This window comes from Microbacterium resistens NBRC 103078, assembly GCF_001552355.1.
Taxonomy (GTDB): domain Bacteria; phylum Actinomycetota; class Actinomycetes; order Actinomycetales; family Microbacteriaceae; genus Microbacterium; species Microbacterium resistens.
Genome location: NZ_BCRA01000051.1, coordinates 1 through 42684, shown reverse-complemented (window position 1 = coordinate 42684; position 42684 = coordinate 1). Strand labels below are relative to the sequence as shown.

General features: G+C 70.9%; 43 protein-coding genes. 16 read left to right on the top strand and 27 right to left on the bottom strand.

Annotated features, from left to right (window positions below; all coding sequences use genetic code 11):
- Positions 1 to 13: 13 nt before the first annotated feature.
- The 3 genes from MR1_RS09930 to MR1_RS09920 form a co-directional block, all read right to left on the bottom strand.
- A complete protein-coding gene (locus MR1_RS09930; RefSeq protein WP_067245695.1) occupies positions 14 to 637 on the bottom strand; it encodes a hypothetical protein in 624 nt (207 codons plus the stop codon).
- A gap of 48 nt (positions 638 to 685) precedes the next feature.
- Entirely contained in the window at positions 686 to 1138 is a 453-nt protein-coding gene (locus tag MR1_RS09925; RefSeq protein WP_067245692.1) for a VOC family protein, read from the bottom strand.
- 77 nt (positions 1139 to 1215) lie between these two features.
- A complete protein-coding gene (locus MR1_RS09920; RefSeq protein WP_067245689.1) occupies positions 1216 to 1803 on the bottom strand; it encodes a DUF1349 domain-containing protein in 588 nt (195 codons plus the stop codon).
- Between the two features lie 219 nt (positions 1804 to 2022).
- On the opposite strand from MR1_RS09920, the gene MR1_RS19345 reads away from it, so the two are divergent.
- The 5 genes from MR1_RS19345 (at position 2023) to MR1_RS09895 (ending at position 6434) form a co-directional block, all read left to right on the top strand.
- The gene (locus MR1_RS19345) at positions 2023 to 2694 is read left to right on the top strand and encodes a hypothetical protein (protein WP_084344513.1); all 672 of its coding nucleotides are present in this window, start codon (positions 2023 to 2025) and stop codon (positions 2692 to 2694) included.
- Positions 2695 to 2744: 50 nt separating this feature from the next.
- Complete coding sequence (locus MR1_RS09910) at positions 2745 to 3539, top strand: alpha/beta fold hydrolase (protein ID WP_067245686.1); 795 nt, start codon at positions 2745 to 2747, stop codon at positions 3537 to 3539.
- 80 nt (positions 3540 to 3619) lie between these two features.
- The gene (locus MR1_RS09905; RefSeq protein WP_067245683.1) at positions 3620 to 4537 is read left to right on the top strand and encodes a DUF808 family protein; all 918 of its coding nucleotides are present in this window, start codon (positions 3620 to 3622) and stop codon (positions 4535 to 4537) included.
- Between the two features lie 4 nt (positions 4538 to 4541).
- The gene (locus MR1_RS09900) at positions 4542 to 5459 is read left to right on the top strand and encodes a J domain-containing protein (protein ID WP_067245680.1); all 918 of its coding nucleotides are present in this window, start codon (positions 4542 to 4544) and stop codon (positions 5457 to 5459) included.
- Positions 5460 to 5639: 180 nt separating this feature from the next.
- Positions 5640 to 6434: an MBL fold metallo-hydrolase gene (locus MR1_RS09895; protein WP_067245677.1), complete on the top strand. Its 795-nt coding sequence runs from the start codon at positions 5640 to 5642 to the stop codon at positions 6432 to 6434.
- A 103-nt stretch (positions 6435 to 6537) separates the two neighbouring features.
- Here the strand turns inward: MR1_RS09895 and MR1_RS09890 are convergent, their stop codons facing one another.
- The 11 genes from MR1_RS09890 to MR1_RS09840 all read right to left on the bottom strand — a co-directional run bounded on the left by MR1_RS09890 (position 6538) and on the right by MR1_RS09840 (position 18035).
- Positions 6538 to 7092, bottom strand: a complete 555-nt coding sequence (locus tag MR1_RS09890; RefSeq protein WP_067245674.1) for a dihydrofolate reductase family protein — start codon at positions 7090 to 7092, stop codon at positions 6538 to 6540.
- A 239-nt stretch (positions 7093 to 7331) separates the two neighbouring features.
- The gene (locus MR1_RS09885) at positions 7332 to 8750 is read right to left on the bottom strand and encodes an amidase (protein WP_067245671.1); all 1419 of its coding nucleotides are present in this window, start codon (positions 8748 to 8750) and stop codon (positions 7332 to 7334) included.
- A gap of 18 nt (positions 8751 to 8768) precedes the next feature.
- Positions 8769 to 9224: a hypothetical protein gene (locus MR1_RS09880; protein ID WP_067245667.1), complete on the bottom strand. Its 456-nt coding sequence runs from the start codon at positions 9222 to 9224 to the stop codon at positions 8769 to 8771.
- Between the two features lie 42 nt (positions 9225 to 9266).
- A complete protein-coding gene (locus MR1_RS09875) occupies positions 9267 to 9728 on the bottom strand; it encodes a hypothetical protein (RefSeq protein ID WP_067245663.1) in 462 nt (153 codons plus the stop codon).
- Between the two features lie 67 nt (positions 9729 to 9795).
- Positions 9796 to 11571, bottom strand: coding sequence for a dipeptide ABC transporter ATP-binding protein (locus tag MR1_RS09870; protein ID WP_067245660.1), 1776 nt, complete (start codon positions 11569 to 11571; stop codon positions 9796 to 9798).
- Entirely contained in the window at positions 11571 to 12485 is a 915-nt protein-coding gene (locus MR1_RS09865) for an ABC transporter permease (protein ID WP_084344512.1), read from the bottom strand. The genes MR1_RS09870 and MR1_RS09865 overlap by 1 nt, the downstream gene beginning before the upstream one ends.
- The gene (locus MR1_RS09860; RefSeq protein ID WP_084344511.1) at positions 12482 to 13477 is read right to left on the bottom strand and encodes an ABC transporter permease; all 996 of its coding nucleotides are present in this window, start codon (positions 13475 to 13477) and stop codon (positions 12482 to 12484) included. Before MR1_RS09860 ends, MR1_RS09865 begins: the two co-directional genes overlap by 4 nt.
- A gap of 13 nt (positions 13478 to 13490) precedes the next feature.
- Entirely contained in the window at positions 13491 to 15014 is a 1524-nt protein-coding gene (locus tag MR1_RS09855; protein ID WP_067245657.1) for an ABC transporter substrate-binding protein, read from the bottom strand.
- A 245-nt stretch (positions 15015 to 15259) separates the two neighbouring features.
- Complete coding sequence (locus MR1_RS09850) at positions 15260 to 16231, bottom strand: AraC-like ligand-binding domain-containing protein (RefSeq protein WP_067245654.1); 972 nt, start codon at positions 16229 to 16231, stop codon at positions 15260 to 15262.
- 290 nt (positions 16232 to 16521) lie between these two features.
- Positions 16522 to 16716 carry a hypothetical protein gene (locus tag MR1_RS09845; protein WP_067245651.1) on the bottom strand — a complete coding sequence of 65 codons (195 nt, stop codon included), beginning with the start codon at positions 16714 to 16716 and terminating at the stop codon, positions 16522 to 16524.
- A 185-nt stretch (positions 16717 to 16901) separates the two neighbouring features.
- Positions 16902 to 18035 carry an AI-2E family transporter gene (locus MR1_RS09840; protein ID WP_084344510.1) on the bottom strand — a complete coding sequence of 378 codons (1134 nt, stop codon included), beginning with the start codon at positions 18033 to 18035 and terminating at the stop codon, positions 16902 to 16904.
- Between the two features lie 126 nt (positions 18036 to 18161).
- On the opposite strand from MR1_RS09840, the gene MR1_RS09835 reads away from it, so the two are divergent.
- The 5 genes from MR1_RS09835 to MR1_RS09815 are packed head-to-tail and all read left to right on the top strand — an operon-like array spanning position 18162 to position 23325.
- A complete protein-coding gene (locus tag MR1_RS09835; protein WP_067245648.1) occupies positions 18162 to 19046 on the top strand; it encodes a nucleoside hydrolase in 885 nt (294 codons plus the stop codon).
- A 49-nt stretch (positions 19047 to 19095) separates the two neighbouring features.
- A complete protein-coding gene (locus MR1_RS09830) occupies positions 19096 to 20397 on the top strand; it encodes an ABC transporter substrate-binding protein (RefSeq protein ID WP_067245645.1) in 1302 nt (433 codons plus the stop codon).
- A gap of 1 nt (position 20398) precedes the next feature.
- Entirely contained in the window at positions 20399 to 21349 is a 951-nt protein-coding gene (locus MR1_RS09825; RefSeq protein ID WP_084344509.1) for a carbohydrate ABC transporter permease, read from the top strand.
- A complete protein-coding gene (locus MR1_RS09820) occupies positions 21346 to 22182 on the top strand; it encodes a carbohydrate ABC transporter permease (protein WP_067245642.1) in 837 nt (278 codons plus the stop codon). Before MR1_RS09825 ends, MR1_RS09820 begins: the two co-directional genes overlap by 4 nt.
- A 54-nt stretch (positions 22183 to 22236) precedes the next feature.
- Entirely contained in the window at positions 22237 to 23325 is a 1089-nt protein-coding gene (locus MR1_RS09815; protein ID WP_067245638.1) for a glycoside hydrolase family protein, read from the top strand.
- Position 23326: 1 nt separating this feature from the next.
- Here MR1_RS09815 and MR1_RS09810 read toward each other — a convergent pair whose 3' ends face one another.
- Positions 23327 to 24349: a LacI family DNA-binding transcriptional regulator gene (locus tag MR1_RS09810; RefSeq protein WP_067245635.1), complete on the bottom strand. Its 1023-nt coding sequence runs from the start codon at positions 24347 to 24349 to the stop codon at positions 23327 to 23329.
- Between the two features lie 75 nt (positions 24350 to 24424).
- Here MR1_RS09810 and MR1_RS09805 point away from each other — a divergent pair, with 75 nt between their 5' ends.
- Positions 24425 to 25555: a nucleoside hydrolase gene (locus MR1_RS09805; RefSeq protein WP_067245632.1), complete on the top strand. Its 1131-nt coding sequence runs from the start codon at positions 24425 to 24427 to the stop codon at positions 25553 to 25555.
- Between the two features lie 37 nt (positions 25556 to 25592).
- Here the strand turns inward: MR1_RS09805 and MR1_RS09800 are convergent, their stop codons facing one another.
- The gene (locus tag MR1_RS09800; protein WP_067245629.1) at positions 25593 to 26081 is read right to left on the bottom strand and encodes a MarR family winged helix-turn-helix transcriptional regulator; all 489 of its coding nucleotides are present in this window, start codon (positions 26079 to 26081) and stop codon (positions 25593 to 25595) included.
- Between the two features lie 78 nt (positions 26082 to 26159).
- Here MR1_RS09800 and MR1_RS09795 point away from each other — a divergent pair, with 78 nt between their 5' ends.
- Positions 26160 to 27341: an FAD-dependent oxidoreductase gene (locus tag MR1_RS09795; RefSeq protein WP_067245627.1), complete on the top strand. Its 1182-nt coding sequence runs from the start codon at positions 26160 to 26162 to the stop codon at positions 27339 to 27341.
- Between the two features lie 120 nt (positions 27342 to 27461).
- Entirely contained in the window at positions 27462 to 28346 is an 885-nt protein-coding gene (locus tag MR1_RS09790) for a hypothetical protein (protein WP_067245624.1), read from the top strand.
- A gap of 16 nt (positions 28347 to 28362) precedes the next feature.
- On the opposite strand, the gene dnaB is transcribed toward MR1_RS09790, so the two are convergent.
- From dnaB to MR1_RS09735, 11 genes are all read right to left on the bottom strand, one after another.
- Entirely contained in the window at positions 28363 to 29754 is a 1392-nt protein-coding gene (dnaB, locus tag MR1_RS09785) for a replicative DNA helicase (RefSeq protein ID WP_067245621.1), read from the bottom strand.
- 534 nt (positions 29755 to 30288) lie between these two features.
- Positions 30289 to 31035: a SecDF P1 head subdomain-containing protein gene (locus MR1_RS09780; protein WP_067245618.1), complete on the bottom strand. Its 747-nt coding sequence runs from the start codon at positions 31033 to 31035 to the stop codon at positions 30289 to 30291.
- A gap of 116 nt (positions 31036 to 31151) precedes the next feature.
- A complete protein-coding gene (rplI, locus tag MR1_RS09775; RefSeq protein ID WP_067245615.1) occupies positions 31152 to 31604 on the bottom strand; it encodes a 50S ribosomal protein L9 in 453 nt (150 codons plus the stop codon).
- Between the two features lie 12 nt (positions 31605 to 31616).
- On the bottom strand, positions 31617 to 31871 hold the full coding sequence (gene rpsR, locus MR1_RS09770; RefSeq protein ID WP_040168021.1) for a 30S ribosomal protein S18: 255 nt from the start codon (positions 31869 to 31871) through the stop codon (positions 31617 to 31619).
- A gap of 68 nt (positions 31872 to 31939) precedes the next feature.
- A complete protein-coding gene (locus MR1_RS09765; RefSeq protein ID WP_067245612.1) occupies positions 31940 to 32440 on the bottom strand; it encodes a single-stranded DNA-binding protein in 501 nt (166 codons plus the stop codon).
- A gap of 5 nt (positions 32441 to 32445) precedes the next feature.
- The gene (gene rpsF / locus MR1_RS09760) at positions 32446 to 32811 is read right to left on the bottom strand and encodes a 30S ribosomal protein S6 (RefSeq protein WP_067245610.1); all 366 of its coding nucleotides are present in this window, start codon (positions 32809 to 32811) and stop codon (positions 32446 to 32448) included.
- A 289-nt stretch (positions 32812 to 33100) separates the two neighbouring features.
- Positions 33101 to 34504, bottom strand: a complete 1404-nt coding sequence (locus MR1_RS09755; RefSeq protein WP_067245607.1) for a DUF6716 putative glycosyltransferase — start codon at positions 34502 to 34504, stop codon at positions 33101 to 33103.
- A complete protein-coding gene (locus MR1_RS09750; protein WP_067245603.1) occupies positions 34501 to 35373 on the bottom strand; it encodes an N-acetylneuraminate synthase family protein in 873 nt (290 codons plus the stop codon). The genes MR1_RS09755 and MR1_RS09750 overlap by 4 nt, the downstream gene beginning before the upstream one ends.
- Positions 35374 to 35566: 193 nt before the next feature.
- Positions 35567 to 36787, bottom strand: coding sequence for an acylneuraminate cytidylyltransferase (locus tag MR1_RS09745; RefSeq protein WP_067245700.1), 1221 nt, complete (start codon positions 36785 to 36787; stop codon positions 35567 to 35569).
- Between the two features lie 74 nt (positions 36788 to 36861).
- The gene (locus MR1_RS09740; protein WP_067245600.1) at positions 36862 to 38268 is read right to left on the bottom strand and encodes a polysialyltransferase family glycosyltransferase; all 1407 of its coding nucleotides are present in this window, start codon (positions 38266 to 38268) and stop codon (positions 36862 to 36864) included.
- Positions 38265 to 39281, bottom strand: a complete 1017-nt coding sequence (locus MR1_RS09735) for a glycosyltransferase family 2 protein (protein WP_067245597.1) — start codon at positions 39279 to 39281, stop codon at positions 38265 to 38267. The genes MR1_RS09740 and MR1_RS09735 overlap by 4 nt, the downstream gene beginning before the upstream one ends.
- 86 nt (positions 39282 to 39367) lie before the next feature.
- Here MR1_RS09735 and MR1_RS09730 point away from each other — a divergent pair, with 86 nt between their 5' ends.
- The 3 genes from MR1_RS09730 to MR1_RS09720 form a co-directional block, all read left to right on the top strand.
- On the top strand, positions 39368 to 40411 hold the full coding sequence (locus MR1_RS09730; RefSeq protein ID WP_084344508.1) for a hypothetical protein: 1044 nt from the start codon (positions 39368 to 39370) through the stop codon (positions 40409 to 40411).
- Between the two features lie 57 nt (positions 40412 to 40468).
- Positions 40469 to 41638, top strand: a complete 1170-nt coding sequence (locus tag MR1_RS09725; RefSeq protein WP_067245594.1) for a hypothetical protein — start codon at positions 40469 to 40471, stop codon at positions 41636 to 41638.
- A 39-nt stretch (positions 41639 to 41677) separates the two neighbouring features.
- Positions 41678 to 42684, top strand: a 1007-nt coding sequence (locus MR1_RS09720; protein ID WP_067245591.1) for a hypothetical protein, incomplete at its 3' end; no start/stop codon positions are given.

The following is a 42684-nucleotide window of genomic DNA, read 5'->3' as shown; positions in this document are numbered from 1 at the left end:
AGCTAGGCGTCCGTCACGACCGGTCGTAGTCGGGACGCACCTCGGCGACCGTCTCGAGTTCCTTCTGAAGTCGTGCGTGCAGGTGTCGTCCGTGCTCGATCCAGCCGTCCGGCACCGGCGCGGTCTCGTCTCGGGCTTGCCAGGCGGCGTTCCACTCCTTCAGCGCGGCGGCGAGCTCGCGGCTCAACGGCAGGTCTTCGGCGTCGAGCGCGTACTGCTCGCTGAACGACTCCCAGAGCGGCCACTCTCGACCCCAGCCCGGGAACAGACGGATCACCCGCCGTCCGTCCGGAAGGGTCAGCGGAAGATCTCTGCGTTTCCGGTGCGAGAGCAGCCGGTCCTGCATCTCCGCCCGCATCCGCCACTCGCGGGGCGACGCGGGTCGCGAGTGATAGTCGCCGCCCACCAACCAGATCAGGCCGCGACCGCGGGCGGAGTCATCGACCACCAGGGCGATCGACCACAGTGCGTCGTCACCGGCGAGGGTCATCGCAGACTGCTCGGCCTCCTGGAACGACGCGTCGACCACATCGACAGTGGCCACCGACGACTGAGGACCGCCGAAGACGTAGATCCGATAGCGCGGCTCATACGACTCCCATGATGAGTCCCGCTCGTCGACGGCGATCGCGCGCATCCGACAACGATATTCGAGAAGCCGCGCCCCGCCGAGAGACCTCGACGCCTAGCGGGACGACCCGCGGCTCTTGGTGAGATCCTGAGCGAGCATGACGAGGATGCCGCTCGGGCCTCGCAGATACGTGAGGAGATACACGTCCTGGTAGTTCGCGACGCCGCGCAGTGGATGACACCCGTGGCGCGCGGCGATCGCCAGGGACGCATCGAGGTCGTCGACGCGGAACGCCACCCGATGCATCCCGATCTCGTTCGGCAGGGTGGGCTCGGTCTCGATCGCCTCCGGATGGAGGTACTCGAAAAGCTCGAGCCGACCGTTCCCGTCGGGCGTCTGCAGCATGACGACCTTGGCGTGGTTGCCATCGAGCCCGACGGCCGTGGACGCCCATTCGCCGCTCACCTCGCTGCGGTCCAGAACGGTGAGCCCCAGATCGGTGAAGAAGGAGACGGCCTCGTCCACATCGCGCACCGCGATGCCGACGTTCTCGAAGATGATCGGCATGCGACGGAATGCTACTCCCGCTCGGATCCGTCCGATACGGCGTCCTGGCCACGTCGCCTCAGACGCTCGGCCGCGGGCTACGGGTGCAGGGCGGCGTCCGGCACCGTGCGGCGCCAGGCGTGGAGCGGCACGACGAGCCCGGAACGGGTGGGCGCGCACACGAAGGGGCCGGCCTCGGCCACGAGGTCCGCGGCGAAGGGCACGACCCGCACGAGCCGGGTGGGCTCGCCGACGATGCCCGCGCGCACCGTGATGGCGTCGCCGTCCCGGCTCACCCGGACGAGCACGCGCCGCCCCGTCCACTCCGGCACGGGCGCCAGCGACCAGTCCGATCGGCCGTCCGTGACGACGGCGCCGAGCTGCGCCGCGCCGTCGGCGAACTCCACGCCCGCCTTGATCCAGCGCTCCGCCGAGACCCGCACGAAGATCCCGGCCTGGTCGAACTGCGCGGAGAACGCCGCCGTGAACTCGACCTCCATGGCCGAGCGGTCCGCGAACGGTGCGACGAGGGCGTGCTCGGAATCGTGCACGAAGCCGTACGAGGTCAGCCGCCAGGCGTCGCTGCCCTCCGCCGCCGTGACGTCGATCCCGGCCCCGTCGGAGCCGGCGCGAACGCGAACGGGCGGATGGGTCCAGCGGCCCTCGGACCAGACGACGTCGCTCATGCGACGACGCTATCGCGCTCCTCCGGCGGGCAGCCTCAGCGCGGGTGCCCGGGGCGGCCACGGCCGTCGTCATCGCCGAGGCGCGAGGGCGAAGACGACGAGCTCTACGGGGTATCCCGGACCGGAAGCCCCCTGTTCCTTCGCCCGTCGATACCGTGACGGTGCCCGAGGCCGCCCGCGGCACTCGCCGCCGCACCGCACATCTCGAAGGAGCCGTCGATGAGCATCCGGAAACGCCGTCCCTCCGCCCGCTGGGCGGTGCCCGCACTGGCGGCGACCGCGCTCCTCCTCGCCGGCTGCGGTGGCGGCGCGGCGGCCCACCCCAGCCCCCATGCCGCGTCCTCGACCCCGCACGCGAGCTCCTCGGCGAAGCCGTCCGCCACGAGCGCGGCAGACGACGTCGACGATGACTTCGATGATGACGACGACCTCGACGACGACGACCTCGACGACGATGACCTCGATGACGATGACGACCTCGACGACGACGATCCGGACTTCAAGGACGACGACGATTCGGGCTTCAAGGATGACGACGACCTCAAGGACGACGATCCCGATCTGAAGGACGACGACAGGGGTGACGCGCTGCCTCCCGGCTGCCTGGCGCTGCCCGACGAGCTGGAGGACCTCCTCGACGACGGCTTCACCGTGCCGATCGACGACGTCGCCGGCATGGCCTCTGACGACGGCCTCGGGTACTACCTCGCCGTTCGCCTCGACGACGCGAGCATGGTCGTTCTCTACACCGACGACGATCCGCGCCGCACCCCCTTCACCGCGGAGGTCTACTCCGTCGACGAGCTCGCCCGCTCCCTCTCGACGTTCCCCGCGTCCGAGGACGACCTCCTGGACGATCCCGCGGCCACCCGGATCGTCGGCTGCCTCTGAGCCGTCGTCACTGCGGCCCCGGGGCCACGACGGGGCGGTAGCGTCGTGCCATGGCCCTCTCCGAGCTCACGCAGATGCCCGAGCCGCAGCAGGTGTACGCGCCGGACGGCGTGCGGCTGGCGACCTACACGTGGGGCGAGCCGGATGCGCCGGTCGTGGTCCTCGTGCACGGCTTCGCCTCGCACGCCCGGGACAACTGGGTGCTGACGGGGTGGGTCCGCGATCTGACCCACGCCGGCTACCGCGTCCTCGCCCTGGACCAGCGCGGGCACGGACGCAGCGAGAAGCCGCATGATCCGGCGGGGTACGCGGTCCGAGCGCTGGCGCAGGACGTCGAGGCCGTGATGGACACCTACCTGGTCGACGACGCCTTCTATGTGGGCTACTCGCTCGGCGCGCGCGTGGGGTGGGAGGTCGTCCGCGACCTCCCGCAGCGGATCGGGCGGGCGGTGCTCGGCGGCGTGCCGGACGGGATCCCCCTCGCGCGCCTCGACCTCGGCCAGATCCAGGACTACGCGGAGCACGGCACCCCCGTCCAGGACCGCACGGCGCAGAACTACGTGACGCTCGCGGAACGGGTGAAGGGCAACGACCTGCGCGCGCTCCTCGCCCTCGCCGAGGGCATGCGCCGGTCCGGCACGATCGATCCGGACCCCGCCGACGCCCCGGCGAACCCGATCCTGTTCGCCACCGGCTCCCAGGACGCCATCATCGAGGGGTCCCGCAGCCTCGCCGCGGCCGCGCCGCAGGGCCGGTTCGTGGAGATCCCCGGCCGCAACCACTTCAACGCCCCAGGATCCCGGGACTTCCGCCGGTCCGCCCTGGAGTTCCTCGCGGGCCCGTGACCGCCCCCGTCGCCGCGGATCCGCGCCGCGGCGGATAAAGTTGCTCTCCGACACGCACCTACATCGGGGGGACGACACACATGTCGGTTGGACTGCTCGCCGTCGTCGACGACATCCTGAGCGCCGCGATGAAGGCCTCCGCGAAGGCCGCGGGCGTCGTGATCGACGACGCCGCCGTGACACCCCAGTACGTGCAGGGGATCACTCCGGCCCGCGAGCTGCCGGTCGTCGCGAAGATCGCGCTGGGATCGCTGGCGAACAAGTTCCTCATCATCATCCCCCTGGCGCTGCTGCTGACCGCCTTCGCCCCGTGGGTGCTGCCGTATCTGCTGATCCTCGGCGGCACCTACCTCTGCTTCGAGGGGGCCGAGAAGGTCCTCGAGTGGTTCGGCGTCACGCACGGCCACGGTGAGGAGGGGGCGCGGGACGAGAAGCGGCTCGTGCTCGGCGCCGTGCGGACCGATCTCATCCTCTCGACCGAGATCATGCTCATCTCCCTCGCCGGCCTCGACCCCGACATGGGGATCTGGATGACCCTCGCGGTGCTCGCGGTGATCGCCGTCGTGATGACCGGCGTCGTCTACGGAGCGGTCGCGCTGCTCGTCAAGATCGACGACGTCGGGCTGAAGATGGCGAAGAACCCGGACCGCCGCGTGCGGCACACCGGCACCCGGATCGTCCGTTCGATGCCCGCGGTCTTCCGCGTCATCAGCGTCGTCGGCACCGTCGCGATGCTGTGGGTCGGCGGGCACCTCGTCCTCGCGAACCTCGGCGAGGTCGGGGTCGCGTTCACCGCCGACCTGCTGCACGGGGTGGAGCACGCCCTGGAGCCCCTCGGCGGTTTCGTCGTCTGGCTCGGCGACACCGTCGTCTCCGCGATCGGCGGCATCATCGTCGGCCTCGTCATCGTGGGTGTCGTGCTGCTCATCGGACGCCTGCGCGGCAGGACGCCGACGTTCAGCGAGGGCGGCGAGTCGCCGGCCGCCGCACGGCACTGAGGCCGTGTTCGACAGCCCCCTGTCCGCGTCGGCGTACGAGATCCTCGACGTCGCGCCGACGATCGACGACGAGGGACTCCGTCGCGCCTACCGTCTGCAACTGCGCCGGACCCATCCGGACGCGGGCGGAGATGCGGCCGTCTTCATCCTCGTGCAGCGCGCATGGGAGCTCGTCGGGACGCCGGAGGGCCGCGCCGCCTACGATCGCGGGCACGGCTTCGCCGACGACGCGCCGTGGGGCGGATGGCACGAACCCGACGCGCCCGCCGACACCCGGCCGCGGGCGAAGAGCCATGGAACGGCCGGGGGATGGCATCGCCGAGAGTACCTCGCCCGGGTGGCGGTGTGGGCCGGGGATCCGGCGCCGGCCGATCCGTACGACCCCGCCTTCGTCCGCACGGTCCCGCGGGAGCTGCGACGCCTCCTCGCCGACGCCCTGGCCGAGGAGGACACCGCCCGGACCGTCCGCGATCTCGGCATGGGCTTCACGGCCTGGCACGACGTGGATGCGAGGAGCGAGCGGGATCCGTCCGGGAAGCTCGACCACGTGGTGCTCAGCCCGTCGGGACTCTACGCCGTGTCGTCCGAGGACTTCGGCGGCGTGGTCCGGCTCCGCGGTGGGGAGGTCATCGGCCCGGACGCCGGCGACCGCGCCCCCGTGACGGCGATGCTCGGCCGCATGCGGATCCTCGCCCGCACCGCGCGGGTGAGGTTCGGCGGGGGTGTCGTGGTGGTCCCGGACGACGACCTGGCCCAGGCGGCGGTGCCGCTCGGATCCCTCCGCGGGGTGCCGGTCGTGATCGTGCGCCGCAGCGCCCTGCGCACCGTGCTGCGCTCCGGGGTTCCCGGCGCGCGCGTGATCGGCGGGAACGAGCTGTTCGACATCCGCTCGCGCCTGCAGCAGTCCGTCCGCTTCCTCTGACCCGCCCCCTCCCCCTCCCCTCCCCGGTTTGGGGTCCTCCTCGGGATTTCGGGGCGCGCCCTGGGGCACGTTTCCCCCATACGGCGCCCCAAACCCCGCCGGCACGACGGCGGGAGGGCGCGGGGGGAAATAACGGGGCGAAGAACGGGGGCGCGGGATGACGCGGATTAGCGTGGCCGGATGCGGATCGGATCCATCGACGTCCAGCCCCTGTTCGACGGCGTGGGACGCGAGCACGCGGGCGAGATCATCTCCCGGTTCTCGAACGCCGAGGCGTGGCGGTGCCACCCCGAGGTCTTCGGGCACGACGGCGCCTGGGAGTTCCCGGTCGGCGGCTTCCTCGTGCGCACCGGCGACCGTGTCATCGTCGTGGACACCGGCGTCGGTCCGATGGACGACGGCCGATACCGGGGCGGAGACCTGCCCGAGCATCTTCGCCGCCAGGGCGTGGCACCCGAGGAGGTCACGGACGTCCTGTTCACTCACCTGCACTTCGACCACATCGGCTGGGCGAGCGTCGACGGCACAACGGTCTTCCCCCGGGCCGTCCACCGCGTCCACGAGGCCGACTGGGCGCACTTCGTCGACGGTCCGACGGCGGTCGACGCCGCTCGGGAGAAGCTCGATCCCGTCCGGGAACGGCTGGAGCTCTTCTCGGAGGACACGGTGCTCGCCCCCGGCGTGGATGCCCGATGGACTCCTGGGCACACGCCCGGCAGCACCGTGTTCGTGCTGTCCTCCGGCACGGAGCGCGCCCTGCTGCTGGGCGACGTGGTGCATGCCACGGTGCAGTTCGCCGAGCGGGACTGGACCGTGGTCTGGGACGTGGATCCCCAGCGCGCGTCCGCGCAGCGGAACCGCATCGCGGACGACGCCGCCCGCGACGGCGACATCCTCGTCGCCGCGCACTTCCCCGACTTGCGCTTCGGCCGGATCCTCGCATCCGGCGGATCCCGCCGTTTCGCAGCGATCTGACGACAACCCGCTCCCCGCTTTCGGGGCGCGTTCCGGGGGTTGGGGGCCGTGTCCGGGGCACTTCGCCCCCGAAGCGCGCCCCGAACTCCCGACCGACGCGGGCTCAGGTGCCGAGGACCGTCGGGACGTACTCGAGGAGCTGGCTGCGCCCGTCGAAGGTCCGGGACTCCACGAGGTCCAGGCGGACGTCGGGATAGCCGTCGAAGATCCGCTCCTGCCCTGTCGCGCCCGTGATGACGGGGAAGATGACGACGCGGTAGCGGTCGGCGAGCCCGGCACGGAGGAGGGATCGGCACAGCGACACGCTGCCGAGCGTGCGCAGCGGCCGATCCGACTCCTCCTTCAACCTGCGCACGAACGCCACGGCGTCCTCCCTCACGAGGGTCGAGTTCGCCCAGGTCAGCGGCTCGTCCAGGGTCGAGGAGAACACGTACTTCGGCACGGCGTCGAGGCTGTCCACACCCTCCTCCCCGGAGGCGGCGAACCCCGACATGACCCGGTAGGTGTTGGCTCCCATGAGGATCGGATGGTCCTTGTCCGGGAGCCCGTCGAGCCAGCCGAGGTACTCGGGGCCCTCCAGGCCCCACCATCCCGGCCATCCCTCGGCGGCGCCGTATCCGTCGAGGGAGATGATGAAGTCGATCGTGAGGGGCTGCATGCCGTTCTCCTTCGCGCCCGGCGCGCGTCGTCGCCCGCCGTCTCGGGTCCTCCCCTGCGCCGGAGCCTACGCATCGCCGCCGGCCGACGGAACCCCTCCCGCCCCTCCCCGTGCTTCCCCCGCGCTTCCCCGGTTTGGGGTCCTCCTCGGGGGCTCGGGGCCCGCCCCGGGGCGCATTCCCCCCATACGGCGCCCCAAACGCTCGGAACGGGCCCTGGAATTCGAGTCGCGGCGCGGCCTCACCCGGTCGCGAAGAGGTCTCGGATCGGGACGGCGAGCACGTCCTCGATCCCGGCGGCCATCCGCACCAGCGCGACGTCCTGCCGAGCCCGCGCCAGGAGCTGGACCCCGATGGGCGTCCCCTCCGCGCTCCACCCCGCGGGGATGGAGATCCCCGGGATCCCGAGCGGAGTGAAGAGGTAGGCCGCCTGCATCCACTCCAGATAGTCGCCCTGGGGCACGCCGGCGACCTCGTGCACCCAATCCTGTTCGACCGGGAAGGGAGGCACCTGCGCGGTCGGGGCGAGGACCAGGTCGTAGCCGTCGAAGAACGACTCCGCGGCGCGGAGCAGGCGCGTGGTCTCGGCATAGGCGCGGGCGACGTCCGCCGCCGTGCGCGCCTGCCCGCGACGCACCTCGTCGAGGAGGAAGTCGGGCAGCCTCTCGGGCGCCGTTCGGGCGATACCCTCCAGCGCCGCCGCGGCCTCCGACTGCCGGATCGTGCGGAACGCCTCGTCCGCCCCGTCCAGATCGGGGCAGTCGGCCTCGATCACCGCGCCCGCGTCGTCCAACCGCGCGGCCACCCGGTCGAGCACGGCCCGCACCTCGTCGTCGACGGGGATCCGGCCGCCGAGGGTCGGGGCGTAGGCGACGCGGAGCCCTCCGGCGCCGATCGGGCGGACGTCCTCCAGCGCGGAGCCGGTCAGGTCGACGCCTCGCGGCTCGGCGCCGTACGACCCCGCCTCCGCGCGCAGCAGCAGGGCGAGATCACGCACGTCCCGCGCCATGGGGCCCGTCGTGATCAGCGGGTTGAAGGCGTTGGGCGCGTCACGCGTCGGGATCACGCCCGGCGTCGGCCGCAACCCGACCACCCCGCAGAACGACGCCGGGTTGCGCAGGGATCCGCCCATGTCGCTGCCGTCCGCGAGGGGCACGAGGTGGGCGGCCAGCGCAGCGGCCGCCCCTCCGCTCGAACCCCCCGCGCTCCGGTCGAGCGCGTGCGGGTTCCTCGTCGCCCCGAACAGAGCATTGACGGTGTGCGACCCGGCGGCGAAGGCCGGCGTATTGGACTTGCCGACCAGGACGGCGCCCGCGTCGCGGATGCGCGCCACCTGCAGGTCGTCCGCATCGGGCACGTTATCGGCGAACCCGGTGTACCCGAGCGTGGTACGCATCCCCTTCGTCCGGGCGAGGTCCTTGATCGCGACGGGCAGGCCCCTCAACACCCCCTCCTGCCCGCCGCGATCAAGCTCTTCCGCACGGGACAGCGCGCCCTCGTGGTCGACCGTGACCAGGGCGTTGACCGCGGGATTGACCCGATCGATCCGGTCGAGGTGCGCCTCGACGATCTCTCGGACGCTCACCGCCCCCACCCGGATCCGCCGGGCCTGCTCTCGCGCGCTGAGTCGGACGATCTCATCCGACGCCCGTGCGTCCATGCTCGCTCCCGCCGCCCGTTACCGGTCGGTCTCGACCGAGGCGTAGACCGGCGACAGCGACAGCGCGTGCCAGATGAACGGACGATTCACCCGGATGAACCCGAGCGGGCAGTGCCGCACGCCCGCCGGCACGTAAATCGAGCCCGAGGTCGTGAACGTGCGCCGCTCTCCCTCGATCTCCACGTACAGCTCCGCGCCGAGGTCGTGCGGATCGTCCGGGTCGCTGCCGGTCCACATCAGGATCTCGTCGTAGTCGTGGACGTGCTCGTCGACCCAATGCGTCTCCTCGTCGATCTCGGTGACCCACGCGTAGGTCAGGTGCACCTTCGCGTCGGGATAGCTCTGGGTGCTGATGAGCTCGCCCACGCTGTGCAGGTTCCTCGGCCGTTCGCTCGCGTCGGCGGCGGGCTCGTTCGACCAGGAGAAGTTGTACATCGGGATCTCGAGGTTCAGCAGATCATCGATGAGTGCCATGTGCGGTGTTCCTTTCGTGTGGGAATGCTCGGTGCGGGACGGTCAGGCGTCGGTGCGGGTCGCGTGGTAGTTCGGCGCCAGCGACAGCGCGTGCCACAGGAAGGGGCGATCCACGCGGATGAACCCCAGGGGGCAGTGCCGAACTCCGGCGGGGATGTAGATCGACCCGGACTTCGTGAAACTGCGGCGCTCGCCCTCGATCTCGATGTAGATCTCGGCGCCGAGCTCGTGCGGGTTCTCGGGGTCGTTGCCCTTCCACATGAGGATCTCGTCATAGTCGTGAACGTGCTCGGAGGACCACTGGATCGGATCCTCCTGCTCGGTGATCCACGCGTAGGTCATGTGGACCTTCGACTCCGGGTAGGTCTGCGTGCTGATGAGCTCGCCCACGCTCTTGATGTTCTTCGGGCGCTCCCGGTCGCCGTAATCGGCTTCGGCGTAGGAGCCCCAGGAGAAGGGGTACATCGGGATGTCGCGGGTAAGCAGGTCGTCGATGAGGGCCATGGTTCTTTCCTTGTCGTCGTTGGGTCGGGGATGGTTCGTATGGGCTGTTCGTCGGGGCTCCTGGCGATCACACCGCCCGGGGAAGGGGGGATCCGACCGCCTCTTCGGGCAGGTCGAGCGTGTTCTCCAGCAGGGAGCGGGTGTACGGGTGCACGGGTGCGGTCAGCACGGCGTCCGTGGCACCGCGCTCGACGATCGTCCCCTCGTTCATCACGAGCACGTCGTCGGCGATGCTGCGCACCACGCCCAGATCATGCGTGACGAACAGCGCCGCCAGTCCCTCGTCGATGAGACCGCGCAGCAGCTCGATGACCGAGGCCTGCACGGAGACGTCCAGCGCCGAGGTCACCTCGTCGCACAGCAGGACGGTCGGCTCCGCGATGAGCGCGCGGGCGATGGCGACCCGCTGCCGCTGCCCTCCGGACAGATCCGCCGGGTACTGGTGCGCCGTCGTCGCCGCCAACTCCACCCGATCCAGCGCCGCGCGGATCCGGGCCCTGCGCTCGCGGGGCCCCATCCCGCGCGGCAGGGCCGCAGCGAGGCTGCGCTCGACGTTCCGACGCGGATTGAGCGACGCGTACGGGTTCTGGAAGACGTACTGGAGGCGGTGTCGTACCTCGGGGGCGCGGCGCCCGGCGTCCCAGGGGACGGCGGCGCCGTCGAGCACGAGCGACCCGCGCACCTCGCGGTGGAGGCCGATCAGACACCGCGAGAGGGTGCTCTTGCCGCTTCCGGACTCCCCCACCACCGCGACGCAGCGCCCGGGGACCAGGGTGAACGACAGATCGTGCAGCACTTCACGGTCGCCGTACGAGGCGACAAGGTCCGCCACCTCCAGCGCGCGGGGAGCGGACTGGAGATCGTGCTCTCTGCGCTCGGCCACCGCGGGAGCGGCCGCGGAACCGGCGACACCGGGCCGGACGCAGCGGACGAGGTGCGCCGGGGTGGACTCTCGAAGCAGCGGCACGGTCGCGCAGTCGGGAGTGGCGAACGCGCAGCGGGCGCGGAACACGCACCCCCCACCGGTCTCGCCCGGGCGAGGCGCACGCCCGGGGATCGGGCGCAACTGCATCCGGGACCGCGTGCTCGGCACCGCGTCCAGCAGAGCCCGCGTATAGGGGTGCTGTGGATCCGCCAGCACCCGCTGCGCTGCGGCGCGCTCCACCGTCTGACCGCCGTACATCACCATGATCTGGTCGGCGACCTCCGCCACCACGGCCAGGTCGTGACTGACGTAGATCGCCGCGATGGCGTGGCTCTCGCAAAGACGGGAGACCAACGAGAGCACCCGCGCCTGGGTGGCCACGTCCAGACCGGTCGTCGGCTCGTCGAGCACGATCGCGCGGGGACGCGCGATCACCGCCATCGCGATGGCGATGCGCTGCTGCTGTCCCCCCGACATCTCGGCGGGGCGACGCCGGAGAAAGGCGTCGTCGTCGGGGAGCCCGACGTCGCGCAGCACCTCGCGGATCCGCTCGATCCGGTCTCCGTTCGCGCCGCCGAGCGCTTCGCCCAGCTGCGTGCGGATGCTCAGCGCCGGATTGAGCGCGGTCCCCGGATCCTGTGCCACGTAGGCGATCGACCGCCCCCGCGCCCGCCGCAGGATCGCGGGCTCCATCTGGAGCAGGTCTTCGCCGTCGATGCGCACCGCGCCGGCGGCGATCCGCGCGCCGTGCCGAGCGTAGCCCAGCAGCGCCAGCGCCAGCGTGCTCTTGCCTGACCCGGACTCGCCGACGATGCCGAGCACCTCACCGGGCTCCAGAGCGAAGGAGACGTCCTCCACCAGGGCCGCGTCGTCGCTCTCCCGGACGACCGTGAGGCCGTTCACCTCCAGGGCCAGCATCAGTGTCCTCCTTCGGTTCGCGCCGTGACGCGCGCGGCGCCTTCCGCCACGAGGTTCAAGGCCACGGTCAGCAGGATGATCATCGCCATCGGCGCGATCACGGCGAGCGGCTGCGTCGACAGGCCGTTGAAGTTCTCGCTCACCATCAGTCCCCAGTCCGCGGCGGGCGCCTGGATGCCGTAACCGAGGAAGCTCATCGACGAGAGCGTCCCGACGGCCCACGTAAGCCGGATGCCGAACTCGATGAACAACGGCGAGGTCACATTCGGCAGGAGCTCGCGGAAGATGATGATCGCGCCGGGTGTGCCGTTCGCACGCGCCCACAGCACGTACTCGCGGTCGATGAGGCTCAGGGTCATGCCGCGCATGATCCGTGCCTGCCCCGGGGTGAGGCCGAGCGCGACGAGCAGCACGAGCAGCCACGGCTCGGGACCGATCATCGCGACGAACAGCAGCGTGAGCAGCAGGCCCGGGAACGCGAGCACGACGTCGAGCACGCGGGCGGCGATCACATCCGTCCAGGAGCCGAAGTACGCCGCCACCATCCCGATGGCGGTTCCCCCCACGGTGGCCAGGAGTGCCGCCAGCGGTGCCATCCACGCGAGGTAGATGCCTCCGGCGAGCACGCGCGAGAAGACGTCGCGACCGAGCTTGTCCGTGCCGAGCAGCGCCTCGGGGTTGGGCGCGGCGTACGGCCCGCCGACCGTGTCGGTGATGCTGTGCGGTGCCACCAGCCCGCCGAACACGGCGATGGCCGCCACGACGAGCAGCAGGATCGCCCCGGTGAGGATCTGTCCCGAGGCCAGGTACCGGCGCAGTGCCGCCCGCCCGGCCCGCACCGGCGAGCCATCCGGCTCACCGAGGACGCCGTCGGCGGGGACGACACTCGCTTCTGTGGCGTCGATGGCGGTCATCGGCGGGCCCTCCGTCCGCGGGACAGGGTGTCTGAGATCGTGTTGAGCACGTAGTACGCCGTCGCGATCACGAGGACGACCGCCTGGATCGCGGGCACGTCCCGGGTCCGCACGGCGTCGATGAGCATCGTGCCGACCCCGGTGTAGCCGAACAGGAACTCGACGACGACCACGCCCCCGATGATCGCCGCGGCCACGAGCGTCACAGCGGGGATGATGGGGGCCAGGGCGTTGGGGAGGGCGTGGCGGAACAGCACTGTGGATCCCGGGAGCCCCTTGAGCCGCGCGGTCTGGATGTACTCGCTGCCGAGGACGTCGATGAACGAGATCCGGACGAGCCGCCCGAGATAGGCGACCCCGGTCACGCAGATGGTGGCCACCGGCAGGATGAGCACGATCGGGTTGTCCAACGGCGTGGTGCCCGGGGGCACGATCGACACCGCCGGCAAAAGGTGCAGAACCGTCGTGGAGAAGAACGCCACCAGCACCATGCCGATGATGAACTCCGGGGTCGCGTTGGCGAACATCGAGGCCCCGAGGAAGATCCGGTCGTACACGCTGTCGCGGTAGCGCGCGGCGAGGACGCCGAGCAGGAGCGCGACGGGCAGCATCACCAGCAGCGCGGTTCCCGCGACGATGAGCGAGTTCGCCAGTCGCGCGCCCAGGATCTCTGCGACGGGCTGCTGCGTGGCGCTGGCCAGCGACACGCCGAAGTCGCCGCGGAGCACGCCCCCGATCCAGGAGAGGTACTGCTCCCAGACCGGCCGGTCCAGGCCCATCTGGGTGCGCAGCCGCGCAACCTGGTCCGCGGACGCCTCGGTGCCGAGGATCACCCGGGCGACGTCCCCGGGCATCGCCTGGGTGACGAGGAAGATCAGCGCCGAGACGAGCGCCAGCGTGAAGACGCCTTTGCCGACGACGAGCGCAACGGCGCCGACGGGGCGTCCGAGGGACCGCCGCCCGGATTCCCGGGCGGCGATCACTGCGGTCATCGGTGCGGCCACCTCACTTGCTCACCGTCACGCCGCCGAAAAGGTAGCTGGAGCGGCTGTAGAGATCCGGCTGCAGCCCGGTGACGGTGTCGCGGTGGGCTACGAGGGTCTGCGGCCAGGCGGGGATGATGCTGCCCTGGTACTCGTAGTCGATCGTCTGCATCGCGTTCACAGTGGAGCAGCGCTCGGCCTCATCGGTCGTGGACACGAGCGTCGTGTACAGCGAGGTGTAGTCCGCGTTGTCGAAATGCGTCGAGTTGTTGCTCTGCTCGGGAAGGTAGTAGTTCGCCGAGACGCTGGCGTAGTTTCCGCCGATGATGCCCATGAACGCGGGCCACTCGCCCCACTTCGCCAGGAAGGAGGCGTTGTCGAGTTTGTTGATCGTGACGGTCACGCCGGCTTCCGCGGCGTCTTGGGCGAACAGCTGCGCGCTCTCCATCATCCCGCCGTATCCCCCGTCCGTGGTGAGCTCGAAGGAGAGATCCGGATGCCCGGCCTCGGCGAGCAGCTTCTTCGCTGCTTCGACGTCGTACGTCCGCTGCGCCACGTCCGGAGCGGGGCATCCGGCGCCCGGTCCGAACCAGTCGTTGCCGACATCGGCGTAGCCGCCGTAGGCGTTGGTCACGATCTTGTCCCGATCCACGAGCAGCTTCAGCGCCTGCACGACCCGCGGGTCGTCGAACGGAGCGGTGTCGACGCGAAAGGAGATGGTCGGCGCCTGGTTGCTCTCGCTCGTAAGGATGGTGATCCCGCCGGCGCTCTCCAAGGACGGTACGTCCGTGAAGGGCACGGAGGCGGCGACGTCGATCTGACCGCCGCGGAGGGCGTTCGTGATCGCCTCCTGGCTCGCGAAGTACTGGATCGTCAGGTTCTCGAACCCGGGCTTGGTCCCCCAGTAGTCGTCGAAGCGGACGAGCTTGGCCTGCTCGTTGGCGGTGAAGGAGTCGACCGTGAATGCTCCGGTCCCGACGGGCTCATCGCCGTCCCAGTGCGCCATCAGCAGGCGCAGGTTGGCGAAGATGTCCGGCAGCAGCGCGAAGGACGACGTCAGCCCGATAGTGAGCGTGAGGTCGTCCACCTTCGTGAGCCTGTTCTTGTCGACGAACGGGATGAGCTTCGCCCCCGGGAGCTTGGGATCGGAGTCCAACAGCCGCGTGAGGCTCTCGATGACGTCGTCCGAGGTGAAGGTACCTCCGTCGTGCAGGGCGATGTCCGGACGCAGCTTCACGGTCCACTCGGTCGCGTCCGCGTTGGGCGTCATCGACTCCGCCAGCGCCATCACGGTGGTTCCGTCCGGCTTCGACGCGGTGAGCGTGTCGTAGAGCTCGTAGTGCAGCATCTGCGTGGACGTGGAGCTCGTCATCGACCACGGCGAGAGGTCATCGCTGGCCGTACCGATGACGCCGTAGACCAGGGTGCCGTCGGCGGTAGGGGCGCCGCCCGATGCGGTCTGCGCGGCGGGGGAACAGGCGGTCAGTCCGAGGAGGACTGAGGCGGATGCGGCGACTGCGGCGAGCCGCCGGCGAGAGGTGTTCATGTGGTCTCGTCTCAGTGGGCGCGGAGAGTGCAGGGTGGTGCCGGTTGTCTCCGTCGACCAGCCGGCTCCGCCAGACTGCCCGCCCTATCGCGGCGATCACACGTGTCGAGTCGCAAATGGCACGCCAGATCAATCCAAAGGCGCGCTGTGTCAATCTCGGCCGTTCGGGGGACGAACGAACTCGCGCCGCCTCCGTCGGCCTCGACGCCATACGATCGGACCGGTCGGACGACCGGAAATGCATGTCAGCTGGCAGTCAGCGAGCCCGCCGGCGCCTGCCTTTCGCGGCGGAAGGCCATCGGCGTCAGTCCGGTATGCCCCTTGATCGCCCGCGAGAACGACGCCGGATCGGCGAACCCCCACCTCGCCCCGATGGCTGCAGCGGTCAGATCGGCGAGGCCAGGATCCACCAGCTCGCGACACGCAGCGTCGAGGCGCTTGGTGCGGATCAGGCTCGCAACGGACACCCCGTGATCGTGGAACAGCGCATGCAGGCGTCGCATCGAGAGGAAATGCGCGGCGGCGAGGGAGGACGGATCCAAATCGGCATCCGCGAGATGCGACTCGATGTAGGTCAGGATCCTGTGGAACGTGGCAGTCTTGCCTGCCGGCGTCGGCGTGCGATCCAACAGATGCGCGATCATCGCGGTCCCGATCAGACGGGAGATGTCATGGCTCATCCGCGCGCCGACCGCCGTGTGCAGCAATCCGAGGTTGTTGGTGAGCTGCATGAGGAACGGCACCACCAGCGTCCCTGTGCCGCGGGACCCTGGGATCCGCACGCCCGTGAGCTGCTGCACGTCGCGCGGGAGGACGTCGATCGCGTCCGCAGGCATCATCAGTACGAGGGAACGCGCCTCGTCCTCGAAGGCGACAGAGAAGGGGCGGCTCGTCTCGTAGACCGCGAAATCGCCCGGATTCAGCGTGGCTCGGCGATCGTCCTGCGTCACCACGCCGGTGCCGGTGAGCATCACATTCACCTTGAGGTAGGAGCGTCGGGATTCGCGCACGTGCTGCCAGGTGTGGCTCGCCTCGTGGGTGGTCGCGGCGATGTCGGACACCGTGAGCGTCGGGGTCGCCGCCCGTCGCGTACGGCATCGGAATCGCGCCGGATCCCGTGAGGTCACGCTCATCGGGACGAAGTCCTGGTTGAGCAGCGACTCGAAGCGGGCGAAGTCGAACTCCTCGAAGGCTCCGACGGCTCCGTCTCCTGGCATGGCCACCCGTCCCCTCGCCTCCTCCGGGGAGGAGCGGCGCCTCGGTGCGCCGTCCCACGAGTATGGGATGCCAGGCGGATGCTGTCAACGAAGCCGAGATCGACGGAACCCCTCCCGCCCCTCCCCGTGCTTCCCCCGCGCTTCCCCGGTTTGGGGTCCTCCTCCGGGGCTCGGGGCCCGTTCTGGGGCACATTTTCCCCATACGGCGCCCCAAACCCGCGAGAAGGTCCGGGGACGACGACGCCCCGCCACCGGGGATCGGTGACGGGGCGGCGTCCGGGCCTGCAGACTCAGTCGCGCAGGTCCTCCTTGGCCTCGTTGCGCGCCTTGACGGCGTCGCGCTCTGCCTCCGCCTTCTTCACCTCGGCGTCGGCCTTGACCTCATCGGCCTTGTCCTTGACGCGGTCGACCGCGTCCTCCACCGCGCGTCCGGCCTGCTTCGCGGCCTCGCCGATGGTTTCCTTGGCATTCTCGAAGATTCCCATTTCTGGCTCCTTTCCTCGACTGCTTCCCGCCACGCTACCGAGCGCACCTGACAGCGAGCCGTCCGTTCCCTCTCCGCGGCCTCCGTCGGCTCGGAGCACGCCGCCGGTTTGGGGCTCCCGTCAGAGGTTGGGGGCTGCCCGCGGGGCACCCCGCCCCCATACCGCGCCCCGAACCGGCGCGCGCGTCAGGCGAGGGGCGCCGCGGCCGCGCGATCCGCCGGGGGCGTCTTCTTCGCGTCCTGCGCGGGGAAGAGGACCTTCTGCACGATGATGATGATGCTCGCGGCGACGGGGATCGCGACCAGTGCTCCGAGGATCCCGCCCAGCGCGCCGCCGCCGACGGCGGCGATCACCACGATCGCCCCGGGGACCGCGACGGCCCGGCTCATGATCCGCGGGCTGATCACGTATGCCTCGATCTGCATGTAGATCAGGTAGTAGATGGCCGCGATGAGCGCCGTCGTCGGCGAGGTGAACAGGCAGATCAGCGAGATGATGATCGACCCGGACAGCGTTCCGACGAGCGGGATCAGCGAGCCGATGAACGCGATGAGGGCGAGCAGGGCCGGAAGCGGCGCCTGGATGATGGTGAGGAAGATCAGGCTCAGCACGCCGTTGATGAGCGCGAGGCTCGCCTGCCCGATGACGTACCGCCCGACGGCCCCCGACACGTCCTCGAGGATCTCGCGGAACCGGTCCCGGCGGTACGCGGGGACGAAGCGCGCCGCGACCCGCTTCATGCTGCGCAGCGACGCCATGAAGTACAGGGTCAGGATGAGGACGATCGTGACGCCCGTGATCCCTCCGGCGATCCCGGCCCCGACGGCGAGCAGCCCGCCGCCGATCTGGCCGAGGTTGCCCGGATCCTGGAGGAACGTGACGATGCCCTGCACGGCGTCGTTGAAGGAGTCGCCGTACTGCGCCGCGAGGTGCTCGTACCACTCCGTGTGCGTGACGTTGTCGATGATCTCGGGAGCGTCGGTGATGAGGTTGGAAATCTGCTGCACAAGGATCGGCACGATCGCCAGCACGATGCCGGCGAAGGCGAGGATCACCACCACGACGACGATCGCCACGGCGGCCCCGCGCGGGAGCTTCTTCTCGATCCACGCGACGATCGGATCCAGCCCGAGCGCGAGGAACAGCGCCAGCCCGATGTAGACCAGGACGGTGGAGAGCTGCCCCACGATCGTCCCGATCAGCAGCGCCACGAGGACGCCCAGGGCGCCGACCAGCCCGAAGGTGAACGGCTCAATGTGGCGCGCCGTCGCCTCTCCTCCTGTTCCCTGCGTCAGGATCACGACCTTGCGTGTGCGCATCTCAGTCCCCCATACGATCGTCGAGGCTTCCAGTGGAGCATCCGGGTCGTGGCGAGTCAATCAGCCGGGCCGGACGAACGGATCATGGGTTGCGCAATCAGAATCTACACGAGTAGAGTCCGGAGCATGCAGACCGGTTCCCCCGCCTTCGTCCTCGACACCGACATCGGCACGGACGTCGACGACCTCCTCGCTCTCGCTCTCATCCTCGGCAGCGACGACCTCGACCTTCGCGCCGTGACCACGGTCTACGGCGACGTCGAGCTCCGGGCCCGCATCGTGGCGAAGGTCTTCCGCACGGCCGGCGCGCCCGCCCCCTCGATCGCCGTCGGCGAGCGCGCCACCCGATCCGGTCGCGAGGTCTGGTGGCCCGGCCACGAGGGCGAGACCATCGCGGACCTGGACGCACAGACGTACTCCTCCGCACGCGACGCCGTGTCGGAGCTCGCCTCTGCGCGCACCGTGGTCGCGATCGGCCCGCTGACCAATGTGGCGACCGCCGTGGAGCGGGCCGGGCACGGCATCGAGCGCATCGTGATGATGGGCGGCGAGTTCGCGGCAGGAGTGGTCGAGCACAACATCCGCTGCGATGTGACGGCGGCGGACGTCGTGTTCCGCAGCGGCGTCCCAATCCTCGCCATCGGGCTGGAGCAGACCGAGCGCATCCGCCTCCGGCACGACGACCTCGACCGCATCGGGCGGTCCGGCCCCCTCGGGGCGCTCATCGGCGCCGAGATGCGGCGGTTCTGGGAGTTCGCCGACCAGGACTACAACGTCCCGCACGATCCGCTCGCCGTCCTCTCCCTCGCCCGGCCCGACCTCTTCGAGATCACCCGCGGCACGATCGAGCTGGAGGCGGTCGGACCCGACGAGGGCGTGACGCGCTTCACCGCGACGCCGGACGGACCGCACGCCATCGTCACCGGCATGGACGTCGGCGCCGTCGCGGACGAGGTGCTCGCCCGCATCGTCCGCGCGTGCTCGCTGCCGCCGCATCCCTCCACCCCCTGAGTCCCCGAACGACCCGTTGCCCACCCGAACCACTCGACGAGGAGAGATCATGAAGTCCACGGCACTGCGGCTCGGCGCCGCCGCCGCCACGCTGGCCATCGGCAGCGCCGGGCTGGCCGCCTGCGCCCCCGCCGGAGGGGGCGACGCCGCGCCCGACGGCAAGGTGACGCTCACGTTCGCCAACGCGGATCCGGCCGACACCTGGGCGGTCGTCATCGACGCGTTCCAGAAGGCCAACCCCGGGATCACCGTCAAGCAGCTCAACATCCCCTACGCGCAGTACACGAGCACGATCAACCAGCGCATGACGGGCGGGGGCGGCGACATCGACCTCATGGTCGTGGACGCCGGCGGGGCCGTGCTCGACTGGGCCAACCGCGGATTCCTCGCCGACATCTCCGACCTCAAGGACGCCGCGGTCGACGCGGCAGTGAGCGAGGACATGGTCACCGCACGCGAAGCGGACGGCAAGCTCTACGCCTTGGAGACCTGGACGACCTCGCAGTTCCTGTACTACAACCCCGAGATCCTCGCCGCCGCGGGCGTCGAGCCCCCGAGCAGCGACCCGCAGCAGCCGTGGACCTACGAACAGCTCACCGACGCAGCACGAAAGATCAAGGATGCCGGCGCGGCCCAGTACCCGTTCCTCTTCGACCAGTGGGACTCGTACTACCAGCTGCAGATGGTCGGGGTCTCGGCCGGCGGCGGGGACGGCATCGACGCCGACGGGAACGTGGACTTCTCCAACCCCGGCTGGCAGCGGGCCCTCACCTGGTATCACGACCTGTTCGAGGAGGGACTGTCGCCCCGCGGCGTCACCAACGACAAGAACGGCGCGCTGTTCCAGACCGGTAAAGCCGGATTCATCGTGTCCGGCCCCTGGGGCGTGAACGTCGCCGAGGAGGGCGACATCCCGTACGGCGTCGCGCCCGCGCCGTACTTCGACGGCGGCGAGCAGGCCACCTCCACCGACTCCTGGTCGGTGGGCATCTCGGCGAAGTCGAAGAAGCAGGACGCGGCTCGTGCATTCCTCGAGTACCTGACGATCGACCCGACCGGCAACGCCCAGTCCGCCGAGGTCGCCGGCATCGCACCGACGAACAAGGAGGCCTACGCGGCGTATGCCGAGAGCATGTCCGCGCTGGGCGGGGAGGCGACCGCGGGGTTCGGCGCGATCATGCAGTTCCAACTGGAGAACAACGCCGTGCACCGTCCCGCGGTGGTCGGCTACAGCGTGTTCGAGCCCGGGGCGAACCAGATGTTCTCCGACATCCGTAACGGATCGGATCCCCGTGAGCGGGCCGCGCAAGCCGACAAGGACATCGAAGCGCAGATCGCGCGACTGAAGTGACATGACCGACACCACAGCACCGACGTCCGTGGCGGGTCCGGGTTCGGCCCGGCCCGTCACGGGCCGAGCACCCGCCCGCCGCCGGACCACGGCGCTGCGCGTCACGCTCATCGCGTTCGCGATGCTGACCCCGGCGCTGCTCACGCTGATCCTGATGCGGGTCGTCCCCCTGCTCAGCGCCGTCGGCATGAGCTTCCAGCACGTCTCCCTCGCCACGGGCGAGACCACGTTCGACGGCTGGGCGAACTACGTGTACCTGTTCAGCGACCCCAACTTCCATTCCGTCCTCATCGTGACGCTCGTGTTCAACCTCGTGCTCAACCCGGTCATCGTCGTCCTGTCCACGGCGCTCGCGCTGCTCCTCGTGCAGAACATCCCGCTCGTGGGCCTATGGCGATCCATGATCTTCGTGCCGGCCGCGGTACCCGGCGCCGTCGTGGCGCTGATCTGGAGCACGGCGCTGCAGCCCGACGGCCTCGTGAACGGCATCCTCGGTGCCGTCGGCCTGCCGGCACAGCCCTTCCTCACCTCGGCGAACCAGGCCGCGTTCTCGATCGGCATCATGGTCACCTGGGGGGCGCTGGGCTACTGGATGATCTTCATCATCGCCGGCCTCAAGGACATCCCGGGCTCGCTCTACGAGGCGGCCGCGCTCGACGGCGCCGGGTGGTGGCGGCGGCTCTTCTCGATCACGCTGCCCCTGCTGAAGCGGCCCATGGCATTCGTCCTCATCGCCTGCACGGTCGGGTCGTTCCTGTTGTTCGCGCCCGTGCAGATCCTCACCAAGGGCGGCCCGAACGGCTCGACGAACCTGATCATGTACGACATCTACAACCGCGCGTACCTGCTCGGCGACCTCGGCGTCGGTCAGGCGGAGGTCGTGGTGCTGATGCTCCTGCTCTCGCTCATCGTCCTGGTCCAGTTCCGGCTGCTGAAGGAGGACCGAGCATGAGACGCTCCCGCGGCGCCACCGTCGTCCTGACGGCGGCCTCGGCACTGGTCGCCGTGTCCGTATTCCTGCCGCTCTGGTGGGTCTTCGCCTCGTCCATGCGCCCCGGCAACTCGTACGTCGAGCACATGACTCCGCTCTCCTGGCTGGCCTTCGTCCCGCTCGGCGGCGACGTCACCAACTACGCCGCGCTGGGGTCCGGAGCCTTCCTCCTCGGGCTCTTCAACAGCTTCCTCGTCGCCGGCCTGACGATCGTCCTCGGGCTCGCGATCGCGATCCCCGCAGCCTATGCGCTCGCGACGATGGAGTTCCGCGGGCGCGGGATCGTCTTCAGCTTCATCATCATCGTCGCGATGATCCCCTTCGACGCGATCGCGATCCCCCTGTCCTCCCTGTTCCAGGGGTGGGGCCTGAGCGACTCGTACGCCGGGCTGGTCCTGCCCGCGCTCGCCAACGGCTTCGCGATCTTCGTGCTGCGGCAGTTCTTCATGGGCGTGCCGCGCGAGCTCATCGACGCCGCCGAGGTGGACGGTCTCGGGCGCCTGGGCACGCTGTGGCGGATCATCCTCCCGCTGTCGAAGCCTTCGCTGATCGGGGCCGGGATGATGCTGTTCCTCTCGCAGTGGCAGGCCTACCTGTGGCCGCTGCTCATCGGCACCTCGCCGGAGCGGCAGCTGGCCCCGATCGTGCTCGCGAACCTCAGCACCGCCTTCACCGTGGACCTCGGGCAGATCCTCGCCGGTTCCTTCGTGCTGAGCATCATCCCCATGATCCTGCTGCTGTTCTTCCAGCGGCAGTACACCGAGTCCCTCTCCACCACGGGGCTCAAGGGATGACCTGACCCACACGCGGGCACTCGGCCCGCCGAAGCACCTGACGAAGGAGACAGGATGAAGACGTACGGACGCCTTTCGGCCGGCATCGCCCTGGCCGGCGCGCTGGCCCTCGGCTCGGGGACCGCGCCCGCGGCCGCCGCGGTGAGCTGGGACCCTGAGTCGCTCACGACCGAGTACGTCCCGACGGGACCGCCGGACGCGGACGGCCAGCGTCTCTACTACGCCTACGCGCCGAGCGCGATCCGCAGCGGGTCCGAGACCCGGGTGTGGACGTGCCACAACTCCGTCTCCGGCGTGATCGAGGACGACATCTTCGCCACGACCCTCTCCGGCGGGTCGGTCGTCTCCGACGCCTCCGTCCTCACCCGGAGCGCCAGCGGCTGGGACTCCTTCCACATCTGCGATCCGTCGGTGATCCGTGTCGACGCGACCTACGGCGGGACCGCCTACCGCTACGCGATGTTCTACCTGGGCAACGACCAGGACGCCAGCGCGCACAACCAGGTCGGCGTCGCCTACGCCACGAGCCTGGACGGGCCGTGGGTGAAGAACCCGACCCCCGTGATCGCCTTCTCCGGCTCCGACACCGGCGCGTGGGGTGCGGGTCAGCCCAGCGCCACGACCGTCGACCCGGAGGCGGGCACCGCTGTGCTCTTCTGGACGGAGGGCTACGGGGACACGATCACCTATCGGGCCCTCGTCGACCTGGACGAGCCGGGCGGACCCGTCGTCGGTCCCCGTCTCCCCGTCACGACGAGCGGTCTGACGAGCACCACCGGCGGGACGGACTGGCTGAACAACGCGGACTTCGCCTACGACCCGTCCCGGGACCGGTTCTACGTCGTGCGCGAGCAGCATCCGTACCCGACCGACTCCCCGGACTACATCGGCTCGTCGGTGCAGGTCGCCAGCATCCCGGGGGCGAGCGTCTGGGGAGGGGGCGGGACCTGGACGGTCGAGGCGGAGATCGATCCCGATCTGACCGGATACGCCCGGAACCACAACGCCGGACTCCTCCGCTCGGAGTACGGCACGCTGATCGACGCGCAGAGCCTCACGGTCCTGTTCACCACCTCATGCGGCGGGTGCACGGACTCCCTGTGGCAGTATCGGCTGCACAGCGTGACCGGCGCGATCGGCTGAGCTATCGGGCGGTCGCCGCGCACCCGCACGACTCCCGGGCGACGAGCTCGACCGGGATCAGCAGCGGCGACCGCTCGAGGCCCTTCTGCAGCACGGCCGTGAACGCCGCTTCGGCGATGAGCCGGATCGGCTGCTCGATCGCCGTCAGCGGCGGATCGCTGTACACGGCGTCCTCGGTGCCGTCGAAGGAGATCACCGCGAGCTCATCGGGGACGCCGATCCCCTCGCGCCGGGCCGCCGCGAGGAGGCCGAGCGCCTGCACGTCGGAGGTGACGAACACGGCATCCGGTCGATCCGCGCGGCGGAGGAGCTCGCGCCCCGCCTCGAAGCCCCCCGCCCGGGAGAACTCGCTGCGCACGATCAGCTCGTCGCCGTTCGGAAGGCCCTCCGCCTGCAGTGCATCCCGCCATCCCTGCTGTCGTCGTTCCACCCCCGGGGCACCGCGGGGGCCGCTCAGCAGGGCGATCCGCGTGCGTCCGTGACCGATGAGGTGCGAGACCGCCTGCATCGCCCCGCCACGATCGTCGACCATCACCGACAACTGACCCGGCCGCGACCGCTGGTCCAGGAAGACGGTGGGAGTGGATCCCGTCTCGGCCACCGACGCCGGATCCAGGCTCACGATGACGAGACCGTCGATCTGATGGCTGACGAGGGACTCCACCTGGGCGCGCTCCCGGTCGATGTCATTGTCGGCGTCACCGAGGAGCAGGGCGTAGCCGGCGGCGAACGCCTGGTCCGAGAGCTCCCGGGCCAGGGCTCCGAAGTACGTGTTGCTGACGTCGGGGACCACCAGGCCGATCGCCTGCGCGCTGCGCAGGCGCAGGGCACGAGCGACCGCGTTCGGGCGGTAGCCGAGCTGCTCCATGGCGTCGAGAACGCGAGCGCGGGTCGCGGCGGCGACCGGGCGCGGACCGTTGTTGACGACGTAGCTCACCACCGCCGTGCTCACCCCGGCCAGCCGGGCGACGTCGCTGCGCGTCGCGGCGTGTGTCGGCGCGACGGTTCCCTCTTCGTCCGTCACCGTGCTCCCCCTCGTTCGTCGGGCTCGTCTCAAGTATTGCTGCGCTCCCCGAGTCTATTCGAGTAGATTAATGCCATGCCGACTCCCGTCGTCGTTGTGACCGACCTCTACCTGCCGCCGGAGGACCCCGGGGACAACTTCGATCTGCTGTTCCCGTTCGGTTCGGGTCGGATCGACCTGCGCGCCGTGATCCTCGACGTCTCCATCGAGAAGCGCGAGTCCGTCCGCGAGGGCGTGATCGGATATCCGGGCCCCAGGGACCCCGGACTGATCCCCGTGGCGCAGCTCAACGCCCTCTTCGGAACGCGCGTCCCGGCCGCCGTCTCGCCGTTCGCCCGGATGCGCCGGCCCGACGACGAGATGCGGGACGTCCCGGCGTTCCAGCAGGAGGGGCCCGAGCTCATCCTCGACACGCTCCGTCGGGCCGCGGAGCCGGTCCATCTGATGTCCTTCGGCTCGGCGCGCCCGATCGCGGTCGCGTTCAACCGCGATCCCGACCTGATGCGGAAGAAGGTCGCACGCGTGCACTTCTCAGCCGGGTCCACGACGCTCGACTACCTCGAGTGGAACGTGTACCTGGATCCCCTCGCCGCTCGGCGACTCGTCGACTCCGGCCTCCCCATCGCGCTGTACCCGTGCGCGTCCGCCGTCGACTGCTACACGCCGGACGTCCACAACACGGTGTGGTGGCTCGAGGACCTGGCCTGGATCGAGGGGATGCACCCCGCGCTCCGGCGCTATCTCCTGTACGGCCTCGGCGGCGAGCCGCGGATCGACTTCCTCCGCGCGCTCGACGAGGACCCTCCCGCCGAGGCCGCGGCGCGGGTGTACGGCCGCCGGCACGCGGTGTGGGAGACCGCTGCCTGGATGATCGCCTCCTCGTCGTCGCTCGTGCGACGCTCCGACGGCACCCACCGCATCGTCGGGTCCGAGGAGGTCCGACCGGGCGACCGCGTGATCCCCAACGAGCTGATCCCCGCGCGCGTGCGGACCCATCCCTCCGGGCTCTACACGTTCGAACCGGACGACGAGGGCGACGACGACGTGCTCGTCTTCCGTCGCGAGGATCCGGCGGAGTACGAGGCCGCCCTGCAGGAGGCCCTTCCGGCGCTCTATCGCGGCTTCAGCCCACCGGGGTGGCAGGGCTCGACGACGGGGACGCTCCGCGACGCCACTCCTGCCGCATACGCAGGTCCGCTCCTCTGATGCCGCCTGCGACCCCGGGACGAGCCCTACGCCCGGCTCACCCGGGGTCGCCGCCCTGCCGAAGCAGGTCCGTCTCCACGCGGTTGAGCTCGGCGGCCCGGGCGAGCAGGTCGGCGGCGAACTCGATCTGCTCGTCGTCGAGCGTGTCGAGATAGGCGTTCCACCTCTCCGCGACCCGGCCGTAGACCGGGCCGACGCCGGTCTGCACGGCGGCCGGGTCGGCGGTCACGATCACGCGCCGCCGGTCGTTCTCGTCCCGCGTCCGCCGGACGTATCCCGCGCGCTCCAGCCGATCGATCATCGCGGTGACGGCGCCGCCCGCGGTGAGCCCGGTCCGCGCGGCCAGCTCGCCCGGCGTCGCGGGCCCGTTGCGCAGGAGGATCCCGACCGCCTGCAGGTCCGTGCTGTTCAGCCCGGCCGAGCGCGCGACCGCGTCCTGGAACAGCACCGCTCGCGCCATGAACTCCTGCATCGCCTCGCCCTGACGCGCGATCGCCGCGGCACGCCGTGCAGACGGCTCCCCCATCTGATAACCTCTCTAATATCGAGAGACTCGCTCTTAGAGACTCTCGCTCTCCTACCAGACTATCGAAAGGCAGATCCGATGCCCAAGGCGCTCATCATCGGCGGCGGCGTCGCGGGGCCCGCCGCCGCCCTGTTCCTCCGACGCGCAGGATGGGAGGCCGAGATCTTCGAAGCGCGTCCCGCCCCGGATGCGTTCGGCGGGCTCTTCCTCAACGTCGCGACCAACGGGCTCGCCGTGCTCGACACGCTCGGCCTGCGCGACCGGCTCCTCACCGACGCGCACCCCTGCCCCTACATGCAGATGCGCAGCGGACGAGGACGCACGCTCGGCGTCGTCCCGAACGGGCCCGCGGGCGAGCCGGAGCGCGGCAGCGCCGTCGTCCGGCGCGAATGGCTCAACGCCGTGCTCCGCGAGGGCACCGAGGCCGCGGGCGTCCCGACCACGTGGGATGCCCGGCTCGAACGGATCGTCGAGGACGCGGACGGGGTGACGGCCCGTTTCGCGGACGGCCGCCGGGCGACCGGCGACATCCTCGTCGGAGCCGACGGCATCGGGTCCCCGACGCGACGGTGGATCGATCCGCAGGCGCCCGAACCGGCGTACACGGGACTCATGAGCATCGGCGGGTTCGCACGGGTCGACGGCCTCGCCCCGACCCCGTTCACGCAGACGATGGTGTTCGGCATCCGCGGGTTCTTCGGCTACCTCGTCCGTGACGACGGCACCGTGTACTGGTTCGCGAACCCGACCCATGCGGAGATCGACCGCGAGGCGCTCCGGACGAGGCCTGTCGAGGAGTGGATCGACGAGCTCCGCGGCCTGCACGCCGATGATCCGTTCCCCGTCCCGCAGATCCTCGACGCCGTCACCGGGCCCGTCGGCGCCTACGGCATCTACGAGCTCCCCCATGTGGCGCACTGGCATCGGGGGCGCGTGGTCGCGATCGGCGACGCGGTGCACGCCACCTCGCCCAGCGCCGGCCAAGGCGCCTCCCTCGCCCTGGAGGACGCGGCGACGCTCGCCCTGTGCCTGCGCGACGACCCGGATCACGAACGAGCGTTCGCGCGGTACCAGGCGCAGCGTCAGCCGCGGGCCGAGGAGGTCGTCGCGTACGCGAGCGCGATTAGCAAGCAGAAGAAGGTGACGTCGTCACGCCTCGCGATCCTGATGCGCGACGCCCTGCTGCCCCTGTTCCTCCGCGGCGCGATGCGGGACACCCGCAACAACCATCTCTACAACCACACCGTGCCGTGGGACTGAGCCGACCGGCCTGAGCGGGATCCCCTGTGCCGGAGCTTCTGTGCCGGAGCTTCTGGCAAGCTGATGTCCGCCCCCGGCGGCCGCAGCTCCCTCGCCCGCCGAGCAGGAGGGAAGCGCGGGATGGACGCGGGATCAGCGGCGGACGCGGTGTCGGCGATCGAGACCGAGGTCGACGAGGTGCTCCGGAGGGTGACCGGACCGGACCGCGCCGGGACCCGGTTCGCCGCGACGCGTCCGGGATTCGTCGCCGCCCTCGACCCGCAGGCGCTCGTGGTCCTGAACCTGCAGTCGCCGGAGCAGCACCTCGGACCGGTCCTCGCCGCGAGCCTCCGCCACGACCCGGCACGGTTCCGCGATCACGCCGTCGACTACCTCCGCCTTCGCGCGGTGAGCCGGGTGGCGGTCCCTCCGTTCGGGGGCGGCGTGGGCCTCACGGATCCGCTCCTCGGCTTCGCCGCCGACGACGAGGCGATGATCCGTTACGACGCCGCCCGCTCGGCGCCGATCGACGCCGGCAGCTGGACCGGCGACCCCGACGTCCCGATCCTCCAGAACCTCGTCCACGCCGTGCTCACGGGCGAGGCGCCCGCCCGCGACCTTCCGGCGGAGAACCTCCCCCGCGCGACCGCGGCGCTGGTGCAGGCGCTGCAGGCGATCCTCCGGGAGGACGCCCCGGCCTTCCGCGAGGCCATCCGCGCCTTCCGCTCGCACGCCCGGCGCAGCAGGTGGATCCGTGACCGCTACAAGGGGCTCTCCGACGTCCCCATTCTCATCCTCGGCCTGTGCGCCGCCGCCCTGCGCCGAGGCCTGCCCCTGCCGGACGAGGTCCTCAGCGTCGGGGAACGCACGTACCTGGACGGGCTCCGCACTCCCCTGCCTCCGCCGCGCCCTCGCGCCTACATCGGCGGTGCCGCGGTCCTGAACCCCCTCGTGACTGACCCCGGCATCGAGCTCCCGGCCCTGCGCCAGCGGCTCGCGGACGCCTGGGCACGGGAACCGCGCTGACCCCGCACGGCGGTACTCAGCCGAAGTCGCCGCCGCCACCGCCGTTGAAGTCGGGGGCCATGTCGGCGAAGCGGGAGAAGTGGCCCTGGAAGGCGACCTGGATCGTCGCCGTGGGGCCGTTACGGTGCTTCGCCACGATCAGGTCCGCCTCGCCAGGACGGACGTCCTTGTCGTAGACGGAGTCACGGTGCAGCAGGATCACCATGTCGGCGTCCTGCTCGATCGATCCCGACTCTCGCAGGTCGCTGATCGCGGGCTTCTTGTCCTGCCGCTGCTCGGGACCACGGTTCAGCTGGCTGAGCGCGATCACCGGCACCTGGAGCTCCTTCGCGAGCAGCTTGAGCGCACGCGAGAACTCGGAGACCTCCTGCTGACGCGACTCGACGCGCTTGCCGCTCGTCATGAGCTGCAGATAGTCGATGATGACCATCTTGAGACCGGCGCGCTGCTTGAGCCGGCGGCACTTCGCGCGGATCTCGACCAGGGTCATGTTGGGGCTGTCGTCGATGTACAGGGGGGCGTCGTTGATCCGCCCGCGGGTCGCCGCCACCGTCGTCCAGTCGCGCTGGTCGAGCGTGCCCTTGCGCATGTTCTGCAGCGGCACGGCGCCCTCGGCGCTGAGCAGACGCATGGCGATCTCGCTCTTGCCCATCTCCAGCGAGAAGAAGATGGAGGGCATGTTGTGGCCGATCGACGCCGCGCGTGCGAAGTCCAGCGCGAGCGTCGACTTACCCATGGCCGGACGCGCCGCCACGACGATCATCTGACCGCCGTGCAGCCCATTGGTGAGTTCGTCGAGCTCGCGGAAACCGGTCGGGACGCCGGTCATGGTCCCGTCGCGGCCGTTCGCGGCCTCGATCTCCTCCACGGCGGCGTCGACCGCCACGGTGAGCGGCACGTAGTCCTCGGTCGTCTCGGTGCCGGTCACGGAGTAGATCTCGGCCTGCGCCGTGTTGACGAGGTCGGTCGCGTCGCCCTGCCCGTCGTAGCCCATCTGCACGATGCGGGTTCCGGCGTCGACGAGCTTGCGCAGGATGGCGCGCTCGGACACGATCCCCGCGTAGTAGCCCGCGTTGGCCGCGGTGGGGACGATCGAGGTGAGGGTGTGCAGGTAGTCGATGCCGCCGGCGCGCTGCAGGTTGCCCGTCTTGACGAGCTCGTCGCCGACGGCGATCACGTCCGTGGGCTCGCCGTGCGAGTACAGCGAGAGGATCGCCTCGAAGATCAGCTCGTGCTTGGGGATGTAGAAGTCGGTGCCGCGGAGGGTCTCGATCACGTCGGCGACGGCGTCCTTCGACAGCAGCATGCCGCCCAGGGTGCTCTGCTCGGCGATGAGGTCGTGCGGCGGGGTGCGCTCCGGCTCGCGCCCTCGTCCGAGTCGCTCCTCCGAGATGTCGGCGATCGACAAACCGCTCCCCCTTCTGCGCGCGTCATGCACGCCTCGAACGCTCGCGAACGCCTCGCCCGCGCTGGGGCGCGGTTGCGCTCGGTGTCCGACCCGGGATCCCGAACGCGTGATGTGGACCGGACTCCGCACAGCAGATCACGGACCACCGACATCGCGTGTGACTCAGGCTAGGAGGGCGATTCCACACCCGCAACACACCCTGTGGATAACTCTGTGGAGAGGTTGCGAAGAACTTGGGTGTGTCTGTGAACAGCGCCTGTGGACAACGCGGTGGATGTCGGTGAGTCCGGACTTTTTAATTCTGCGTGACCAGGGATTAGTGCTTTCCCCAGCCTGTGGATGGATTCCCGCTTAAAGCGGGGATTGAAGGTTGTCGCGACGTCGAACGTCATGTGCACAACCTGGGGAGAACAAGGGGATGGCGGCCCCTCTTGTCAAGCTCGGATCCGCACCGGGCGCGTCTCCCGCGTGATCATGCGGAAGACGCCGCGACACGCCGGGGCAGGATACCGATCGTCTCGGCGCTGCGACCGCTCAGGGCGTCGCGGAGACGATCGTCACGCCCTCGGGAAGCTCCGCGGCGAGGAGAGCGGCCGTGCGCATCGCGTCCTGCCGATCCTTCATGCCGGAGAACTGGATCTCCGTCGTCAGAGCATCCCCGCACTCCAGGAAGAGCGACGGCGCCGTCAGGATCCCTCCGTCCAGTAGGACCGCCATCCGGGGCAGGGCCTGGTCCTCGGCACAGGCGAGCGCACCGGTCAACACTTCCATCGCCGCCCCGCCCGCGTCGGTGAGGTCCAGCAGCACGACCCACTCGCCCTGCTCGATCCGCGCCTCGACACCGTCCACGGCGTGGCCGGCGACGTCCGACGGGCCGAGCCGCAGCAGTTCTCCGTCCGGCGTCTCCGCCTGGCACGCCTCCTGCGGGGTCGCGTTGACGCAGTCCGGCAGCGGATCGGCCGCAGGAGCGGTCACCGGCCGGATCGCCAGCACTCCAGGAGTGGTGAAGACGTCATCGGCGACCCCCACGGTGTCCGGCGCGAACCGCACGGTCACGCGCTCCCCGTCCGCCGCCACCGAGACGCGTTCCATCCCGGCGGCCTCCAGACGCTCCTCCAGCGCCTCTCGGGCGGCGTCGGCGCTCCCGGCGGGCACGTCGAGCACGACCTCGCTCAGTGGCGGCTCCGGGGTTATGGCGGAGCATCCGGCGAGGGCGCCGCCGAGCACACCTCCCAGGACGGCGACGAACGCGAGGACGGCCGGACGGATCGATCGACGCATGGTCGGATCCTAGTCACGCGCGCTGGCGTCCGTCAGGCGCTGGCGGGTTTCGTGGACGGCCGACACGACGAAGCCCCCGGGTCCGAGGACCCGGGGGCTGTCGTACGGCGTCGCGCTTACTTGGCGGCGACGACCTGAAGGGTGATGACCGCGGTCACGTCCTCGTGGAGACGGACGGTGGCCTCGTGCTCGCCGACCGACTTGATCGGCGAGGTGATGTGCACCTTGCGCTTGTCGATCGCGCCGATGCCGGCGGCCTCGACGGCGTCCGCGACGTCACCGGTCTTGACGGAACCGAACAGACGACCCTCGGCGCCCGCCTTGACGGCGAGGCGGACCTTGGCGGCCTGCAGCTTGTCCTTGAGCGCCACGGCCTCTTCGCGGTCGTGGATCGCACGGGCCTGGCGAGCCGAGCGGATCTGCTCGACCTGCTTCTCGCCACCGCGCGTCCACGCGACGGCGAAGCCCTGCGGGATGAGGTAGTTGCGGGCGTACCCGTTCTTGACCTCGATGACGTCGCCAGCGCTACCGAGCCCGGCGACCTCGTTCGTGAGAATCAGCTTTGCCATTGTCGGTACCCCTTAGCGGCCGGCGCCGGCGTAGGGCAGGAGCGCCATCTCGCGCGCGTTCTTGATCGCCTTGGCGATCAGACGCTGCTCCTGCACCGAGACTCCGGTGATGCGACGGGCGCGGATCTTGCCGCGCTCCGAGATGAACTTGCGGAGGGTCGCGACGTCCTTGTAGTCGATGACACCCACGCGGATGGACTTCGCGGGAGCGGCGTTCTTCGCGCCCTTCCGCGGCTTGCGGCGGTCGCCGCTCGACTTTCCAGCCATGAGATTTCCTTAGGTGATGAAGACTCCGGCCCCTCGACGGGCTCAGGACCGGACTCAGAAGTTTGGGATCAGAAGGGCGTGTCGTCGCCGAAGCTGCCGGGCGTCGACCACGCATCGGCGCTGGACGAGCCGGGCGTCGACCACGGCTCCTCCGACACCTGCTGCTGCTGCGGGCGCTGACCGCCACCGCCACCGGCTCCCCCCGAGGCGGCGCGGGTGACCTGCGCCGTCGCGTAGCGGAGCGAGGGGCCGATCTCGTCGACCTCCAGTTCGATCGCGGTGCGGTTGTTGCCCTCGCGGTCCTGGTAGGAACGCTGGCGCAGACGACCCTGGGCCACGACGCGCATGCCCTTCGTCAGCGAACCCGCCACGTGCTCGGCGAACTCGCGCCAGACCGACGCGCGGAGGAACAGCGCTTCGCCGTCCTTCCACTCGTTCGCCTGACGATCGAAGGTGCGCGGCGTCGACGCGATGGTGAAGTTCGCCACCGGCAGCCCGTTCTGCGTGTAGCGCAGCTCGGGGTCGGCGGTGAGGTTGCCCACCACGGTGATGACGGTTTCGCCGGCCATGGGGATTACGCCTTCGCGACCTTGGGCTTGCGGGCGGCCTTCTCCTCGGCGCGCTTCGCCTCGGCGGCGACCATGGCCTGGGCCTCCTCGGCGCGCAGGACCTTGGTGCGGAACACGAGCTCGCTCAGCTTGAGCTGGCGGTCGAGCTCCTGCGTGGCCTCGCTCGTCGCGGTGAAGTTGACGACGGCGTAGATGCCCTCGCTCTTCTTGTTGATCTCGTAGGCGAAACGGCGCTTGCCCCAGACGTCGACCTTGTCGATCGAGCCACCATCGTTCGTGATGACCTTCAGGAACTTGTCGAGGTTGGGGGCAACCTGGCGCTCGTCCAGCTCAGGGGTCAGAATGACCATGAGCTCGTACTGGTGCGTCACTTACCCACCTCCTTCGGACTAGAACGGCTCCCGGGACTTTCCCGGAAGCAGGAGGGTGTGTTGCACGTGTCCGCCGTTCGGAGTCGATGACTCCCGGGCAGACAACCACAACAGTCTAGCGGAGATCCCCCCGCCCCGCTGACCGCACCCGTCGGGCTCTCACGGAGAACCCCCACCTTGCGGACGAATCCGCCTTGGATCTCCGCAGATCCGTGCGAACTCCGCAGATCCATGTGAACTCCGCGCGCGATCTCCGCAGGACGAGAGGGGGCAGGCGGGGAGCAGGGGATCAGCGGGCGGGGCGGATGCGGTCGCGGTGCGGAGAGGGCGAGAGGGTGAAGTCGCTCGCGGCGTGCGTCCAGGATCCGATCCCGCGACGCCCGCGCCACCGCCGCACGGCGACGATCGCACGCACGACCGGGGTGCCGAGCACGAGGGCGACGGCTCCGGAGAGCGTGCGGTCCTCGGCGCCGAGCACGCTCTTGCGCTGCCAGGCCGCGTGGAGCGGCCCACCGCGCGGCGCGGGTGCCGTCCGCGGAGCCAGCGCGCCGCGACGACGCTGCGCGACCAGCTCCCGGGTCGTCGCCCACCAGTCCGACTCCGCCGGGTCGTGGAAGTAGTTCTGCGTGAGCCAGCTCGGATCCGGGTGACGGAAGCGGCGGGCGACCACGTCCTCCTCCCCTCCGCGCAGTCCGGAGTCCGCGAAGACGGTGTTCAGCAGCGCCTTGTCGAAGCCGAACAGATCCAGGGCGATCACGGGGACCCCGGCCGCGATCGCCTCGACGGCCGCCGTCGATCCGACCGTCACGAGGCCCTCGGCCCGCGCGAGGGCATCCCGCATCGAGCCGTACGAGAACACCAGGTTCGGCGGCACCGGACCGATGGCGGCGATCAGCTCCGGATAGCCGTCGCGTTCGGCGTGGGTCTGCGGCTCGCCCGGCCGGGCGCGGAGCTTGACGACCACGCGTCGGGAGGGATCGGCCAGGGCCGCCCGCCGCAGGATCCCCGCGATCCGTGCACGGTCTTCTCGGGAGGAGGGCACGAGCGCCTGCGCGGCGAAGACGAGGTCCGTCGCCGGCTCCGCCACGGACGCGCCGGGGCCGCCCGTCGTCCGGGCGAAGGGCAGCGTGGCGAGGGCGATGGGCACGTCGACGCGGATCCGTCGCGCGAGCTCGCGGTAGGCGCGGCGCTCGCGGTGCGAGTGCACCACGACGAGATCGCTGTGCGCGCGATAGGACAGCGCGCCGCGCAGCGCCGGCACCGACGCCCCGGGGAGCCCGGTGACGACCACGGGGCGCTCGACGAGCCGGTCGATCTCGCGCTGGAGCAGACGGATGAGCGGGCCGCGGCCCGCGAGCACCACGACGTCCGGGCGATCCCAGTCCAGCCAGCCGCGCAGTTCCCGGAGGTCGATCCGCGTCCGGGCGCCGGGGGCCGCGAATCGGGTCCCGGCGACCGCCGCGCGCTCCTGGTCGCCGCTCACGCGCAGCGGCGTGCGCACGAGGAGCAGGTGCGCGCTGATCCCGCGCACCTCGTCGACCAGCGCCGCGCCCCACTTCACGAACGAGTCGGCGTCCGCGATCACGACCACGCGCCGCACCGCCGTGCCGGCGGGCGGACGCACCGGATCCGGTCGCGACATGCCCGTGATCACCGGACGCGCCACCTGCGCGACGAGCTCGGTCAGGCTCATGCCGGGACCCGGCGCAGCTTCGCCATCGGCGCGTGCTCTCCCGGGAACACGCGCTTGACCCCGTCGCCGAGCGCCGTCTCGATGACGCGGATGTCCCGCACGAGGCGCTCCAATCCGGTCGGCTCCAGTGATGCGGCGTGATCGGATCCCCACATCGCCCGATCCAGCGTGATGTGCCGCTCCACCGCCACGGCGCCGAGGGCGACCGCCGCCAGCGAGATCTGCAGGCCCCGCTCATGACCCGAGTAGCCCACGGGGACGCCGGCGTAGCGGTCGCGCAGAGCGGGGATGACCTTGAGGTTGGCCTCTTCCGGCTCCATCGGATAGGTCGAGGTCGCGTGCATCAGGATGAGCCGGTCGGTGCCGAGCACCTCCAGCGCGCGATCGATCTGCGGGATGGTGGACATCCCCGTCGAGAGGATGACGGGCTTGCCGGTGTCTCGCAGGGCCGCGAGCAGCTCGAGGTCGGTGAGGCTCGCCGACGCGACCTTGTGCGCCACCACGCCGAGCTCCTCCAGGAAGCGGACGCTCGGGACGTCCCACGGCGAGGCGAACCAGTGCAGGCCGGCGAGAGTCGCGTGGTCGCCGATCTCGATGTACTCGTCGCGCCCGAACTCCACCCGCCGGCGGTAGTCCAGGTAGGTCATGGTGCCCCACGGCGTCTCGCGCAGGGTGTCGCGCATGTGCTCGGGCGTGGCGATCTCCGGGGTGCGCTTCTGGAACTTGACGGCGTCCGCTCCCGCGGCGGCCGCGACGTCGATGAGCTTCTTGGCGAGCTCGACGTCGCCGTTGTGGTTCAGGCCGATCTCGGCGATCACGTAGACCGGGTTCCCCCCGCCCACCACGCGCGATCCGATGCTGACGGTCATGTGCGTCTCCGTTCGCTCCCCTCCGGCTTACGCACCGGGGGTGAACACCGAGCGACGCCGGCGTGTCTCCGCGGCGACGCGTGCGTGTCGGGTCCGGAGCGGTGCGCAGGGCGGGGGCGTTTCGTCTCGCTGCGCTCGCTCAACGACCGGACGCGAGACCGGAGGCGAGAGTGTTTCGACTCGCTGCGCTCGCTCAACGACCGGACGCGAGGATGCGCTCGGCGATCTCGCGGACCGCGCCGGACCCGCCGGAGCGGGCGAGGACGACCCGGGCCGCCGCCCGCACGTCGGGATGCGCGTTCGCGACCGCGACCGGCCATCCCGCGATCCGGAGGGCGCCGAGATCGTTCACGTCGTTGCCGACGTACGCCACGTCCGCGAGATCCACCCCCTGCTCCCGCGCCCACGCGGCGAGCGCGGCCCCCTTGTCGCCCACCGCCTGAAGGACGGGGACCCCGAGCTTCTCCGCACGCCGGGACACGACCGGATTGACCTCGGTGGAGAGGATGAGAACCGGCACACCCGCCGCCCGCAGCCGGGCCACGCCCATGCCGTCCTCCCGGCTCACCCGGACGCTCTCCCGCCCGTCCTGGTCCACCCAGGCGGTGTCGTCGGTGTGCACCCCGTCGAAGTCCGTCACCAGCGCACGGGCAGGAACCGGCTCGCCTCCGATCGGACCGGGCGATCCTCCTCCCGGAGACGCGGGAGCCAGGACGCCGGCCAGCGCGTCGGCCGCCGCGAGCTGGGCGGGGACGTCGATCTCGATCGCCGTGCTCTCGGGCACGACGACGACCCCGATCCGCCCGAAGAAGCGATGCTGCGCGGCGCGGAAGCCGTCGGCACGGAAGGCGTAGAAGGCGCCGGTCTCGAGGTGGTCCGGCGCGCGGTCCTGCCGGCGCGGTCGGAAGGCGGCGTCGTGGTTCACGGCTTCAGCCGTGCCGTCCGGCCCGCGCCGCCAGAGGAACCCGTACGTCTCGTGCGCGGCGAAGACGCTGTCGAAACGGCCGGAGCGGATATCCGCCACGGCACGAGCGATCCCGTCCACGGGGAGGAACGGCGAGGTCGCCTGGACGAACACCACGACCTCGATCCCGAGCCCCGCAGCCTCCAGCTCGTCCAGAGCGTGCAGGAGCGCGCTCTCCGACGACGCCGTGTCGCTCGCGAGGTCGGCCGGGCGATCCACCACGCGGGCGCCGGCGGCGCGTCCGACCGCGGCGATCTCCGGATCGTCCGTCGAGACGACGACGAGGTCGACGCCCTCCGCCGCGGCCGCGGCGCGGACGGCGCGTTCCACGAGCGTCAGACCTCCCACGCGCTGCAGGTTCTTGCGCGGGATGCCGCGGGACCCGCCGCGCGCCGGGATGATCGCGGCCGTGAGACCCCGCGGCGTCGTGTCCGCGCTCCCCGCACTCACGAGAGAGCCCCGCTCGTCGATCGGCCCGCGCGCACCCGTACCCCCGGCATCCGCCCCGTGGGGCGTCCCCGTCGTCATCGCCCTCGCACCGTCCTCCATACGCGGGCCGCGCGCCGGCGCGCGCCCTGGATCGTCAGCCCCACCTGCTCCAGCCGCGAGACGCCCCCCGTGTCCACGAGCGCGGGGCCGAGCCCGACCCGGCGGCGGGCCCGATCGCGCCACGTCGGCGCCGGGGCGCCGGGAAGATCGAGCGCGGCAAGGCGCTCGGGATCGAAGTACCGCGCGATCTCCACGCGGCCGAGTCGCCGCAGCAGTTCCTCCGCCCGAGGACGCAGCGCCGCGAGGATCCGCGGCCGCATGCAGTACCCGACGGCGTCGACGAGGAGCTGCAGGTCCTCCGGGCGCGCGTACGGCGACCGCCGCCGTGTGAGCGCGTCGACGATCGTGGCCGGGACGCGGTTGCTGTTCTCATACGGGGTCAGCCCGCGCAGCACCGTCCGCGTGCCGGCGGACGCGATCCGGACGCCGAAGAGCGTCTGCACGGTGGGCAGCGCGGTGGAGAAGCCCGCGACGACCCCCTCGGCGCCGATCCGGAGGGCGACGAGCTCGGCCGGTTCGTCGCCCTCGTGGACGGCGAAGGTCAGACCGTGCGCGGCGGCGCGCTCCCGCACGTGCGAGACCAGACCCGCCGTCGCGGCGGGGTGGGGCTTGAAGACGATCCCCGCGACACCCCACTCGGCGGCGCGATCGACCATCTGCGCCTGCATCTCCTGCTCCTCCGCCTCAGTGGCGAGGCCGAGCGCGGCCAGGTACTGCCCGAGCACGAGGGCGACCGGTTCTCCCCCGGCAGGACGGACGGGCGCGTCGGATCCGGCGTCGACCTCGTCGATCACCGCGCGCAGGGCGGACGAGGGCACCGGGATCCGCGGAGCCCCGGTCTCGACGAACACCAGCGGCACGACCCCCGGGACCACGTCGGCGTGGATCACGCCGGCGATCCGCTCCGTGACCTGACGAGGCAGCCGGTCGCGGATCGGAGAGTAGGTCATCAGCCCGTCGCCCACGACGAGGATCTCGGCCTGGTCGAAGAGGGCCATCAGCGTGCGCGCCGGCGCCACCTGCGGGCTCTGCACGAACAGGCGGATCCGCTCGGTCTCCGCGTCCCACGCCCGCCGCAGCAGGCGGCCGAGCATCGGATGATCCTGCTCCGCGGGGGTCCAGTCGCGCGGGTGGTGCGGGTCCACGAGAGCGTTCAGCGACTCGACGCGATCGAACCGGTCCCGGAGCGTGCGCCACGCGGGATCCGCCGCGAGGTCGGGCGCGGTCTCCGGCACCGCCGACGACCCCACGGCGAGGAGCACCCGTCGGGGAGCGACGACCGCGCCGTCAGCGACGGCCGCCGGAGGGACCAGCGCCGCGTCGATGGCGGCGGCGGCCGTCATGAGGCCGTACGGGCTGTGCAGCGCGAAGACGTCGATCATCCGTGCTCCGCCTCTCGCAGGAGGCGCGCCAGCACTCGCCGGCGGGGGCCGCCGATCCTCGGGATCGCGGCGCGGACCTCCTCCGCCGGGAGGCGCGCCAGCAGCCCGCGGATCCCCGCGCGGAGCTCACGGCGCACCCCCGCCTCCATCCGCCGGGCGCGGACCAGGTGGTGCGAGCTGAGCGCGAGCACGGTGACCACCGCCTTCGGAAGCAGGCGCTCGGCATCTCTGTCGGTGCGGACGAGGTCGATCACCTCGGCGAGCGCGGGAACCACGTCGAGCTGACGCCGGTCGGTCGTGCGCGACAGCGAGCCGTCCATGCCGCGGCGGTACAGGAGGTGGGGCGCGTCCACCACCGCGAACGAGGTCGCCTCCAGGTGGAGCCTCCAGATCCACGGCCGGTCCTCGGCGGTGAAGAGCCCGTCCCGGAACCGGGCGACACCGGAGTCGATGAGCCGCCGGTGGAACATGCCCGCCCAGGCATACGGATAGTCGACCATGGTCGTGTCGTCCTCGGGGAGGACGCCGTCCCGGGGATCCGCGGGTACTCCGCGACGCGTGAAGGGCGCGCGCACGAGGGCCCTCTCCCCCTCCGTGACCGTCACGTGATCGGTGCGGACGAAGTCGCACTCCTGCATGCGCAGCGCCGCATGGAGCACGGGCAGCCGGCGCGGCTGCATCCAGTCGTCGCCGTCCAGGAAGCAGAACGCGTCCGCGGCCACGCGGTCGAGCCCCTGGTTCCGGGCGGTCGCGAGGCCGAGCGGATGGTCGTTGCGGATCACCTCGGCGTGCGGGAACCGCTGGGCGTAATGCGCCATGAGCGCGCCGGTGTCGTCCGCGGAGCCGTCGTCGATCGCGACGAGCTGAAGATCGCGAGGATCGTCGAACTGACGGGTCAGCGTCTCCAGCGCGGTGCCGATGTACGCCCCCGCGTCCTTGGCGGGGAGCACGACGGTGACCAGCGGTGCGCGCACAGGGCTCCAGAACGATGGGGACGGGACGGCGTCGATCATGGCGCGGACGGCTGACGGGCCGGAGACGGAGAGGTGAACGGCGGATGACGCGTGCGCACCGGACCGGGCCTGCGTAGCGTGGGGGCATGAGCTCCCCCGCGACCGGATCCGACCGCCCCGCCGACCGATCCCGGGACGGCCACGGCCCCGCGTCCGCCTGGATCCCCGATCCCGCCGCCGCGGGAGGCTGGCTCCGCGAACGGCTCGACGACGGGTACGCGACGATGCACGGCGTGGTGCCCCGCGGATATCCCGCCTACGCGCGGATCCTCCATCCCGCCGTCGTCCGTACGCTGCCCGATCGCCCGGTCCCCACCGCGGAGGAGTGGGACGCGATGACCGAGGACGAGCGCGAGCGGCTGGTCGGCCTGACGGAGGACCGACGCGCGACCTGGGCGGAGACCGCCGCGGCGTTCGGGACCACGGTGCATGCTCTCGCCCAGTGGCAGCACCTCGTGCGCACGCCGGCGGACGGCGACTGGCGCACCCGGCACGCGCCGGACGGACGCGAGTTCACGGCGCCGGCCGAGGGCGACCTGTCTCCCGAGGACCTCGCCCCGGTGGCGGCGCACCTGGCCGCGCACACGTCGACCCCCGAGGAGGGCGTCGCCGGCGTGTGGGCAGGCTACGGCGGACTCCTGGGCGCGTACGGCAGCAACGGCCGATCGTTCCTCGCGTTCTCGGACGACCCCGCGGAGAACGCGCACGCCGCGATGCTCGCCGAGAGCACGCACGACCCGTTCAACAACCCCTTCCGCAAGGCGCAGTGGCGGGAGGGGATCCTGTCCCGCGAGATCTCGGAAGGACCGCGGCTGGAGCTTCCCGGGCGGGAGTACGTGCTGTTCACCGCGTCACCGCGCTCCTTCTCCGACCCGGACTGGATCCTTGACGTGCCGTGGCGCGACCGGATCGCCGAGGCGCACGGCTTCCCGCCCTCGGCGCACCACCCGAACCTCCTCTGGCCCGCAGACCGCGCCTGGGTGATGGTGAGCGAGATCGACTTCGACTCCACCGTCGTCGCCGGGAGCCCGGAGCTGATCCGGGCCCTGTGCACGGACCCGGCGATCGAGGCCCTGGCGATCCGCGAGGGGGCGGACCTCCGCTGGGACGCCGACGACGTCAACCGCTGAGGCGGCAGGGCGGCGGGTTCCCCTCCGTCCCCGCGCGGCCCCGGTTACCGTGGACCGGTGACCGATCCCTCCGCCGCCTCGTCGGCCCCGTTCGATGCGCGGGCGCTCACCGCGCCGATCGATCGCGCCGTGTTCGCGGAGTTCCGACGCACACAGAAGGCGCTCGACGCCCAGAAGGAGGTGCCGCTCGGCCGCGTGTTCGCGTGGGTCGTCGCGGTGATCGCCATCGGGTTCGCGGTCGCCGTCGGGTCCACGGTGCTCGCTCTCGTGCTCGGCGGATCGCGCGGCGGGAGCTGGCTGGTGCCGGTGTTCGTCGTCGTCGCGGCCGTCGCGATCATCGGCTTCCTCGCCACGCGCCGCGCCCGGTGGGTCCGTCGGTACCGCCTGCACGCGTTCGCCCTCGCGAACGGCATGACGTACGAGACGCTCGTCACGGATCCGCCGCTGCCCGGGATGATCTTCTCCCTCGGCCACAGCCGCCGCGCCGAGGATCTCGTGCGGGGCGACCGGCCGCGGTTCGTCGAGTTCGGGAACTACACGTACACCACGGGCTCGGGCAAGAACGCTCAGACCCACCACTGGGGCTACATCGCGATCAAGCTCGACGTCCCGCTCCCGAACATCGTCCTGGACGCGTCCTCCAACGACGGGCTCTTCGGATCCAACCTCCCCGCCCGGTTCACGAAGGATCAGCGGCTGTCCCTGGAGGGCGACTTCGACCGGCACTTCTCCCTCTACTGCCCCGCCGGCTACGAACGCGACGCGCTGTACCTGTTCACCCCGGACGTGATGGTCCGCTTCCTGGACCACGCGGCGCACTTCGACGTCGAGATCGTGGACGACTGGATGTTCCTGTACACGCAGCGGCCGGTCGCGACGCTGGAGGAGCCCGTCTGGCAGGCCGCGTTCTCCGCGGTCGCCGCCGTGCTCACGAAGCTCGACCAGTGGGCCCGGTGGCGGGACGACCGGCTGCGGGCCACGGGGACGCCGGCGACCCCGGATCCTTCGGCACCCGTCGGCGCACCGGCCTCCGACTCCGGCGCACCGGCCTCCGACTCCGGCGCGGCGGTGCCGGGCCCGGTCGCGCCGCTCTCCGTGCCGTTCGCCCCGCCTCCGGGCGTCGCACCCGCGGGGAGACGCCTGCGACGGAGCGGCTCGTGGATCGGGGTCGTCGTGTTCGTCGTCGTCGGAGCGGTCTGGCTCTGGCTCCGCGTCACGGGGAGCTAGCTGACGTCCCCGACGGCCCGGGCAGGTTAGCGTGGGGGCGTGAGCACGCCCCTGCCGCCCGGCTATTTCGACCATCGGCCCCTCGTCGAGCCCGTCGACCCCGCGGCGGTCGCGGCGTTCGCCCGGGCGCAGCGGGCGCAGAACCCGACGTCGGGCGGGCAGATCGCCGGGATCGTGATCGCGATCGTCGCGGTGGCGATCTTCGTCGTCCCGGTCCTGTTCCTCATGGCCATGGGTCTCGGCGTGACCCTCGGCGCGACCGCGGGCAGCGCTCCGGACGGCGGGCTCGGCCCGGGTGCCGGGATCGGGGCGCTCATCGGCGGGGCCGTCATGTTCCTGCTCGTGGGCGGCGCGGGCGCCGGCATCGGGATCGCGATCTCCCGGTCGATCCGCAACCGCCGCATCGCCCAGTACCGGATCGCCCACTTCGCCGCGGCGAACGGCATGGCGTACATCGGCACGGTGCCGAACCCGCCGCTGCCCGGGATGATCTTCCACCAGGGATCGGGCCGCGCGGCGTCGAACGCGATCCGCGGGCTGCAGCCGCGGTTCGTCGAGTTCGGCAACCACCAGTACACGACCGGATCCGGGAAGAACCAGACCACCCACCACTGGGGCTACGTCGCCGTGAAGCTGGACGTCCCGCTGCCGCACATCGTGCTCGACGCGCTCGGCAACAACACGCTGGGCAGCAACCTGCCCGCATCCTTCCGGAAGGAGCAGCGGCTCTCGCTGGAGGGCGACTTCGACCGCTACTTCTCCCTCTACTGCCCCACCGGCTACGAACGCGACGCGCTGTACCTGTTCACCCCGGACGTGATGGTGCGCTTCATCGACCACGCCGCGCAGCTCGACGTCGAGATCGTGGACGACTGGCTGTTCCTCTACACGCCGCGGCCGGCCTCCACGCTGGACCCGGCGACGTGGGCGTGGCTGTTCGGCGCCGTGGGCGCGCTCCTCACCAAGCTCGACCAGTGGGCGCGGTGGCGCGACGACCGCCTCCGCGGGCTTCCGGCCGTTCCCCCGGCCGCGGCGCCCGGCCCTCT

Coding starts and splice junctions, on each gene's coding strand:
- MR1_RS09930 (WP_067245695.1), bottom strand. CDS start 637: ATGCGCGCGATCGCCGTCGACGAGCGGGACTCATCATGGGAGTCGTAT.
- MR1_RS09925 (WP_067245692.1), bottom strand. CDS start 1,138: ATGCCGATCATCTTCGAGAACGTCGGCATCGCGGTGCGCGATGTGGAC.
- MR1_RS09920 (WP_067245689.1), bottom strand. CDS start 1,803: ATGAGCGACGTCGTCTGGTCCGAGGGCCGCTGGACCCATCCGCCCGTT.
- MR1_RS19345 (WP_084344513.1), top strand. CDS start 2,023: ATGAGCATCCGGAAACGCCGTCCCTCCGCCCGCTGGGCGGTGCCCGCA.
- MR1_RS09910 (WP_067245686.1), top strand. CDS start 2,745: ATGGCCCTCTCCGAGCTCACGCAGATGCCCGAGCCGCAGCAGGTGTAC.
- MR1_RS09905 (WP_067245683.1), top strand. CDS start 3,620: ATGTCGGTTGGACTGCTCGCCGTCGTCGACGACATCCTGAGCGCCGCG.
- MR1_RS09895 (WP_067245677.1), top strand. CDS start 5,640: ATGCGGATCGGATCCATCGACGTCCAGCCCCTGTTCGACGGCGTGGGA.
- MR1_RS09890 (WP_067245674.1), bottom strand. CDS start 7,092: ATGCAGCCCCTCACGATCGACTTCATCATCTCCCTCGACGGATACGGC.
- MR1_RS09885 (WP_067245671.1), bottom strand. CDS start 8,750: ATGGACGCACGGGCGTCGGATGAGATCGTCCGACTCAGCGCGCGAGAG.
- MR1_RS09880 (WP_067245667.1), bottom strand. CDS start 9,224: ATGGCACTCATCGATGATCTGCTGAACCTCGAGATCCCGATGTACAAC.
- MR1_RS09875 (WP_067245663.1), bottom strand. CDS start 9,728: ATGGCCCTCATCGACGACCTGCTTACCCGCGACATCCCGATGTACCCC.
- MR1_RS09870 (WP_067245660.1), bottom strand. CDS start 11,571: ATGCTGGCCCTGGAGGTGAACGGCCTCACGGTCGTCCGGGAGAGCGAC.
- MR1_RS09865 (WP_084344512.1), bottom strand. CDS start 12,485: ATGACCGCCATCGACGCCACAGAAGCGAGTGTCGTCCCCGCCGACGGC.
- MR1_RS09860 (WP_084344511.1), bottom strand. CDS start 13,477: ATGACCGCAGTGATCGCCGCCCGGGAATCCGGGCGGCGGTCCCTCGGA.
- MR1_RS09855 (WP_067245657.1), bottom strand. CDS start 15,014: ATGAACACCTCTCGCCGGCGGCTCGCCGCAGTCGCCGCATCCGCCTCA.
- MR1_RS09850 (WP_067245654.1), bottom strand. CDS start 16,231: ATGCCAGGAGACGGAGCCGTCGGAGCCTTCGAGGAGTTCGACTTCGCC.
- MR1_RS09845 (WP_067245651.1), bottom strand. CDS start 16,716: ATGGGAATCTTCGAGAATGCCAAGGAAACCATCGGCGAGGCCGCGAAG.
- MR1_RS09840 (WP_084344510.1), bottom strand. CDS start 18,035: ATGCGCACACGCAAGGTCGTGATCCTGACGCAGGGAACAGGAGGAGAG.
- MR1_RS09835 (WP_067245648.1), top strand. CDS start 18,162: ATGCAGACCGGTTCCCCCGCCTTCGTCCTCGACACCGACATCGGCACG.
- MR1_RS09830 (WP_067245645.1), top strand. CDS start 19,096: ATGAAGTCCACGGCACTGCGGCTCGGCGCCGCCGCCGCCACGCTGGCC.
- MR1_RS09825 (WP_084344509.1), top strand. CDS start 20,399: ATGACCGACACCACAGCACCGACGTCCGTGGCGGGTCCGGGTTCGGCC.
- MR1_RS09820 (WP_067245642.1), top strand. CDS start 21,346: ATGAGACGCTCCCGCGGCGCCACCGTCGTCCTGACGGCGGCCTCGGCA.
- MR1_RS09815 (WP_067245638.1), top strand. CDS start 22,237: ATGAAGACGTACGGACGCCTTTCGGCCGGCATCGCCCTGGCCGGCGCG.
- MR1_RS09805 (WP_067245632.1), top strand. CDS start 24,425: ATGCCGACTCCCGTCGTCGTTGTGACCGACCTCTACCTGCCGCCGGAG.
- MR1_RS09800 (WP_067245629.1), bottom strand. CDS start 26,081: ATGGGGGAGCCGTCTGCACGGCGTGCCGCGGCGATCGCGCGTCAGGGC.
- MR1_RS09795 (WP_067245627.1), top strand. CDS start 26,160: ATGCCCAAGGCGCTCATCATCGGCGGCGGCGTCGCGGGGCCCGCCGCC.
- MR1_RS09790 (WP_067245624.1), top strand. CDS start 27,462: ATGGACGCGGGATCAGCGGCGGACGCGGTGTCGGCGATCGAGACCGAG.
- MR1_RS09780 (WP_067245618.1), bottom strand. CDS start 31,035: ATGCGTCGATCGATCCGTCCGGCCGTCCTCGCGTTCGTCGCCGTCCTG.
- rplI (WP_067245615.1), bottom strand. CDS start 31,604: ATGGCAAAGCTGATTCTCACGAACGAGGTCGCCGGGCTCGGTAGCGCT.
- rpsR (WP_040168021.1), bottom strand. CDS start 31,871: ATGGCTGGAAAGTCGAGCGGCGACCGCCGCAAGCCGCGGAAGGGCGCG.
- MR1_RS09765 (WP_067245612.1), bottom strand. CDS start 32,440: ATGGCCGGCGAAACCGTCATCACCGTGGTGGGCAACCTCACCGCCGAC.
- MR1_RS09755 (WP_067245607.1), bottom strand. CDS start 34,504: ATGAGCCTGACCGAGCTCGTCGCGCAGGTGGCGCGTCCGGTGATCACG.
- MR1_RS09750 (WP_067245603.1), bottom strand. CDS start 35,373: ATGACCGTCAGCATCGGATCGCGCGTGGTGGGCGGGGGGAACCCGGTC.
- MR1_RS09740 (WP_067245600.1), bottom strand. CDS start 38,268: ATGATCGACGTCTTCGCGCTGCACAGCCCGTACGGCCTCATGACGGCC.
- MR1_RS09735 (WP_067245597.1), bottom strand. CDS start 39,281: ATGATCGACGCCGTCCCGTCCCCATCGTTCTGGAGCCCTGTGCGCGCA.
- MR1_RS09730 (WP_084344508.1), top strand. CDS start 39,368: ATGAGCTCCCCCGCGACCGGATCCGACCGCCCCGCCGACCGATCCCGG.